Below are 57,671 nucleotides of genomic sequence, written 5' to 3' on the forward strand. Positions count from 1 at the left end.
TGCAAGCGGAGATACGCTGCTGGAATTTGGCACACGGCGGGCGCAGGAAGCAGATGCGGCGATTTGGGGAGCACGGGCAGCTTATGTAGCGGGCTTTGACGCAACTTCTAATATGCTGGCAGGTGAGCACTTTGGTATTCCGACCAAGGGAACACATGCTCATTCCTGGGTGCAGACCTTTATGAGCGAGCAGGAAGCTTTTGACGTGTATGCGAAGGTTTTACCGGATCAGGTCACACTGCTGGTGGATACCTTTGATACGCTGGAGAGTGGCGTTCCCCATGCGATTCGGACAGCGAAGATGCTGGAGAGTCAGGGTAAACGGATGAATTCGATCCGGCTGGATAGTGGTGACTTGGCTTATTTATCCATTCAGGCTCGGGAAATGCTGGATACCGAAGGGCTGGATTACGTACAAATTGTAGCCTCCAATGATTTGGATGAGAATACAATTTTCAACTTAAAGGCCCAAGGCGCGCGTATCGATGTATGGGGTGTGGGGACACAGCTCATTACAGCTTCGGATCAACCTTCATTGGGCGGGGTGTACAAGCTGGTCGAACGGGAAGTAGAAGGCGAAATGCTGCCGACGATTAAAATTTCGGGCAATCCGGAAAAGGTATCCACACCGGGCAAGAAGGATGTATATCGTATTATAGATAAGAAGAAAGGGAGAGCTGTTGCCGATTATATATCTTTTCCGGACGAAGACCGTCCGCGCAATGGAAAGCGGCTGAAACTCTTTAACCCGTTGCATCCGTACATGAAGAAGTATGTGGAAAATTACGAGGCAGTTCCGATGCTGGAGCCTATTTTCGTAAATGGGCAGAAAGTGTATGAACTTCCCGGTCTGGATGAAATTCGCGCATACCATACTTCCCAGCTGCAACTGTTCTGGCCGGAATATTTGCGGAAAATGAACCCTGAAATTTACCGTGTAAATCTCAGTGAAAAGGTATGGGGGCTGAAACAAAAGCTGATCGACAGCTATATGCAGCCAGAAGTGGAAGAAAAGGAATAGTTTTAAGAGGCACCCTGCAAATGATGGGGTGCCTCTTTGTGTTTCAGAGCGTAAGAGGAAAATCTGTGTGTTATTTGTAAATTTCCCTCATGACATGCCGCAGCTCAGGTATAATAATGCGCTCCATCGCCAAACGGACGGCTCCACGTGAGCCTGGCATTGAAAATACGGCTGTGCGGCCCACGGTGCCAGCTACAGCACGACTCAATATCGCTGCAGAACCAATATCCTCTGCAAAGCTTAAATAACGGAAGATTTCCCCGAATCCGGGCAGTTCCTTATCCAGCAAGGAGGATACGGCCTCATACGTTGTATCTCGCGGGGAAATACCGGTGCCGCCTGTCAGAAGAACAGCCTCAATGTCATCGCGTTCTGCGGCTTCGGATACCAGTTCCCGGATACCAACATAGTCGTCTTTGACGATAACATATCGGACCACCTGATAGCCGTTCGTTTCCAACAGATCCACCAGTAAGCGCCCACCGGTATCTGTTTCCAGCGTACGGGTATCGGAGACGGTTACAACCATGCAGCTAACCTGCTGCGGGGCCTCCCGCCGATGCTCATCTACAGAAGATATATTCATTGCAATGCTCACTCCTCGATCTATGGTTAGACATACTATTTTTACAATAGAGGAATGATTGCGGGTGTGCAAGTCAGGAGCAGGCATCAGGGAGTTGTGTGATTTATCCCCTTGCACGGGTGGGTTGGAATATAGTACACTCCCTTACATAAGTCGGGATTTTTGTCTGGTCATTGATGAAAGCGTGCACAACGGTTGATTAATCTCAATTGTCGGCGGGTAATAATACAGCAGGGTCAACAACAGGGAGGTAATGTATTATGAAACATTCATACCAACAATGCGTGGATGCTTGCCTGGAGTGTATGAACGCTTGCAACGTTTGTTATGTGGCGAGCTTGAAGGAATATGATTTGGCTATGCTGCGCGAGTGTATTCGAGTGAGCCGGGAATGTGCAGAAATATGCGGGTTTGCCGCTCAAATGTTGGAACGTGGAAAGGAATTTGCCGAGCAAATTTGTGAGTTATGTGCCAAAGCCTGTGAAGTATGTGCTACTGAATGCAGTAAGCACTCCCCTGAGCATTGCGAGCAATGTGCAGAAGCCTGCCGCCGTTGTGTTCAGACTTGCCGCCAAATGGTGGCTGTGTAATTACATATTATCAAGTCAACATATGAACAGAAAATAAAAGATTGCTTTCCACTGGATAGGTTTGTATAATGATGGGAATTAACGTCTTGGAACGGGAGAGTAGCAGCGGAGCCATATCATTACAGCGAGCCGGGAAAGGTGGAAGCCGGTATGAGGTCCGATGTGAAGCGCACCCGGGAGGCGGTTGTTCCAACACGGAGTTCCGTTAGTAGATCAGCCCGGCAGACACCGTTATTGGTCATTAGAGTGAAATCGGCGATTATGCATAAGTTCGATGTGTAATCCGATTTACGAAGAGTGGTACCGCGGGGATATTGAAGTTCTCGTCTCTTGAATAATTCAAGAGGCGGGAGCTTTTTTTGTTTGATTTTAATGAAAAAAGGAGAGAAACCTATGCTATTGCCAATCGCTGTTCAAGCTATTTCCGCCCATACAGGCTTGGAGGAAAAGGAGATTTCCTCTTTATTGGAGGTACCGCCACAGCCAGAATGGGGAGATGTGGCGTTTCCCTGTTTTATGATGGCTAAAAAGTTTCGGAAGGCTCCACAGCAAATTGCGCTGGAACTGGCGGAAGCCATAAGCCGTGAAGAAGGACTGACTGCTTCGGCATCAGGGGCCTATGTAAATATAACTTTGGGGCGTTCTGTTCATATTCCACTGATGCTGGCTGAATTGAAGAAACCTGAATTTTTCAAGCCAGATCTCGGACACGGACAGCGGGTAGTGATTGATATGTCTTCGCCCAATATTGCCAAACCGTTTGGTATTGGTCATCTTCGCTCTACTGTCATCGGCGCCGCATTATACCGCATTCTCGGGGAAACAGGGTATGTTCCAATGAGTGTAAATCATCTGGGGGATTGGGGAACACAATTTGGTAAGCAAATTGCGGCTTATAAAAGATGGGGAAATGAGGAGCAGCTACAGCAAGATCCGATTGGAGAGTCACTTAAGCTGTACGTGCGTTTTCATGAGGAAGCCGAGCATGACCCGTCTTTGGAGGACGAAGGTCGAGAATGGTTCCGTCGTCTGGAACATGGAGATAATGAGGCTCAGCGGCTATGGGAGTTTTTTGTTGAAGTCAGCCTGCGTGAATTTAATCGCATGTACGAACGTCTGAACATTACATTCGACCATGGGCTGGGAGAGAGCTTTTACAATGATAAAATGCAGACGGTTGTTGCCCAATTAAGGACGAAAGGTTTGCTGGAAGAAAGCGACGGTGCGCTTGTGGTGCGTCTGGAGGATGAAGAACTGCCGCCTTGTCTGATTTTGAAAAAGGATGGGACGACCATCTATCCAACCCGTGATTTGGCTACGGCGTTCTACCGTCATGAGGTGATGAAAGCTGATCGTTTGCTGTACGTAGTAGGTGGAGAGCAGCAGTTGCATTTCCGGCAGGTATTTGCGGTGCTAAAGCGTGCAGGGGAGTCATGGGCAGAGCGGTGTGAGCATGTGCCGTTTGGTCTGATGCGTTTTGCAGGTGAAAAAATGTCCACAAGACGCGGCAAGGTCGTGAAGCTGGAGGAAGTGCTGGATGAAGCGGTAGCCCGCGCATTAACTATCATCACTCAGAAGAATCCCGATTTACAGGATCAACAGGAAATAGCCGAAGACGTCGGCATCGGGGCAATCATTTTTGGCGACTTAAAAAATAACCGCCTGAACGAAGTGGATTTCTCACTGGAAGATGCATTAACCTTTGAAGGTGAGACAGGTCCTTATGTACAATACACACATGCACGTATACGCAGTCTTTTGGAAAAAGCTTATGCTGGCGCTGGTACGGTGGATGGTTCTGGTATCGACGTTCTTATGAGGGAACATCCAGTATCTGATTACACCGATGCATCAGTTGAAATGCTGGGGGATGCAGGCTGGGCACTGCTTAAGCAGTTGGTTCGTTATCAGGGACAACTGGAACGTGCGGCTAGGCAACTGGAACCTTCGGTTATCGCGAGGTTTGCGCTGGATACGGCGCAGGCGTTCAACCGATTTTATGCCAAGGAACGGATCGTCGATGGTGGGCCGTGGCGCATTCAGTTGGCTGAACAAACTGCTGATATTTTGGCACATACGCTGCATCTTCTTGGCCTGAAAGCACCTTATCAGATGTAGCCCAATATACCTTTTTACAATCAATTTTTGAGTATCTGAAACATTTGTTGATAGTATTGCGTCGATAAGTATAGAAGAAACATAGTAAATATGGAGGTGCATCTCATGAAAAAAAACAAAAGCGTGACAGCAGCTTTGCTCGTGATCTGTTCGTTGGCAGTGGCTACGTCAGCTTCTGCTTTTCGTGATATAAAAGGAAACGAGCAGGAGAAGATTGTAAGTTCGCTTCAGAACAAAGGCATTATTCAGGGCATTACCAAGGATAAGTTTGCGCCTGATCAATCACTTACGTATGCACAAGGGGTGCATATGGTCGTTAATGCGATGGATCTTCAGGTTATGCCGGATTTCACGACGGGTTCCTTCGCCAATATTTCGTCTTCGGCATGGTATGCCAAGTCCTATCGAATCGCAGCTCAACACCAAATTCCTTTGTCACCGGATATTGATCCAAGCACCCAGATGACAAGAGAACAATTCGCGAATATACTGTACAAAGCGGTTAGTGCAACCGGAGAATATCCAACAGTCCGCATGTACATTAATGTTGCGGATGGCAAGAAGCTGGACCAGGATTCAAGCGAAGCTGTTCAGTTCCTGTTGTTGACCAAAATTGCTAAATTGGATGAAAAGAGCAACTTTAATCCGGAACGTAAAGTAACCCGAATGGAGGCAGCGGAGATGGTCTATCATGCATCCGAATTTGTGCAAAATCATAATCCGGTTGAATCCACTCCAGAAAATCCGGCTGAGCCTTCAGATCCGGGCCAGCAAAATGGGATTAGTATGAGCATAGAGAAGGCAAATGATCAGCAGAACAAGATAACATTAACCCGTTTGCAGGCACCTAATCCCGGTTACGGCATTGAGGTCGATCATATCGACTACGTAGATGACACCAATGCAGTGATTTACTACAAGCTGACAAGTCCAAAGCCGGGGGAAATGAACATCCAGGTCATTACAGATACCCAGACAAGCACACTGGTGGACAGCAAGTATAAAGTGACGATTAAGGCGGTAGAAGGAACGGTTTTTCCTCCTTCAGGATCAGGCACCTCGGTAGCTCAATAATAGTCGTATCCTTACACTTGAAGCACGTGTTTAGAAAAAGTAAAACAGCAAGTCTCCATTGTGTTTATTCGGAGACTTGCTGTTTTTTTTATGCATGCTTTGTGTGCTTAATTTATGCGCTTCCTCCAGCCAAGCCGGGGCCATTTTGACCTGTGCCCGGTTTCTGCAAGGAAATGGTACCTGCTCGGGTACCGGCTTTTCCAGAAGTGGCAGCTCCTGCTGGTACAGCAGTTTGCTCTGCAAGTAAAGCTTCGTGTTCCGACGATGCACTAGAGGATGCATTTGTAGCTGTTCCCGTCGTTCCTGACTGGAGCTGATACATCTGGAAGTAGCGACCACCCTGAGCCATAAGCTCGTCATGGTTGCCTCGCTCGACAATTTCACCTCGATGCAGTACCAGAATTTGGTCCGCACTGCGGATGGTCGACAGACGGTGAGCAATGATGAAGGTAGTACGCCCCTTCTTGAGTACCTCCAGCGCAGATTGGATAAGCGCCTCGGTTTCGGTATCAATATTGGCGGTAGCTTCATCGAGAATCAGAATCGCCGGATCGAAGGCCAGCGCGCGGGCGAAGGAAATGAGCTGACGCTGCCCGGCTGATAAAGTACTCCCTTTTTCGATCACGGGCTCATCAAAGCCTTGCGGCAAGTGGGCCAGCAGTTTGTCAGCCCCGACATCACACAGTGCTTTGTTCACCTGTTCTCTGGTAATCCGGCTGTCTCCCAGACTGACGTTGGAGGCTACTGTACCTGTAAACAAATACGGATCTTGAAGAACGATACCCATATGATGGCGCAGCCACTGCTTTGGTATGTCCTTGACAGAGGTTCCGTCAATCGTGATCGTTCCTTTTTGAGGATCATAAAACCGGAACAGCAGGTTAATAATTGAGCTTTTTCCAGATCCGGTATGTCCGACGAGAGCAACCGTTTGGCCGGGATGTGCAGTAAAGGAAATATGCTTAAGGACATCATCCTTTTTGTAGGCAAAGGTCACATCGTCGAACTCCACCAGACCTTTGTAACGCGGCATCGTGCCGTCCGTTACCTGTTCTCCGGTTTCATCCATCAGTTCAAATACCCGTCCTGAGGATACGATGGAAGTATCCAGTACGGCGAGTTGATTGACCATACCAGTCATCGGTTGGAACAGTCGTCCCAGTACATCGACGAAGGCGTATAGTACGCCTAGTGACACAGCACTCCCTGTCGTGCCAAGCGCCTCTGCTCCGAAATACCACAACACGACGGCAAATGCAAGATTTCTCAGCACATTGACCAGATTGTGTGAGGTGAAGGCGTTCAAATTCAGCATTTTATTCTGATGTTTCATATAATCGTCGTTCAGTTCTTCAAACTCATGCTGCGTTTGTTTCTGGTGCCGGAACACGCGAATAATGGACATACCTTGAATAGATTCGTTGATAATCGCATTAATCTCACTGAGTCGGGACCGAATGATTGTATTAAAGCGGGTGGCGACCTTGCGGTACAGCACAATCCACAAGATCAGCAGCGGTACAATGAACAGAGAGATCAGACCCAGTCTGAAGTCCAGCAAAAAGAGTGCGACATATACCCCGGCCATCGTCACAATACCGGAAGTGAAGTTCGATAATACGGCTACGAATAAATCTTTTACTGCTTCTGTGTCATTCGTAACACGGGATACGACCTTACCTGCGGGCAGATTGTCAAAAAAGTAAACTGGCAACCGTTGAATGTGCGCGTAGAGGTCAAGCCGAAGCTTTTGAATGACCTTGTTGGCCGAGGATTGCAGCCAGTACGTTTTGCCAAATTCGGCAAAGATCGAAATGACCAAAAAGAAGCAATACCAGCCAATCAGTTGAAAGATACCGGGCATTTCCGGCTTGTAAAAGCTATACAGCTCATCGGCAGTCAAAGCCTTGGCATTATAGCGAAAGGTGTCGGAGCCGCGCGTCACGGTCAGTGTGCCGTTCGCAAAGGAGCGGTTACCGTCAGCCACCTGCACCGAGCCATCAATAAATACGAAGGATTTGCCGACTTGTAAAATCCTGGCTTCACGTCCTTTGGCCTCTCCGGCCTCAAAGCGGTCTTCACGCTTAAAATGGGTTCCGGCATAGCTTACGGTGCCGTCCACGCTAGTTGTCTCGTAAAATGGTTTTTCAATAGCGAGCATATGGTCGTCGATCATCGTTTTGGCGATGAAGGGTCCGGCCAGCTCGGCGGCTACCCCGATAGCCAGTGCGATGAGTGCCGCGATAAAGCCCGCTTTGCTCGTCAGGGCATACTGGAATAGCCTTTTGCCGATATTGGATTTCATTAGGAAACCTCCCCTGAGGTCAGAACAGATTCCACTTGCTGTCGTTCATACTGTTGACAGTACCATCCGTCCGCCTGAAGCAGCTCGTTGTGGGTTCCTTCCTCAATAATGCGTCCTTGCTCCAGCACGACGATCCGGTCTGCATGTTCTACAGCCGAGAGACGGTGAGTGGAGATCAGAGTTGTCTTACCCGAGCGTTTACGTCGGATATTGTCAATAATGCGTGCTTCTGTTCGAGCATCAACCGCGGACAGTGCATCGTCTAGCACCAGAATATCCGGATCGCCAATAAAGGCGCGTGCCAGCGAAACACGCTGCTTCTGGCCGCCGGACAGGGATATGCCTTTTTCTCCGACGAGTGTGTCCAGTCCATCAGACAGGGTGCCTAAATCCTGATCAAAGGCTGCGGTACGAATCGCTTCCATGATATCGTCATCATCTGCACGCGGTTTACCGAACTGGATGTTCTCACGCACTGATTTGGAGAACAGAATTTGCTCCTGTGGCACGTAGCCGATCCAACTGTGCAGTTGTTCAACTGCAATGTCCTCCAGCCGAGTGCCAGAGATTAAAATGTCACCGGTGCCCGTCGGGTATTCATGCAGTAGCTGTTTGAGCAGGGTGGATTTCCCGCTACCTGTTCGGCCGACGACACCCAGCGTTTCTCCACGTTTCAGCTCCAAATTCACATGTAACAGATTGTCAACAGATGAGGTTGGATAGCGGAAGGTAACATCTTTCATCGTAATGGACTCGGGGTGGTTAACCGATACAGGCTGAGCTGCATCTTGTACGTCCGGCTCGACATTAAGGGTTTCGTTCACCCGGTCCAGGGAAGCGCTGCCACGCTGCATAATGTTGATTAGCTCGCCAATGGCAAACATCGGCCAAATCATCATCCCCAGATACATGTTAAAGGATACCAGCTCACCCAGCGTGATATCGTTATGAAATACCAGATAAATACCATAGCCGAGCCCGATAACATAGCTAAGTCCTACGCACAAGCGGATCGTCGGTTCAAAGAGAGCGTCCATTCGAGCTACCGCCAGATTTTTGCGAAATACGTCATCGGTAATATCGGCGAAGCGTTTTTCATCCATTCGTTCTTGTACATAGGCGCGAATAACCCGGATACCTGCCACGGATTCCAGCACCTGGTCGTTCATATCTCCAAATGCATCCTGTGCCAGCGTGTAGCGTTCGTGAACGGCTTTGCCGTAAATACTCATTGCCAGTGCGATGAATGGCAGGGGCAGAACCGCCGCCAGCGTCAGTTTCCAGCTAATCAAGGTGCCCATGGCGACCAGTACGACGCTCAGATAAACTGTAGAGTCAGTTAACGTCAGCATGCCAAAGCCCGCGGTACTAGCCACGGAGCGAAGGTCGTTCGTAGCACGAGCCATCAGGTCGCCAGTACGATTACGTTCAAAAAATGGGGGCGTCATGCGCAGCAGATGATTCATAAAGCGTGTGCGCAACAGGCGTTCCACCAGATTTGCACCGCCAAACAGCTTGTGCATCCATATGTACGTAATGTAGTAGATGAGAGTAAGAATACCTAAAATGTAAAGAATATAACGCCAGAGCGAGGACCATGAAATTGAACCGCGTACGATCTCATCAATGGCGCTGCCTAGCAGTCGAGGTGGAACCAGCTCCACAACGCCAACGGCTATCAGCATAAACAGCCCAATCGAGTACCGGCTTCGTTCTCTTTTAAAAAACCAGCTTAAATTTTTGAGTACCGAAAACAAGACGAATCCCATCCTTTCATGTAAAGCTCATGCGAGAGTTGTGTGCCATTTTGAATAAACAATAACGGCTTGCTACCACTAGCTTCAATCCGGTAGCAGGCGCAAAAAAGGCATACCGTCCGCAGACGATATGCCTTAAATCTCAATATCATATGGCGCGCAGATGTTTTCAGCACACTCACCGCTGAAAAACTGCTTAAACGCAGGCAGCCACTCGTATTAAACCATACAATGTGAATGGTCCATTTTCGAAGGATGCGTCAGGGGAGATGCTCCGATATGAAGTTGTTGTGTTTGTAGATGTGGGTTAAAGGCGAGATGAATGTTTGGCACCGGTAGCACTCCTTTCTTCTTCGAATTGGATTCATTCTAAACATTTGAGTAATCGTTCAAATTGGTAATTAATTTCAAAATGGATCTCGTATGCTTGAATCTTAACACCGTCTTTTGCGAATTGTCAAACCTTTTTCAAAAAAATGTATATCAATCGCTGGAGATTTTCACTTGAGTAAGGGGCGGTTGGTGGTCATTCTAAATCATGCTATGATATATTTAACAGGACGTAATTGTACAAGGAGATGAGCATAACGCATGAGCATACAGGTAACTGAACCAGCGGCAAAGTGGTACATCAAGGAGCTTGGTCTGAACCGTGGAGATACCATTCGTTTTTTTGCCCGCTATAGTTCAGGAGGAGGGTTACATCCAGGCTTCTCTCTGGGAATTGCCGTGGAGCCTCCGCAGCATCCCGTGTTACAACATGAAGCGGCTGGTATTACGTTTTATATGGAGGACCAGGATTACTGGTACTTGAAGGGGCATCACCTGGAAGTGAAGTATGTGGAGGAACATGACGACATTATTTACACGTATGCCGAGGAAGAGCAGTCTTAATGCTCTAACGTTAGAAATAGCGTGTAGGTTAACAGTTTAGGGGCATGAAAAAACGGCGGAGTATCTCAAGACAGGGGATTAACCTGTGTGTGATACTCCGCCGTTTTGTTGTCCTTGGGGCGCGCGTGCTGCATGTTAAGGGTTGTTAAGCATCGGACCTTCCACCGCAAAATCAAAATCATCTATGTCGTACACATGTACAGGAACGGAAGCTTCAATAATGCGGTGAATCCAGTCCAGTTGATCAGTCAAAATGGGTAATTCTTCACGCTGGGCTGTTAGCACCAATTCGGTCTCGATTGGATCGAAATATTCTCCGTAATGCGCAGTATCGACGGCATTAATGATGATCAGTGAGGTGTTGGCGTCGAACAGGATGGGTAAGCTTTTGGCCCAGGGCATCTGAAGCGCACGCCGGATTTTTTTCTGATTCAATGGCTCCTCGAAATAGCTGATCAGCTCGCTTACCTTGCGCTTCACATGCTGATCGTCCGCAGGATTATCCATGAGCGGTTCCGTGCTATCCTGAAATTCGTATAGCTCCAGCAGCGACGTGTAAGGTACTATATATTCCACAGGGGCGGGAGTTGTAAGCAGTTGGCCATATATGGCAACCATTACAGCTTCCGTTACAAATTGTCGGGACATCGGTCAAGCCTCCTGCATTTACCAAATTATGCGATAAGAGTATAACACAAAGCGGGACTGAATTCAGCCCGTCATGCAGATTGCTCAGGTCCATTCGTCTTTTGCGTTGACTGCCTTTTTCAAACTTATGTCTGCCGCTGGTCAAATACGTTTTTTATGGACAGCATCTGCCAGCGCTAGACGAAGGGTAAGCAGGCAATTCTAGGTGCGGCCTATTAACAGCGACAGCAGCCCGGCGGCGATTAACGGCCCTACAGGAACGCCTTTGAAGAAGGCGACACCAATCACGGTTCCGATCAGCAAGCCCGTCACAATGATGGGCTGTCCGGACATCAGGGTTACTCCACGGCCGCCAAGGTAGGCTACCAGGATGCCAATGGCAATAGCGAGCAGTGACTTCCAATTCAGGAAGGACTCCATGACCTGGCTAATACTGATTTTACCGCTGGCCAGCGGCGTCATCACACCAATGGTCAGAATAATGATCCCGATCGTCAATCCATACTTTTCGAGCCAGGGAAAAGCAGTATAAAAATGGGTTGCCCGCAGTAGCAATAATACGACCATGGCAATGGTGACTGTGGAGTTGCCGCTGACAATTCCAAGAGCAGCCAGTACCAGCAGGATGAGTGAACTGTAATCCATATATGATTTCTCCTTGGTTCATTTAGCTTTGAATATGTTCAGCGATTTGGCGACCGTGCCAGCGGCCTGTTTCAATAAACACCTCATTGGCATTACTGCCGGAAGCGATGACACCCGCCACATATATACCCGGTATATTGGTCTCCATCGTGGAAGGATCATATTCCGGTTTGTCCAGATCCTCAGCCATGTGAACACCGACAGACTCCAGTAGCTTCCGTTCGGGGTGGAACCCGGTTAGTGCAAGTACAAAATCATTTTCGAGCCGGAAAGCTTCTGCCTCCGAGGGGGTGACCACTACATGATCTGGACGAATTTCAGTGATGCGCGCGCCCAGATGGAGTGTGATTTTTCCTTTTTGTACCATACTGTCAAACAGTGGACGAACCCACGGCTTAATGTATTCAGACAGCTCGGTTCTGCGATACACCATGTCAATGGTGGCTCCGACGCGTACGAGTTCCATCGCTGCATCCACCGCAGAGTTACTGCCGCCAATGATTGCGACCCGTGTACCGGTATAGGGATGAGCTTCACTGAAATAATGAGTAACTTTATCTAATTGTTCCCCGGGAATGCCCAAATAGTTCGGATGATCAAAATATCCTGTAGCCACGACGACATGGCGTGACGAATACGTTTTGGCTATTCCCTGCTTGCTCACCGTATGTACAGTAAATGTACCATCATCCTGTCGTGTGATTGTTTTTGCTTTCTCGTAATGACGGACGTTCAGGTTATAATGTGCCGCCACCTTGCGGTAATACGCCAGTGCTTCATGACGATAAGGCTTGTCATTAGGCGTACTGAACGGAACATCCCCAATTTCCAGCAGCTCAGCCGTACTGAAAAACTGCATGTTCGTCGGGTACAGAAAAATGGATTGAACAATGTTACTTTTTTCGATAATGACGGTTTGCAAGCCTCTGCGGCTGCATTCGATTGCAGCGGACAGCCCGCAAGGCCCGCCTCCAATAATGACTACGTCGTGCATCTCGATGAACCTCCCGTTGTTATTGGTCTGTAGCGCCAGTTTTGCAGTAGTATGTAGGATGTTTCAAAGCGCTAATTCATAAAAATTTGAAAAGGCAAAACAGTTGAATATATGCAATCTCTGTACAAAAGTCAAGTAATATCATCCTACCGCAATGCGTACACAATATCCAGCCGTTTTCAGAAAGAAGTCAAAGAATGCTACGATTGACAACCATTTTTAACAATCATATAATTAGATATACATCTATTTTATGTGTGGATTTTATTTTTTACGGTAAATATACGGCAATGTATGTAGTGATGAAAAGAGGCGTTAACGATGCAACTGGATAAAATAGTTAACTATCATAAAGCGCTTGCTGATCCAACGCGTATGCGTATATTGCTGCTCTTGTCACGTGGAGAGATGCATGGTCAGGCTTTGGCGGAAAAACTGAATTTATCCCAACCGACTGTCACGCATCATGCTTCCAAGCTCCGTGAGGCCGGATTAATCAAGGAACGGCGTGATAAGAATACGGTATTTTTCACACTGAATCCTGAACTGATCAGGCAGTATGCCGAGGCGACAGTGCGGTTTATTTTTGAAAAAGGAGAGGGGGAGGAAGAGCTGTCAGAGGTTAATGAAACGCTGGAAGCGACAGTTTTGCGCAATTTTTTTTCCAAGGACGGCAAGCTGCGTCAAATTCCCTCGCAGTACAAGAAAAAGCTGATCGTGCTTCAAATGCTGGCAGAAAAGCTGGAGCCGGGTCGCGTGTATCCTGAACGTGAGCTAAACGAGTGGATTAAGCAGTATCATGAAGATTTTGCGACGATTCGGCGTGAGTTGATTATGCATCATTTTATGTACAGAGAACGTGAAATGTATGAATTGAATCCTCGTGAGATGTGGACGCGTTGGGATCAAGTGCGCTAAAAGCAACTTGAAAAAAGATTTAAAAAAAGGTTTGCGGCAGACTTGACAGACGAATTGTGGACTTGTATGATTAAGAAAATTTTAGGAGGAGGCGATGTTATATGCGTACGAACATGAATGGATTGGTTCAGCAGCAGTATGATGTTGTCTCCCGCACGGATGATGCACAGTTGAAGACTATATGAAATAAGTATAGTTTTTACATGGCATTCGGTTGAGCAGTAGAACCGATGAAATCCGCAGGGAGCGATTCCCTGCGGATTTTTTTATGATTAGGGTCTTGGGATAGCCTCGGCCTGAATCATACACCCTCCGCAGGGATTTCCCTGCGGATTTTTTGCGTTATTTGCTCGCGGGAGAGAACATTTGGAAGCACAGAATAGCACGAAAATAAATAACACCAGCTTTAAACATCAGCAATAAACGATGATTCACAGGAGGAAAACAATGAGTATACATGAATACGGCTGGTCTGATTACTGGAACGGCTTTTGGGACCAATGGAAACAAAGCTTTGAAGAACGAGCAGAAAATACACAGGTACGCCCTGCCCGACTAATTGCCGATTATGGTCAAAAAGTAAAGCTTATGACTATGGAAGGAGAACGCTGGGGAGCTGCTTCCGGCAAGCTGAGACATGCTAATGTTGATCCGGCGGAAATGCCGGCTGTGGGGGATTGGGTAGCTGTCACCCTGCCGGATGGAGTCTCGGATGCAGTCATTCATGCCGTGCTGCCACGTAAAAGTCGGATTTCTCGGCAGGCTGCGGGCCTTGAGACGAAGGAGCAGCTGATTGCGGCAAATGTAGATACCCTCTTTCTCGTCAATGCACTGAATCACGATTTTAATGTGCGCAGGCTGGAGCGGTATTTAATTATGGCGTGGAACAGCGGAGTTGACCCGGTCGTTGTACTGAGCAAAAGCGATCTTTGTCCCGATGTGGAAGAGCGGGTGGCAGAAGCGGAGGGAGTCGCTCCTGGTGTACCAGTCATCGTTATTTCCGCTTTGCAGAACGAAGGGAGAGAGCAACTGGAGGCGTTTCTTCAACCCGGACGCACAGTTGCCTTGACAGGCTCATCAGGCAGTGGCAAATCAACGATTGTGAACTGGCTGTCCGGGGCCGAAGTCCAGCTTACACAGGATGTGAGGGAAGAGGACAGTCGGGGGCGCCATACGACAACCCACCGACAGTTGTTCCCCATATTGAAGCAAGCCGTTCTGCTGGATACGCCGGGAATGCGTGAACTGAATCTGTGGGATGATTCCACTGGGGTCGCTAATACCTTCACGGATATTACGGAAATGGCACAAAGATGCCGTTTTGCAGACTGCAAGCATCAGAGAGAAGCGGGATGTGCGGTAGAGGAAGCAGTGCAGCGTGGGGAGCTGTCTGAATCCAGAGTGAACAATTATCGCAAAATGCAGCGGGAGCTGGAGTATCAGGCGCGTAAAGAAGCAGATCGGCGGAAAAAGGATCAACGATCAAGCACAAATCAGGGCCGAGGCGGTAATCGAAGTGGCTGGAGACGTGATGTGGAGTGGTGAGATGAAGAAAGGTTATTTGTAAAAATCACAAGAGAATCTGCGGTGTGGTCGGCATATCCTGTAGAGGGGTGAGTATATGCCGAATTATAGTATCGTGGTGAGTTTGTCGGATCGTCGTCTGTACTTAAAAGATGGCGATCAGACTGTACTTAGTTATCCGGTCGGAATTGGTAAAATCGCTACACAGACACCGCACGGACAATTTACCATCATCAATAAACAGCCCAATCCCGGCGGCCCCTTCGGAGCGTTCTGGATGGGGCTGTCCAAGCCGCATTACGGCATCCACGGCACCAATGAGCCCTGGTCCATTGGCAACCTGGTGTCGCATGGTTGCATACGTATGCAGAACAAGGATGTGCTGGAGCTTCAGGAGAAGGTGAGTATTGGCACGCCGGTCACCATACAGCCTTAGTGACCGACAAGTTACAACATACTGCAAGTCATGTGCTGTGCAATTATGGTTTGGGCTGAATAGGGACATGGACTTCAATTTTTAAAGGTTATGCAATCCTGCTTACTTTATCCAACAGGGGGGTTACATGTTTGAACACCAAACAGAATGGTTAAAAATGGATTGTCTAATTACCCCTTGGAAAGCAGGGGCAGCATGATGTAAAGGAGCCAGTGTCATATGTCCATTGACCGTTTTATCCTGAAAAAGCTGGACAACTGCCGGGAAGAGCATACACGCGCTAATTTACTGGAACTGTTTAGAATACGAATTGAGAAGGCGCAGAAGTTGGAACGAGGCGGCAAAAAAGGTTATCGCAGAAGAATACTATAAGCAGGTTGCTAGTTACATGTATCATGTTTTAAAGCCGCTGATACGGAGAGGGTGCTTAGTCACTCTCTCTTATTTGTTATGATTTCGGAACAAAAAAAATCCCTCTTAATAGAGGGACAGTGCCAATGAATCATTTTCACTAACGCTATGCAGGATGGCTTCACAACCAACAATTTCTATACTGATCAAAGAGTTAAGACATTTTTGAAGGGCACGCTTGCCTCTGGAGATTTTGTTCTCCAAAGTGTTGCTTAGAAGTTTTAACGTTTTTTGTACAGGTTGTTTGTTTTCTTGATTGAAGTATACGGGAATACGTTTGTTTTGAAATGTAATTAATGTTCTCACAAAAATCACCTCGCTTGAGTTATTTCATGGCTTTATTGTAGAGCCCGTTTCTTAAAATTACCTTAAAAACACCTTATAAAAACATAAAGGTCTGAAAAATTTACAAAGTGTTCACAATACTCTGGTAAACAATCGAATTTGGTTTAACCCATCGACAAAATGACGTATATGCGAATTCTACAAAACTCTGAAAATATAGTTTATTGATTCATATGACTCTTTTAAGATATAAAAATACAACTAAAGTCATGATTTTATAGTGCGAGTGGGTATTTTGTAACAAATTGACAGTCTAATAGGCGAATGCTACAGTTACGATAGCCATATTTTCATAGAAAATAGGCTCTTTGTGTGAGTTTTACTGTATACATTAAGGATCGGGAGGGATGACAGATGATCCTGACCGTGCTTTCGGGACGACAGGAAACAGAGTGGTTTGACATCGAGGTGGCTAATGAATACTCGGTGGATCATTTGAAGATGATGCTGGGTGTGCGTATTTTTGGTGAGCCTCCGGCGGAAGGAATGCAATATATTATGGAAGCAAAATTCCCGGAGGGGCTTTGGTTCAGGGTGGAGGACGACCAACTGCTGATAGGTGCAGGTCTGCGGGAAGGCTGTACGGTGCGTATTCAGCGTGCTTTTTCGACAACCCGGGACGAAGCTCCTGTATATGGACGGCGTTCGCTGTTTCAAAGTGAAAAAAATGGGTAAATACACACATGAAATTATATGAAACCTTGGTAAAATGAAATAGTAAGCGAAAAGGGGGACTTTTGTCTTGAATGTATTATACCAGCGCTCCCCGCGATTAAGACCGGCGCTCCGAGAGGAGAAGCTGGAGATTTTACGGCCTCCGGCTGAGCCGAGCAAGCCGTCTTTTTCTATTATATCTATACTTATTCCGTTAATGATGACGTTGGTAACGATTGGTTTTTACGTATATATGAGCAAAACAGGCAAGATGGGCAACAGTAACTACCTGATGTTCCAGATGGTTACTGTGGTCATGATGCTTACATCCTATACCATTCCTTTTTTCGTTTATTTGAACAATAAGAAGGAATACAAGCGCAAGCTGGAGGAACGTGACCGGATGTATCGGGAACAGCTCCAGAAGCATCGGGAAGAGCTTGAATTGAAACGCGAAGAGCAAATCCGTACGCTATATGAAATTCACGGTGACCCGCAAATCTGCGCTCAAATCGTCAAAAACCGTAACAGCTCTCTCTGGGAGCGTTCGCCGGAGGATGAAGATTTTTTGCAAGTGCGTATTGGAACCGGACAAGTTCCGTTTCATATCAAGCTGCAAATCCCGCGCCCGGACGGCTATGACCGAGACCCGTTGCTGGGAGCTGCGGATGAATTGGGTGAAGAGTTTCGTCTGGTGGATGCTGCGTCTATTGCATTGCCGCTGTTCCAATCCAAGGTGGTTGGATTGGTTGGAGAGCGAGAGCATACGCTGGCAGCATTAAGAGTGATTCTGGCACAGGTGGCTGTTCGTCACTCGCCGGATGAAGTGAAAATGGCTTCCTTTTATGATAAACGGGAAGAAAATGAATGGAACTGGATGCGTTGGCTCCCGCATGTGTGGGACGATGACAGAACTGGGCGGATGATGTCAGACCGCAGCAGCAGCGCCCATCAATTGGCCGACTTTCTGTTTGCCAGATTGAATCGCCGTAAAAACAACCGCAACGAACGTAATGGAAAAGGGATGGAAATCCCGTGTTATGTGGTTGTTTTATCAGATAGCCAGCTCATTGAAGAAGAACCGTTGCTCCCGTTGCTGTTGGAGGACGGACGGGCAATTGATGCGTGTACCATCGTGCTGGCTTCCCGAAAGGAAGCTTTGCCGATGCAGTGTCAGCTTATCGTGGAGGCTTCCAAGGAGCAGGGTGTATATGCCCGCAAATCGGAGTCACCAGAGGTTGAACAGCAAAGCTTTAAACCGGATCGTCTGTCTAGAGAGGAAGCAGATGCATTGGCGCGGTATATGGCTCCTGTTCGTTTGAAGCGTTCCTCGGCTTCGGATATTCCCTCTGTGCTGCCACTGTTCGATATGATGAGCGTAGCGGGTGTGGAAGAACTGGACGTTACAGAACGGTGGCGGCGTAACCGTCATCCTGACACCTTGCCTGTACCTATGGGTGTGCGGGCAGGTGGCAAGAAGATCATGATTAATTTGCATGATAAAATCGAGCGACACGGGCATGGTCCGCACGGCTTGATCGCCGGTACGACAGGTTCAGGGAAGAGTGAGGTTATTCAATCCATCGTAGCTTCCCTTGCTGCTGAGTTTCACCCGCATGATCTTGCGTTTATGCTGATTGACTACAAGGGTGGCGGCATGTCTAATACGTTCGTCAATTTGCCGCATGTGGTGGGTACAATTACGAATTTGGACAACAACCTGATCGAACGCGCCAAAATATCACTAAAAGCAGAACTGGTTCGCCGGCAGAAAATATTAAACGATGCTGGCAATTTACAGCATATTGATGAATATTACAGATTGCTTCGGCAGCGGCACGCACAACCGCTGCCTCATCTGGTTATTATTATTGATGAATTTGCACAATTAAAGCGGGATCAACCCGAATTTATGGATGAGCTCATCAGTATTGCCGCCATTGGACGAACATTGGGTGTCCATCTGATTTTGGCGACCCAAAAGCCTGCCGGCGTGGTGGACGATAAAATCTGGAGTAACTCCAGGTTCCGTATCTGCTTGCGGGTGCAGAGCGAAGGCGACAGCCGTGATATGTTGAAAATACCGAATGCCGCGTGGATCACGAAGCCAGGGCGAGGGTATTTTCAGGTCGGCAGTGATGAGGTGTTTGAAGAGATGCAATTTGCCTGGAGTGGTGCGCCGTATGTAGGCAACAGTGATATTTCATCCTCACTGCCTGTGCACGAGGTGAGACTGAACGGCAAGCGTGAAGCGCTGCTGACTGGTGGCGAACGGGCAAGCTCAGGCTTAAAAGGGGAAGAAGCTCCCAAACAGCTTCAGATATTCATTGATTATATTGCAGAAGAAGCTGCCAAGGCAGGAATTGAACGGCTTCAGGGACCGTGGCTTCCACCGCTGCCTGAATTGCTGGATTTAACTGATTTGCCTCTATGCGTCGAAACGGGCAGTCCAACATCGCCTCAAGAGCTGAAGGCGGTCATGGGTCTGGTTGATGATTTGCCGAACCAACGACAGGAGCCGATTTATGCATCGATGGATCATGGCCATTGGGCAGTGTACGGTATGCCGGGCATGGGTAAAACGACCTTTTTGCAAACAATGCTAATGTCGATGGCTCAGCGTTTTCATGCGAACCGTTGGAATGGTTACATCATTGATATGGGGCGAACGATGCGCGACTTTGGGGAACTTCCCCAGATTGGTGCTGTTATGATGGCAGAGGAGGACGACCGGATCAAGCGGTTGTTCCATTATCTGTTCAAGCTGGTGGCTGTACGCAAGGAAATGATTTCCGAAGCGGGTGTCAAAACGATAAGCTCTTTTCGACGTTCTGCTGTCGAGGATGTGCCGCAAATTATCGTAGTCATTGATGGCTACCTTAATTTCCGCAATGCTTATGCAGATGAAAATGAGCTACTGGAATTTCTTCTGCGTGAAGGTGGCAGTCTGGGCATTACATTTATCATTACAGCGAATCGGATTACCGATATGTTTGAGAAGTTCCGCAGTAATATTCCTAATGCCGTTTCTTTTGAAATGTCTGACCCAAGTGATTATTATTATGCGGTAGGACGACCAGCCAAAACACCGGGGCCTTTAATTCCGGGCCGGGCTTTGGTTAAAGGGCATATCCCGCCGCTGGAGCTCCAGACGGCGTTACCTTCACCCGGAGAAGATGAAACGGAACGTTCAGCACAGTTGCGTCGTAATATTGCGGGCATCGTACAGGAAGGAAAGGGAACAAATGCGCCAGCCATTCTTCCGTTGCCCGAGCGAATCCCGTTGGCGGAACTGCTTCAGCAGTGGGACCGGACGAGTGCGCCTTCGGGCGCGCTTCCTTACGAGGTGCCTGTAGGGCTACAGAGCGACGATCTGGAGCCTTTCTTACTGAATCTCAAGGAAGGTCCCAATTTTATCGTGGGCAGTCCTATGGAGGGAGGGAAAACCTCTTTCCTCATGAGCTGGATCATATCGCTGGCTTATTACACATCGCCGAGTCAATTGGAAGTCTATACGGTCGATACCCGCTATGGAGGCGGGGGACTATCTCGATTACGGCATCTTCCTCATGTCAAGGCTGCTGCTGAAAGCGAGGAAGAGCTTGGACCTTTGGTACAGCAAATGTATGATATCGTTCAACAGCGGAGCAAGGACGGAAATGATTCCGAATTGCTGTTGGTCATTGATGATGCGGATATGCTAAGCAAGCAATTGAACGATTTTACGATAAAGGATCAGCTTTCTGCCATTGTGCGGTTGGGACGTGATCGCAATGTGCATGTCGTGCTTTCGGGCGTGCCATCTGATTTTCCAACCTTTGGTGTGGACTGGTTTAATGATGTTAAAGCAAGTCAAAGTGGTATGCTTTTTGGAACACTGGATTCGAATGATTTATCGTTCTTTCGTATTCCCTATTCAGAAGCAAACGCCGCCGCTGGTGGCCTAAAAGTCCTGCCCCCTGGGCAGGGATACTACGTACGACGCAAATTTACCAGGTTAAAAGCGGCAATTCCCTTCTCAGAGCAAGTGAGCTGTGAGGATTGGATAACGAAAATTCGTGACCGTTGGCATGTTGTAGTTTGAAGGGAGGTGGCTCATAATGTTAACGTTTCAAGCTTCCAAGCAGAAGTTAATAACCCTCAAGTCGAAGGAGCTTTTTTTCCTGGCAGGCATATTGGGTTCTGACAGACTGCTTGGGGTGGAAGATCCGTTTAAGGGCTATCTGGCAGACGAGTTGGCGGAAGAGTGGGAGCGGGTAAAAGCCTCTCTTCTGGAAAAAGGTTATCTAAAGCGGGTAGATGAGGGCACTGAGTTGGCCATGCCCCCTACCGTTTTTTCAAGGGTTGCTATCGCGGGATTATCTAACCGGGCTTGCCACATACGTTATGAACGGGGCGGCAAGCAGTTCGAAGGTTACCTCCATTGCACGAACGAGCGTGTCGTGGAGCTAGTGAAATCCGTTGATGAACCTGATGAGTACCGTCTGTATGATCTGGGTAATGTGGAGAAGGCTTGCGAGACATTGATTGATAAAATGGGCTGGGTAGATCGGCTTGTGCCTGAATCACCTGCGCTAATGTTCTCCAAGCAGGCATTTAATGAAATTTACAAGCAATCTGCAGGAGAGAGTGTCTCTCAGATTAACAGCAAACTGACTGAGGCAAGCGGTGATGTAGAAGGTTCTACGAGACTTGCCCAATCATTGAGTTCCCGTATAGCCGAAGGGGAATTGCAATTGCTGGTCTGGAACGGCAGGGAGTGGGAATCACAGCGGGTTGCCTTTGTCCTGTGTCCAATGATGAACTGGATATTTCGTATGAGCTCTAATGGCAACGGAGATTGGCTTATTGCAGCCATGGCATCAAGAGATCAGTTTGTGGATTTATTATTGAATTGGTTGAGACAGTCGGCAGTGAAAGAAGAAGCGACAGAAGAAGGGTGATGGATATGCGCATTCGAGTTGAGCCGGATGTGCTTCGGGGGCTTAGCGGGCAGCTACAGCATGCGGCGGAGCAAATTCAACAGTTAACAGCAGGGTTGGAGCAGGCGTTACAATCGTTTGATTGGGATGTATCTGCGCGTGAGTCGGTCTTGAATCATTGGATGCAGGCCAAACGGATGTCGGAGCAGATTCATGCTTACCTCCATACATCAGGGATACAACTGAATCGAAAGGCAGAAGAGTTTCAGTCTGTTGACCACAACTATCATACGATTCTGTCATTTGCCAGCCAACCATTAGGACGACCAGTCACGATGCTGGATTGGTCGAATCAACAGTCACCGTCTATTTTGCCTAGTCAACCCTCGGAAGGAAGCAGCGGTCCGATTTCGGACCCGCAGTCTGTCGTGAATGCTATTGCTGGTGTACAGTCGTCGTCGGATGCAGGTATGCTGAATCAGGATATTTTAAAGCAGGCGTCTTCCAGCAATCCACAGGAATGGTATTTTGCTGATCCAGCTATAGTTAAGGATCAGCCTGTCGCTTAGTAGATTCCCGGGACTCTCATGCCAGCCATGAGGATTCTATAAATTCAGTTTATAGAATCCTGATTTTTTGGGACTTATTAGGTACTGATTCTATTGATATTATACTGTTAGATGCTGTTTTATAGTCAAAAAGTGTGGTTATTACAATTAGGACCTTCGCCTTTTGTAGGAAATTAAATAAACATAGTACAATTTGAACCAGTTAAACAATACATTTTATTCTCATCAAGGAGGACTCATAATATGGCGGGACGCATTTTAATTACCCCGGAGCAGGTTGATCAGGTGGCTAACCAATTTAAACAAAGCGGCGAACAAAGCCAGCAGATCGTTTCCAGCTTGACACAATCCATCTCAGGTATGGAAGGTCAATGGGAAGGTATGACTAAACAACGCTTTTTTCAAGAGTTTCAGGAAGCCAGCAAGCAAATGCAAGCTTTCGTAACGACTTTGAACAGCATCAGCCAGGAACTGACGGCTATTGCTAACAAATTCCGTACCGTTGACCAAACGAAGTAAGATGCGTGATAAGCATCACCCTATAATATACCACTCTATGAGGAAACAATATGGATGAACCCTCTTTATGGTTTGTACATTTGGTATAGTGGTTATCAGGAAAAACCGGGCGATCTTCGGACACCCGGTTTTCTTGCCATCCACAGATTGTATATAATAGAGTGAGGAAACTAGCATACTGAACGATGTAAGGAGAGGGATGTTCCATGTCTTTTCAACCGAATCCGGGAGACGAATTGATCATAAACGGCACAGCCTATGTGATTGGGCGACATCCTGTTGCACCCGGTTTGGCTTATGCTCAAGCAGGGCGGCAGGGGATCGTATACCAGCTCAATGCCAAAAGCGGAGCGCCGCATGAGGCTAAAGCCCTTAAAGTGTTTTTTCCAAAGTTCCGTATCCCGGCTATGGTTTATCAATCTGAGCATATGGAAGCCTACGGGGATATTTCCGGTTTGCAGGTATGCAAGCGTGATGTGCTCACTCCAGAAAGAAACGGAAGTCTGATCGCCGAGCAGCCTGATTTGTTATATGCAGTGCTGATGCCATGGATTCATGGGACGACATGGTTCGATTGTCTCACAGCTCAGCAGCAGCTTGAGACTTCCGATAGTCTGGCTTTGGCCCGGGCGCTGGCAGGGATCGGTTCAGCTATGGAGCAAAAAGGACTAGCGCACTGTGATTTATCTGCGCCGAATGTCATGCTTCCGTTTTTTTCTGAAGTGGAACTGCCTGAAGGCACATCAGCTGTAGAATTGGTCGATGTGGAACAAATGTACAGTACCAAAATGGATCGTCCGGATGCTCTATTGGCGGGTTCGCCGGGGTATGCTGCGCACCGAACCGTTCACAGCGGATTATGGAGCGCGTATGCGGATCGTTTTGCAGGGGCCATTATTATTGGCGAAATGCTGGGATGGTCAGACCGTGTGGTGGTCGATAAAGCGTGGGGCGAAAGTTATTTTGACCAGCATGAAATGCAGACGCCTTGCGAACGTTATTATATTTTACGCAAGTCGCTGGAAGCCCGTTGGGGAAGCAAAGTGGTGGAGCTGTTTAGCCGTGCCTGGGACAGTCAGGATCTGAGCAGTTGCCCTACCTTTGGTGAATGGCTGGTTGTACTCAATGCACTTACCGAGCAAGAGATTCCTGTTGAAGTAGAGACGGTGGAACCCGAGGCGACAGAGGCAGCAGCATTAGCTACTGGCGAGTCCGGGGAAGCCGCATCCTCCTTGGTTGCACCGCTCCAAGCGGAACAAGCTGCGATACTGAACCAGGCGGTCGAGGAGCAAGGAGAGCGCGGGGTGACGGACAAGCTGTTCCGGCAGGCGCGTGAACTGGAGAAGCAAAACAAGCCTGCTGCGGCCCTAGAGGTATATCGGTCGTTGTATCATTTTGTAGAAGACGGCAGCCCTCTGCATGTGGAGGTATCGGCTGCCATTATGGGGCTGGAGGAACAGTTGAACCCCAAGCCGCCTGAGCAGCCTGAAAAATCAGCAGCCTGGTACCGCTCCAAAACGTTCATTGTGACAACGGCGGCGGCTGTCGTTCTGCTGGCTGTTGGCATTCCAGCCGTGAATATTCTGGCGGATCAGTCCAATCAGCGGCAAATCGAGGCAACCAAACAGGAAGAAGCCGCAAAGGCGGCGAAAGCGAAGCTGACTGCCGAGCAGGAGGCCTCTCAAAAGGCACTGACGGAGAAGCAGCGGCAGGAAGCTGAGCAGCAGGCCAAACAACAGGCTCTTGTTGCCCAAAAGCAGCAGGAAGAGCAGAAAAAACAACAGGCTCTTGTAGCTCAGCAAGTCAAATATGAAGCCTATCTTGCTCAAAAGGAGCAAAACAAGCAGGCGGCCGCCAAGCTGGCAAAGCAGAAAGCGTATGATCAGCAGGCGAAATACGAAAAATATTTAGCCTGGAAAAAGAACGAGGCTGCCCGCGCAGCGCAGGAAGAGGCAGCACGTAAGGCGGCGGCAGAGGCGAAGCAAAAGCAAAAAGCATCAATTCATGCAAGTAACAAACAGAATGTTCTCCAGCTTATTTCCCTGTATAACAAGGCTTATGCTTCTCAGGAGGGCGGAAGCACGGCGAAGGCGAAGGGGTTTGCCAATCGTTTTAGAGCGTTGTACGAAAGTAATTCTTCCTATTATCGTTCGGTAGGCGAAGTCGGGTACCGGGCTTCCTCTATCTATAACTTTTTAAGCGATACGAATTTTAGACTGCCTAAAATTTAATTTTTTTCATATTTTAATATCTTGGCACAAGATGATAAAAGGTAACTGAGGGGAGCGTGTGCAAACGATGAATTATACCATACAGGCTTCTCAGCGTACCCCCGCCCTGATCATTTACCTGATTGACATTAGCGCGTCAATGAACATGCTTATGGACGGGCGGCGGCGAATTGATGTTGTCTATGAAGCCATATCACTGGCGATCCGGCAGATGGTTTTCCGTTCAACTAAAGGGAATCGGCTGACTGCACGCTACCGGATTGCGATTTTGGCCTATAGTGACGACGTATATGATCTGCTCAACGGTGTGAAGGGGATTGATGAAATCGCAGCGATTGGTTCGTTGCCCGACTTGACACCCAAACGATTTTCAGATTCGGCAAAAGCTTTTTTGCAAGCCGAACGTATTTTACAGGCGGAGCTGCCGGAGATGCAGGATTGCCCTGCGCCTTTGGTTTGTCATATGACAGATGGTGTTTCCACAGGTGATGATCCGGAACCGATTGCGAAGCGTATTATGAGCATGAGCGTACCGGACGGCAATGTACTGGTGGAAAACATATTTTTATCGGACAGATTACTGGAAACGCCTATTCAGGATCCCCGTCGCTGGAAAGGTCTTACGCATAATACGCCGTTACAGGATGAACATGCTGTGAAATTGCGTAATATGTCTTCTGTACTTCCTGAAAGCTATCGGGAAATGCTGTTTGAGGCAGATTATCAGCTAGGTGAGGGAGCAGTTATGATGCTGCCTGGAACCTGTCCAGAACTGGTATCCATTGGTTTCCAAATGTCGGCCGCAACGCCTGTACGGTAAGGAGGTAAACGCATGAATCCACTGCTGTCTCTGCTCTCCACGAGCAAAAGGAAGGGAATAAATGCACGGCTGGCGCAGCATTTTGCCTACATAAGCTCTCAGACGGGCGATCAGCCACTATCGACTCATCATAGCCGCTTTATGTGCCGTTATGGTTACGGAAGATCTGCCGAATCTGCCAGTATGGGTGAAAGCGGACAGGATTTCGCCGCAGTGCGTATTCATAAATCCGTCTGTTGTTTTGTTCTGTGTGATGGTGTCGGGCTTAGTTACCAGGGAGATTTTGCAGCCCGCTATTTGGGTTCCTCTTTGCTGGATTGGATGGAACAGGGGCAGGATCTGTCTGCCGATAAGCTGGGGTTGTACCTCGAACGTTTGGCAGGCACGGCTGCGGAGGAACTGGATCGGCAGCCTCTGCATCATGAATCGGGGTTGATGCGTTCGGTGCTAGAGGATAAACGTCGTCAGGGAAGCCAGTCGATGTATATTTGCGGTAAAATCGAGCTACCGAAGCGTGGTACCCGCGGGCGTCTCAGACTTGCCTGGCAAGGAGATTCACGATTGCGGCTATGGAACGGTTCGGAGGAGATCAGCCAATTATTTGATCATACCTTCTCTACAGCGGAACGCTGGTCCACAAGTCGTGGCCCGATTGGAGGTAAACCTCATTGGTACGAAAGAAGCATAGTAGATATGCCGATGAGATTGCAGGTATACAGTGACGGATTATCTGATTTGGACCCTATTCGTGAGCCTGTCCCTGATGAGCAGATACAGGTTTTGCTGGATGCCTCCCATACGGGAGGGCTTGATGATGATGCTGCATTTATTGAATTGCAGTGGTAAGCGGAACAAGAAAAGGACGTAAGCATCCATACTGATGGCTGTATAACGTCCCTTTTTTGCTGAATACATAGAAAGAAACTAACGGTCAACAAGAAAGCGGAAGAAAAGAGGCGATAATGGTGTGTGATGTGTCCTTTTCACGAATATCGTAACAGAATAGCAAAAAATGCGTAAAAATGGTGATTATAAAGTAACCCTTTTTGGGTAATCTTGTGATAATACAGGATACTGAAAGGGAGCGATACATATGAGCTACACATTGGCAGGAGGCGCGCGCTTTGAATGCAAAACGGCTCTGATCACGGGGGCTGGTTCTGGTATTGGCAAGGCAACGGCTATTCAAATGGCCAGAGAGGGAGCGAATGTCGCTCTTTTTGATGTCAGTAATGAACGGATTGTAGAGACGGAGAGAGAGATTAATGCTATACGTGAAGGTGCCGCTCGGGCCTTTGACGTGGATATTGCCGATCCGGTGCGTGTGGAAAAAGCGGTTTTGGAAGCGGTTGAACTGTTTGGCGGACTACATATCATTTTTGCCAATGCGGGGATTAACGGGGTTGTCGGACCGATTGAGGATTTGAGCATTGAGGATTGGCGGCAGACGCTGTCTACGAATCTGGATGGTACTTTCCTGACAGTAAAGTATACCGTACCACATTTAAAAAAAAACGGTGGCGGCAGCATTATCATTACCAGCTCTATTAATGGAAATCAGCGCTTTACCAGCTTTGGAATGTCAGCCTACAGTACGTCCAAGGCAGGTCAAACCGGATTTGCTAAAATGGCTGCGCTAGAGCTGGCCAAGTTCCGTATCCGTGTCAATGTCATCTATCCCGGAGCGATTTCGACGAATATTGACGAAACTACGGAGAAATCCGAAAGGTTAAAGCAAATTACCATCCCCGTTCAATTTCCCGAAGGAGGGCAGCCATTGGCTGATGGGCCTGGTCAACCCGAGCAGGTAGCTGATTTGGTAACATTCCTGGCCTCCGATCATTCGCGTCATATCACTGGTGCGCAAATTGTGATCGACGGGGCAGAGTCTTTATTGTTTTAGCTCTAAAGAATTCTCTGTGAGGGAAAAATGTTTTGTGGTATCCTGAGTGTAATGCCTTGGTTAAGGTGCGAATGTGAAGCTCACATAAAAACCCCGGGTCCTTCGCACCTCGAAATTTGTCGAAAAGTATTCAAATTAGCTTTCTTCGGTAGAAGTCAATGGTTGATTCAAGCTTTTTTGGCATCGTTTTTGCGAAAATGTATGGAATTGATATCATTAGAGTATCAATTGCTGTATTTTCGCCGTCGCACTCTATATGAGTGCGTGGATTGAAATGCTATCGCTTGCTGGAGGATTTTAAAGCGGGTAAGAGTCGCACTCTATATGAGTGCGTGGATTGAAATTGCTGTCATTTCTTCATCCTCCGTTTTATTTATTTTGTCGCACTCTATATGAGTGCGTGGATTGAAATTGGTGAGGTGAGACAATGACGGACATACAGTTTAGTCGCACTCTATATGGAGTGCGTGGATTGAAATAATTTCTCGGGTTTATGCTACTTGTAAATTTTTACGTCGCACTCTATATGGAGTGCGTGGATTGAAATCGAATAGCAAAGCTCTTTCGGACTTATATACTGCTTCGTCGCACTCTATATGGAGTGCGTGGATTGAAATTGTGTATGATGGTAGTTGTCCAGACTCACCTATCGTCGCACTCTGTATGGAGTGCGTGGATTGAAATCAGCCTGATCGATAGAACGGGCATATACGGTGTTGTCGCACTCTATATGAGTGCGTGGAATAAAATTAGGATTTATATCCGTACATGCAACCTATATATAATCTCCAGAGGAAAACCTCCGGGGATTTTTTGTTATATTGATTCGCATATCAAATTCTTCTGATATTTCGTTTTTTGGAAGCAAACTGTTAATGATTATTAAAATAAGAAAGCCTTTGATTCTTATTTTAATAGTAATGGTAAATGGCCTTATCTCAGTAGGGAAGTTCATACACTCTATACATCAAAGAGGTAGGGATTTACAGATGGTGGAAGAAAGTTGCGAGAAGTATAGTAGCAATAGTGCGTTACATTTACTGGATTATCTGTTTAATACACGATCTAAGGAGTTCAAAACTTAATTTCAAGAAGTCGTAGCTAACCAGATTGTTTCCTATAGAAGTAATTCTGAACTTTAATGGTGAACTTGATAGGAAGTTAATAAAAGGAGTTGGAGAAAAACGGACAGGAACTTAAAATTATTTTGTGAAGAGTCACAGAGGGTCAGGAGGAAAGGCGGAAGTTATGTTTTAAAAAGAAATGAAAAAACCCGCCATGGGCAGGCTCTAAAATATAGTTCTATAGTTTTCAATCCACGCTTTTCAGCGACATGTCGAGTGTACCATAAATCGTTAGTGTGAAGCAATGGATCGGCTACACTCTTCTAGACAGAAAAATTGTGGTCTAATATAGTAGACTACAGACCAACCTAGAAGGAGCAAATGGACGATGACTAAAAAAGAAAGACGTACCTTTAGCGCTGAATTTAAAGCACAAATGGTTCAACTCTATCAGAGTGGTAAACCGCGAAAGGATATCATTCAAGAGTATGATTTGAATCCTTCATCGTTAGATAAATGGGTGAAACAGAGTTCCACATCTGGATCCTTCAAAGAGAAAGACAACCGAACTCCAGAGGAATTAGAACTGATCGAGCTTCGAAAACAGAACAAGCAACTGCTCATGGAGAATGACATTTTAAAGCAAGCCGCGCTGATCATGGGACGAAAGTAAATGTCATTCGCCAGAATAAACATAAATACTCGGTATCAGCAATGTGCGACGTCCTAAAGCTCCCTAGAAGCACCTATTATTATGAAGAAAACAAAGTGGAAGTGACATCGGAGGATGAGCTTCCCTCCCTGATTATGGACATTTTTCAAAGCAGCCGACAAAACTATGGTACGCGTAAGATAAAAAAAGAGTTGCACCAACAAGGCTTTACGGTATCCAGGCGGAGAATAGGACGAATCATGAAAGAATATGGGCTGGTTTCCTCGTATACGATCGCTCAGTACAAGCCTCATCCCACGAAATGCAATGAAGCCAAGCAAGCGAATGTATTGGACCGGAAATTTGAGCAAGAGCAGGCGTTATCTGTCGTCGTAAGCGATCTGACGTACGTTAGAGTAGGTTCATATTGGAATTACGTATGCTTCTTTGTGGATCTGTTTAACCGCGAAATTATCGGTTACAGTGCGGGGGCACACAAGGATGCCAAGCTGGTTTACCGTGCTTTGGCTTCGATTAAGGGCAACCTGAATGACATTCAGCTCTTCCACACGGACCGAGGCAATGAATTCAAGAATAAGCTCATCGACGATGCGCTGGAGGCTTTTCAGATTGAGCGTTCCTTAAGCATGAAAGGCTGCCCCTATGACAACGCCGTTGCGGAAGCCACGTTTAAAATTTTCAAAACGGAGTTTGTGAAGAAACGTCATTTTGAAAGTCTAGCTGAGCTAACCACAGAATTACATGACTATGTGCACTGGTTCAACCATATTCGGATTCACGGTTCTCTGGAGTACTTGAGTCCGGCTGAGTTCAAGCAGAGGCACCATAAAAAAGTTGTCTAGTTTAGTGTTGACAATCCAGATAGATCGGCTACACTTAGCTGGACAATAAAAATGAGGGCTTGTAGAATAAACCTATCATCCTAAGGAGCGGATCATTTACAATGCCAAAACAACGACGTACGTTCACAGCAGAGTTTAAAAAGCAAATCGTGCAACTCTACGAAAACGGAAAATCCCGAGTGGATATTGTGGAGGAATATGACCTCACCGCATCGGCTTTGGATCGCTGGATTAAACAAGGCCAAACGACAGGCTCTTTCTCCGAGAAGGACAATCGTTCGCCAGAAAAAAATGAACTTATCGCTTTACGTAAAGAAAACCAACGTCTCAAAATGGAAAACGATATTTTAAAGCAAGCCGCGCTGATCATGGGACGAAAGTAGCTATCATCCAGAACAACCGTGATAAATACTCGGTATCAGCAATGTGTGACGTCCTGCAAATCGCAAGAAGTACATTCTATTATGAAACGAAAGAAGAAGTGAAATAGTGACGAGATCACCGAAGCTGTTGTGGACATTTTCCACAAGAATCGAAACCCCTATGATACACGAAAAATCAAAGTCAAACTCCAGGAACGCGGGCTCATCATGTCTAGGCGGCGGATCGGTCGAAACATGAACGAACAGGGACTTGTTTCAATTTACACGGTAGATAAGCCCAATAAAGCCGATTGTAACGAAGATGCTATCAGTAATACATTGAACCGCGAGTTCTGCCAAAACACTTTGTGGTCAGTAATCTAACTTATGTGAAAGTCCCAGAACCAGTGGCACTATATTTGCGTGCTGGTGGATTTGTTTAATCAAGAAATCATCGGTCTTAGTGCAGGTCCTCGGAAGAACGCTGCTCTGGTTGCTCGCGCTTTTGCGACGGTGAAGGGCGATTTACGCGACATCCAGTGGTTTCACACGGACCATGGGAGTGAGTTTAAAAATCAAAGCATGGATGAACTGCTAAATTTTCTGAGCCTTTGATTTACTGTTGACAATCCAGGCTATGTTTTAAGAACGTAGTTTTCTAACTGAATTATTTGAAGAAAATGAAGTAGGGAGTGTAGAAGTTTAAAAATCTACACTCCATTTTTTTAGGATCAACTATGACCACTCTTTTTGTAGATATTGTAAATCTTCGTTGTATCTTCTAATAGTTTCTTCTATGGTGTCACGAACAATGGAGGGGGAGTTATTATTCAGAAGTTCTTTTCTAATTCTTTAATATCTTTCTGTAATATTGAAATTAGTTTCATTTTTTCAGATTTGTCCATATAGTCATAGATTCGTCTCATCATCTTGTCCTATAATTTTTAAATTTATAAATTAGCCATGAGCTACAGGGGGGTCTGGCGTTCGAATAGCTGGTCCTAATCTTCAATCCGATTGTAAGATTTTATTTATGTGAAATTATTTCAATCTTAAAAATCAATGATCAAATGACGATAAATAATATAAATGTTTACATAATAAGAATATTTTCACCATAACTTAGAGATATTATTTATCAATCTCTATATAATCTTTATCTGGTAATAGGTCAAAAAGGAGTTATCGCTATCATATACATTTTATTTATGCTTTTTTGGCTTCCGATGTGGCTAGTGATTACTTGGAAAAGACTATTTTTAAATAAATTTAGAGGAGTGAAAAAATGGACTATATCGCCCACATACGGGAAAGTGACCAAAAGATTCAGACGATAGCCGAACACTTGCTAGAGACTCAAAAATTAGCAGAATCTTATGGTGCCAAAATAGGTATTCGACATATTACCGGACTCGCTGGTATGCTGCATGACTTGGGCAAATACACAGAAAAGTTTCAAGATTACATACGTTTGGCGGTGCAAAATCCTGACAATCCACCGAAGCGGGGAAGTGTAGATCATTCCACGGCTGGTGGAAAGCTGTTATACAATCTCTTTCATATCCCCCCTCAAGGGACATTTGATCAGCAGGATTTTATGAACAAGGCACTATTATCCGAAGTTGTAGGAAATGCGATTATTTCACATCATGCCTATTTGCAGGATTTTTTAGATCCTGATCTGGAATCAAAATTTTTGGATCGGGTGCGTGACCGGGAATTAGAGGGATTTGATCATGCAGTCTCCCTTTTTTACGAGCAGGTGATGAAAAAATCTGAATTCTATCATTATGTCAATCAAGCAGGGGCCGAGTTGGCTGAGTATATGCAGCGGGATCATAGTCCAGACGTTGAACTCCAAATGATGTTCTTATCCAAGTTTGTGTTCAGTGCTTTGATTGATGCGGATCGCACGAATACCCGCTGTTTTGAAGAAAATAAGAGTATGGACGATAAAAGTACAGATGAATCTATGAATCGCCAACAGCTATTCCAAACGTATTATAACAGACTAATGGAGCGTATTAACGCTCTGCAATCAGGAGAGGATGCCAACACATCCATTAATCTGCTTAGAAAACAAATGTCCGAGCAATGTGAGCAATTTGCAGACAAGCCTTCCGGCATACATACTCTTTCAATCCCTACAGGGGGTGGAAAAACGCTGGCTAGTCTGCGTTATGCCCTAAAACATGCGGTCACATTTGAAAAGAAGCATATCATATACGTGGTTCCATTCACGACCATTATCGAACAAAACGCACGGGAGGTTCGTGAAATAATACAAGATGACGGCAACCTTCTGGAGCACCACTCCAATGTGGTCATGAATGAAATAGAGGATATAGACGGTGAGCGGCATGAGCTTGAAGATGTTGTGGTGAACACGCAGCAAAAATTAAAGCTGGCCAAGGATCATTGGGATTCAGCAATCATTTTCACGACCATGGTGCAATTTTTAAATGTGTTTTACGCAGATGGCAGCAGAAATATCCGTAGACTTCATAATTTGAGTGAGTCGGTTATTATTTTTGATGAAGTCCAAAAAGTCCCCACACACTGTATTTCATTGTTTAATCAAGCGCTGAATTTTTTGAAAACGTATGCCTCTTCCAGTATTGTTCTTTGCACGGCTACGCAACCGGAATTGGATTTTGTTCACAACAAGCTGGACATTGAACCGGATGCCGAAATGGTACATGAACTTGATCATGTCATTGAATCGTTTCAGCGGGTTGAAATTGTGGATAAAGCAACGGACGTGAACATGAATACGGAGAAACTTGCCGATTTCGTTGAGCAAAGACTTGCTGATGAATCAAGCCTACTTGTTATTCTCAATACAAAAGCGGTGGTCAAAAATTTATACCGCCGATTAAAAGAAGGCAATAGTACAGCTCCAATTTACCACTTAAGTACATCCATGTGCCCCGCCCACCGCAATGATATATTGGAGCAAGTGAAAAAACATTTGAAGCATAAAGAGCCTGTCGTTTGCATCAGTACACAATTGATTGAAGCGGGAGTAGATATCAGTTTTAAGTGTGTGATTCGGTCGTTGGCTGGTTTGGATTCTATTGCTCAGGCAGCGGGCAGATGTAATCGCCACGGAGAAGATAACAAGAAGCAAGTGTATGTCATAGATCATGAAGAAGAAAATCTCAAGCGTTTAAAAGAAATTAAGATCGGCAAAGAAATTACTAGAAAAATGTTCATTGACTTAAAACGTGACGAAACTTGCTTCGGAGGTAATGTATTGTCAGCACAGGCTATGGAGGTATATTTCCAAAAATATTACACCGAACTGGCAATAGATTTGAACTATTTTGTACCTAAGCTAAGAAAAAATATGACTGAACTATTATCTGCCGATCGCAGTGAAAATACGTATTATCGCTCTTATTACGATGAGAAGGGTAGGGTTCTTCCCCTATTCTTAGCGAATAGCTATAAGACAGCGGCGAACCATTTTCAAGTCATTGAGGATCATACGACAGCTGTAATTGTTCCATATGGGAATGGAGAAAAAGAAGGAAGAGAAATTATCGCTGATCTCAATGGACAGCAAAGCATAGATGATCTTACCCGTTTGCTGCGCAGGGCGCAACCATTCACCATTAATATATCTCACTTTGAGAAAGAACAACTGGATCGAAATAAGGCGCTAGTTTCTTTTCTGGATGGAAAAATATTGGCTTTAACCGATGGGGCCTATCATGATTGTTATGGTATTAACCTTGAAAATGATAGTCCTCTTAGTGATTTTGTCCTTTAACATGGCCTTTATTGGGACTCAGGACTTATCTTTTACGTTGACTGACTATGACGAAAGTAATATTCTGGTATTGTATGTAGAAAAAATAGGAATAGAAAGGAGGATTATGCTAGTTGAGAAACGCAATCGAATTCAAAGTGTATGGAGACTATGCACTGTTCACAGACCCGCTAACCAAACTTGGTGGTGAGAAATTAACGTATAGTGTACCAACCTATCAGGCGCTAAAAGGGATCGTAGAAAGTATTTATTGGAAACCCACCCTTACGATGATTGTTGACAAGGTTCGTGTACTAAAGCCTATTCGGATGGAGTCCAAGGGGATTCGGCCCATTGAATACGGCGGCGGTAATACGCTTGCTAATTATACTTACCTGAAAGACCCGTGCTATGAGGTTCAGGCTCATTTTATTTTCAATCCGCATCGTCCCGAGATGGAATATGATCGTAACGAAAACAAGCATCACAATATACTCAAACGCTCCTTACTGGCGGGTGGACGCAGAGATATTTTCCTGGGCACACGGGAATGCCAAGCTTATGTAGAGCCATGTGTTTTTGGTGAATCCCCCGGTTTCTATGATAATTATGGAGACATTCATTTGGGAAATATGGTGCATGGAATGAACTACCCGGATGAGACAGGTCGAAATCAGTTGGAGGTGCGCTTGTGGAATCCTGTGATGAAGGACGGGGTCATTGAGTTTATTCCACCGGAGAAATGCCCACAAGTTCGTATCATAGGCGAAATGCAGTCCAAACAATTTGCTGAAAATAACGTTCAATCCGCAGACGAGCTGCTTGCAGAGTGGGAGGGGTGGGGCATGAAATGAGCTGGCTGCTAAATCTATATGAAACGTATGAATCCAACCTTGACCGTGTTGGTGTGATTGAGAAGAAATACAATGATCGTGAATACACGCTCCTGCCCATCTCCCACACGACCCAAAATGCGCAGATTGAAGTAGAGATTACAGAGCAAGGTGATTTTCATTCAGCTAAAGTGCTGGATAAAGACGATTTTAGCACATTGATTCCTTGCACGGAGAAATCAGCCAGCCGGGCTGGCTCTGTCGTAGCACCTTATCCGCTGCATGATAAATTAAGCTATGTTGCCGGAGATTTTGTAGCTTATGGAGGAAAAATTAAAAAAGAAGAACCATTTGCTGCTTATATTCATCAGTTGGAAGGTTGGGCTACTTCAAAATATGCGACTCCCAAGCTGAAAAGCATCTATCGTTACTTGAGCAAGCGCCAACTGATTCAAGACTTGGTAAACGCGTCTATTTTATATCTCGATGAGGATCAGAAATTACTAAGTAAATGGGACAAGAAGTATGAGCATTTAGCTGCGGAAAAACCACGTATATTTACGGCAGTTCCCGGTGAACTGGAGAGCGTATTTATCCGTTTTAATGTCTATTCACCAAATCAAGCGTTAACTAAAGTATGGCAGGATAAAGAGCTATTTAATTCATTTGTTGGTTATTACAGTAAGTTGCTAGGCGAAGAAGATATTTGCTATGTAACTGGGAACCAGCTCCCCAGCACAGATAAACACGCTAATAAAATCAGAAACTCCGGGGACAAAGCGAAGCTGATTTCTGCCAATGATACGAGTGGGTTCACATTCAGGGGACGGTTTGCCCATAGTCATGAAGCAGCAAGCATCAGTTATGAGGTATCCCAAAAAGCTCATAACGCCTTAAAGTGGCTGATTCATCGTCAAGGTAAAATCATGGATAACCGTGTTTTTCTAGTCTGGGGTAATGATTCCGCTGATGTGCCTAACCCTACTGACAATGAAAACATTTTTGCAATGGGCTTTGGTCTTGAATCATCCAGGCCAAAAGCAATCAAAAGCCATACCAACGAAGAGATTGCCTTTGATCTGGCCAAAGCACTAACTGGCTATAGCCATAAACTAGCTGTCAAATCGGCTTCCAAGGCCAAAGTTAATATTCTTGTGCTGGATTCAGCAACAACGGGACGGATGGCTGTACTGTATTATCGGAATTTGGATAAAGCATTGTATTTTGACAAGCTGATTGACTGGCATTCCACATGCGCCTGGCTGCACCGTTACCAGAAGAATGAGCAAGGTGAGCTTTTACAATTTTGGGGTGCTCCGGCGACCAAAGATATTGCTTTCGCGGCCTACGGCCCTAAGGCGAATGACAAACTCGTTAAAGGTCTGATGGAACGAATGCTTCCATGTATCGTAGATGGTCGGCCCATTCCGCAGGATATTGTGAGGAGTGCTATTCACCGTGCCTCTAACCCGGTATCTATGGAAAAATGGGAATGGGAGAAGACACTGAGTATAACATGTGCATTGATTAACAAACAGGAGGGATACAGTGTGGCATTAGATAAAGAAAATACGGATCGTAGCTATTTATTTGGCAGGTTGTTAGCGATAGCAGATGTGATGGAGCGAAGTGCATTGGACAAGGAGGATAAGCGATCCACTAATGCCATACGGTATATGAGCGCATTCTCACAACATCCTGAAAGAACCTGGAGGACCATTCAGAATGCCCTGCAGCCACATCAGGCTAAACTTGGAAAACGCTTAAACTATTACTCCAATATGATTGATGAAGTAGCCTCAAAAATACCCATGGATGAATTCAATAACAAACCGCTAACCGGCAAGTATTTGCTCGGCTTGTATAGTCAACGCTATGAAATCTATCATAACAAGGATAAAAAGAATCATGAGGGCGATACCACAGGAAATGACGACGACCAAGACAGCGACATCCCAGATGTGAAAAAATAATACTGATCATCAGAAACGTTAAAAATATAGAGTTTACATTCAAAGGAGAATAATAACATGTCTATTTTGGATCATAAAATTGATTTTGCAGTTGTATTGTCTGTCACGAAAGCAAATCCCAATGGCGATCCGCTGAATGGTAATCGTCCACGCCAAAATTACGATGGCTATGGCGAAATTTCGGATGTGGCACTGAAACGGAAAATAAGAAATCGTCTGCAAGATATGGGAGCGTCTATTTTTGTTCAATCTAATGATCGGAAATTGGATTCTTTTAGTAGTTTAAGAGAGCGTGCAGATGCAAATCCTGAGTTGGAAAAATTTTTTAAGGGCAAGGAAGGTTCCAGCGATGAATTTGCCAGCATCGCCTGCCGCGAATGGATGGATGTTCGTAGCTTCGGTCAGGTTTTTGCATTCAAAGCGGCTAGTAAAGGCGCAGGAGTATCCGTCGGGGTAAGAGGTCCTGTATCTATACATACGGCTACCAGTGTTGATCCCATTGATATTACAAGTATGCAAATCACTAAAAGTGTAAACTCCGAACCGGGGAAAGAAAGAGGCTCGGATACGATGGGGATGAAGCATCGGGTGGATTTTGGTGTGTACGTATTTAAGGGAAGTATCAATACGCAACTAGCTGAAAAAACAGGATTTACCTATGAGGATGCAGAGAACATTCGGGAAGCCTTACAAACACTGTTTGAAAATGACGTGTCCTCCGCTCGTCCTGACGGTAGCATGGAGGTCCATAAGGTATATTGGTGGGAGCATCATTCCAAGATTGGACAATACTCATCGGCTAAGGTACACCGTTCTTTAAAGGTGAGATTGAAAGAAAATACAGACGAACTCAACAGATCTTTTGATGACCATTATGAATGCATACTCACACCACTTGAAGGCTTAGTGCCCCGTGAATATCCAGAACTATAACGAAGAGGATTATTTGCTGCTATCCGGTATTCAGCATTTTAACTTCTGTAGAAGACAATGGGCGTTAATTCACATTGAGCAGCAATGGGAAGAAAATGTGCGGACGATCGAGGGGGATCATTTACACAGAAAAGCCGATCAGCCGATGATTCGTGAGAAAAGAGGGGATAAACTCGTCGTACGCGCATTACCTATACACTCCAGAGAGCTTGGGATTACTGGAATCTGTGACGTCGTAGAGTTTGTACGGGATGCTCATGGGGTTCCGCTGGCAGGGGAGGAAGGGATGTACCTTCCTTTTCCTGTTGAATACAAGCGTGGCAAACCCAAACGAAATGATTCAGATCATTCTCAGTTAGTTGCACAAGTGATGTGTCTTGAAGAAATGCTCGTATGTGATATTGCAAAAGGTTACTTTTATTACGATGAGATCAAGCATCGGGTAGAGGTCATGATCACTGCTGCTGACCGTGAACGGGTGCGAGCAAGTATTCAGGAAATGCGGCATTATTTTGAGCGTAATCACACCCCTAAAGCTAAAGCGGGGCCACATTGCCAAAGCTGCTCGCTTCAACATATATGTGTGCCGGAAATTTTGAATAAAAGGTCTGTTTCCAGTTTCATTGAAAGCAGGATAGCTGAATGAAAAAATTACTGAATACGTTGTTTGTTACCTTGCCGGATACGTACTTGTCACTGGATGGGGACAATATTGTGATTAAACAAGAAGAGGCCATTCTGGCACGCTACCCGTTGCATAACCTGGAAGCTGTATGTACTTTTGGCTATGCAGGGGTAAGTCCGGGTCTGATGGGTGCTTGTGCATCACGCAATATAGATTTAACCTTTATGACGCGAACTGGACGCTTCTTGGCACGTGTGATCGGAGAGAGCCGTGGAAATGTGGTACTCCGAAAAGAACAGTATCGGATTTCCGATGATGACCAAAGAAGTGCTCTTGTAGCCAGAAATATGATTATAGGCAAGATATATAATAATAAATGGATTTTGGAGCGAGCGACAAGGGACTATCCCCTACGTATTGACGCTGATCGAATGAAAAAGGTGACTGCTTCTTTAGCAGGGGCCATGCAGCAAGTCCGTGAAGTGGAGGACCTGGACATTTTGCGTGGTTTGGAGGGTGCGGCGGCTGTACAGTACAATTCGGTTTTTGATGAGCTGATTTTGCAGCAAAAGAAGGATTTTTACTTCCACGGACGCAATAAACGCCCGCCGTTGGATAATGTCAATGCTTTATTATCCTTTGCCTACACACTTCTGTCCAACGATATGAAATCTGCACTTGAAGCTGTCGGATTGGATGCTTATGTAGGTTTTCTGCATAGAGACCGTCCGGGGCGAGCTTCGTTGGCATTGGATGTGATGGAAGAGCTTCGTGGAGTATATGCCGACCGTTTTGTTCTTACACTGATTAACAAAAAGTTGATTCATGGCAAAGGATTTTACAGGAAAGAAAATGGCGCTGTGATTATGGACGATGATACGAGAAAAATAGTATTGAAGGCATGGCAGGAACGCAAGCAGGAGAAGATTATTCATCCTTATTTGAATGAGAAAATGTCTTGGGGGCTTGTGCCCTATTCACAGGCTTTGCTCTTGGCTAGACATATTCGGGGAGATCTGGACGAGTACCCTCCATTTTTGTGGAAGTAGGTGTGATCTTGTTAATTCTAATTACGTATGATGTAAGCACAGTAGACAGGGAAGGCAGAAAAAGATTGGCCAAGGTTGCAAAAAAGTGTGTAGATCACGGACAAAGAGTGCAAAATTCCGTGTTTGAGTGCATTTTGGATTCGGCCCAGTTTCGCCGTTTGAAGTATGAATTAGAAGAATTGATAGACAAAAAAGAAGACAGCCTGCGTTTCTACAATTTAGGAGATAACTATAAAAAGAAGGTAGAGCATATGGGGGCAAAAGAATCTTACGATATGGAAAGCCCGCTGATTCTGTAAGGTGCGAATGTGAAGCTCACATAAAAACCCCGGATCCTTCGCACCTCGAAATTTGTCGAAAAGGATTAGAATCCACTTTCTATAATAGAAGTCAAGGGTGAATTCAAGCTTTTTTAGCATCGTTTTTTGCGAAAATTTATGGAATTGATATCATTAGGGTATCAATTTCTGTATTTTCGCTGTCGCACTCTGTATGGAGTGCGTGGATTGAAATAGCACAGACGTTTATAGACGACAAAAAGATATTAGTCGCACTCTGTATGGAGTGCGTGGATTGAAATAGCAATAGACAGTTTTAACAATGCCTTAATCGATGTCGCACTCTGTATGGAGTGCGTGGATTGAAATAGCAATAGACAGTTTTAACAATGCCTTAATCGATGTCGCACTCTGTATGGAGTGCGTGGATTGAAATCATCAGGAACAGCGCTCATCCGTTGCGTATCAGGAGTCGCACTCTGTATGGAGTGCGTGGATTGAAATTGTTTTACCCCGCTGTTTACTATCTTCGCCGCCTGTCGCACTCTGTATGGAGTGCGTGGATTGAAATAATTGTGCGGTCCTTACAAAGTTTTCGAAGATTGCCGTCGCACTCTGTATGGAGTGCGTGGATTGAAATCAAGGATTGCGGACGAATAGCTGACATGTCTCCAAGTCGCACTCTGTATGGAGTGCGTGGATTGAAATTATTTGGCGAACGAACTACTTTCGATCATCGAAAGTCGCACTCTGTATGGAGTGCGTGGATTGAAATATTAAAGGTCAGGAATAACGAGGGGCATCCCCTGTCGCACTCTGTATGGAGTGCGTGGATTGAAATCATCTCATCAGCAGTAGTAGTAATAGTATTTGGTGTCGCACTCTGTATGGAGTGCGTGGATTGAAATACATCAGAAATTGAATGTGCTTGGCAAATAGTTGAGTCGCACTCTGTATGGAGTGCGTGGATTGAAATATTCACTACGGTTGGTGTTCCCTGCTTGGCTGAGTCGCACTCTGTATGGAGTGCGTGGATTGAAATCGGCCAACAGGGTCGATTGTACGCCACCATAAAGTCGCACTCTGTATGGAGTGCGTGGATTGAAATAATCACTGAACAGATGTATCAGGATGCACTCATAAGTCGCACTCTGTATGGAGTGCGTGGATTGAAATCGCTATACGTCTGCCTCTCAGGGCAGCATTAAGTTGTCGCACTCTGTATGGAGTGCGTGGATTGAAATATCTGGAGAGAAGACTATAAAACGAAAGAAAACAAAGTCGCACTCTGTATGGAGTGCGTGGATTGAAATTCAAGCGGGCCTGTTTAGTCATGCCTAAAATTGCGGTCGCACTCTGTATGGAGTGCGTGGATTGAAATCGGTACATATGGTTAACGCTTGGGGCCAGTCCTGGGTCGCACTCTGTATGGAGTGCGTGGATTGAAATCAAAATATGGTATTATCATTGCTTTAAGAATTTAGTGTCGCACTCTTTACGGAGTGCGACCTTTCCATCACACACTGCGTCCATTTTAAACAAACTAGAAAACAACGCAAATCCTTTTATCTACTCAAAATATATTTTACAAATACCTTTATGATTCTTAAAAACATAAAGGTATTTACTGATCGATGTAGAATATATATCGCTGTACTCCAATTCCAGAGAGGGGCAGATGAGGATGAAAAGGCGGGTTGCAGCAAATGGAATCAAGAGAGGTTTTTTAATAACGTTAGCATTATTACTAATGATTGCAGGGTCTTCATTGGGAATGAGTGACGCTTCCGCTGCACTATCTGAGCAGAAGGATAAGCAGGATGCGCCCGCTTTTTCCGAGGTATCCGTTCATGATCCTTCCATCGTCAAAGACGGCGATACTTATTATGTGTTTGGTTCACATATTTCGGCGGCGAAGAGCAAGGATCTTCAAAACTGGACTTCTTTTGCAAACGGTTACACAACTCCGGGAAACACGCTTTTTGGGGATTTATCGAAGAATCTCGCAGGTTCCTTTGCTTGGGCAGGGGAAAATGATTCGGACAGCAAGGGAGGATTCTCGGTCTGGGCACCTGATGTATTTTGGAATGAGCATTATGTCAATGACAATGGGACAAAAGGGGCCTATATGATTTATTATAGTGCGTCTTCTACCTACATTCGTTCCGCGATCGGTGTTGCTGTTGCACCCCAAATCGAAGGTCCTTATCAATATGTGGATACGATTATATATACTGGTTTTACGAAGGACAGTGCCTACGACAAGGACAGCAAAGTGGATAAAAAATGGACCAACACGCCGATCCAACAGTTGGTTGATCAAGGCAAGCTGCAAGGTCCAAGAGCGGGATGGTTCAACGCAGATGGTTCTTACGCAAATAAAATGTTTCCGAATGCGATTGATCCAGCTATCTTTTATGATACAGAAGGGCGTTTATGGATGACATATGGATCATGGTCTGGGGGGATTTTTTTACTTGAGCTGGATAAAGAAACAGGAAAACCTATATATCCAGGTCGAGACGGAACGACGAAAGATGGTCGGCTGATTGATCGTTATTTTGGCACCAAAATTGCGGGCGGATATGGGGAATCAGGAGAGGGCCCTTACATTGAATACAACAAAGAGACGGGCTACTACTATTTATTTGTAACTTATGGCGGACTTGGCTCGGATGGTGGCTATAACATGAGGTTATTCCGGTCCCACAATCCGTCAGGACCTTATAAGGATGCCAAGGGGCAGAACGCCGTTTTACCTGCTAACACCAAGAATGCCGCTTTTGGCAACAAACTGATAGGTAACTTTTTGTTCAACAGTAAAATGGGTGATCCAGGCGAAGGAATTGGCTATGGTTACGTATCGCCTGGCCACAACTCTGCTTATACCGATCCTGATAACGGGCAAATGTTTGTTGTCTTTCATACCCGCTTTCCTCAGCAGGGAGAGAAGCATGAATTGCGCATACACCAGATGTTCATGAACCAGGAAGGCTGGCCCGTAGTAGCTCCTTACCGTTATGGTGGTGAGACTCTTACAGAGCTGGATGAGGGTCAAGTCGTTGGAGAATATCAGTATATCAATCATGGCAGTGATACGTCGGCGGCGATCAAGCAAGCGCAGTTTATTCAGCTAAAAGCAGATCACACCGTCACAGGTGAGCTACAAGGAACGTGGCGCAAGGTAGGAGAAACGAGTGTTCAGCTGACGCTGGAAGGCACCGTATTTGACGGAGTTTTCATTAGACAATGGGATGACTATACCAAGCAATATGTAATGACATTTACGGTTGTTTCCAAAACAGGGGAAATGGCCTGGGGGAGTCAGTTCGCTCCTTCGACGGATGCAACAGTGGTTGAAAGTGTATATGGCGATTTGGACCTCGGTGATACAAGTCGGGTAGTAGCCAATATATCCCTTCCAAAGCAAGGAAGTCGGCAAACTTCGATTACTTGGAAAAGTTCAGACCCGAACGTCATTTCTGATACAGGCGAGGTTAAACGTCCTGAAATCGGAGAAAAGGCTGCATCAGCAACCCTGACCGCTACCATTACCAAAGGGGAGAGCAGTAAGAGCAAAGCCTTTAACATCACAGTATCTCCTTATGAGATGGCAACGCTGACCGCACAATATAAATTTGAAAATAATCTTGAGGACAGTGAAGCTGCTTTTGCGAATGGTGAGGTCATCGGGGACCGGATTGATCGTGAAGGAGGAACTGTCACCTACACGGAGGGTACAAGTGGTCAAGCGGTCTTGCTGGATGGAAAATCTGGAATTAAGCTGCCCCAAGGGATTATATCCAGTTCTGCATATTCCGTGTCCCTGTGGGTTCATCCGAGTGAGCTGACGCTGTATACCCCCACTTTTTTCGGAGCTATGGATAGTAATCACTGGATTAGCTTGCTGCCCAAAGGTCCCGAGGGAGACAACGCGATGCTTTGGTCCGGTAGCTCGCCTTGGTATACCGGCAGCACCGGTATGAAAATCAAAACCAATGAGTGGACACACCTCGCCTTCACTGTAGACAATGGAGTGTTATCCGTGTACGTGAATGGCAAACCTCAGTTTGCAGGAACAGGATTTCCAGATGTATTTACATCCAAAGCAGGAACGTTCAGCTTGGGTGTTAACTGGTGGGACCCTGCCTTTAAAGGCGCTATTGATGAACTAAGTATATTCGCAGGGGCGCTTCCTCCATCTCAGGTGGCAGGGCTGGCCAAGGTGAAATGAACCTAGGCTGATAGATATGAGAAGTTGAGAAGAAGCATCTCCAGTGAGAGATTACTGTGTATGCTTCTTTTTTTGTGGTAGCATAACCAGAGCATGAGCTACAAAACATGAAATCATTTCTCTATAAGTGAGTTATCCAATTCATGTTATATGCACTTGTTGCCAAGCAAAAAGAATTATTTGAAGCGAGTTTTTTCAAGTGCGAATGTGAAGCTCACATGAATTCTCCAGGTCCTTCGCACCTCAGATTTTGTCGAAATCCTGTCGAATATGAATGATTTGTGAATGCATCATAAAGGGAATATGCTCTTTTTGATGCCGTACGCTCAAAATTACGCTAAAATGAACTGAAACGGGTTTGTTTTGACCCATTTTCGCTGTCGCACTCTATATGAGTGCGTGGATTGAAATTTTGCTTGTTTCCTTATTTACGACACAAATGCAGTCGCACTCTATATGAGTGCGTGGATTGAAATTAGCTTAGTTTTCTGACTTTATTTTTTGATATAAAAGTCGCACTCTATATGAGTGCGTGGATTGAAATCTTAGAAGTAACACTTTTTATTCAGTGGACAAGTTGGTCGCACTCTATATGAGTGCGTGGATTGAAATCGGTTCTCGGAGACCGACAATAAAGATTCGTTTGTCGTCGCACTCTATATGAGTGCGTGGATTGAAATTGGAAAAGTGGCCGCTAAGTGAAACATTTTTGGCGTCGCACTCTATATGAGTGCGTGGATTGAAATTTGATTATGAGTATTGCGGTAAATGCGGCAAGAAAGTCGCACTCTATATGAGTGCGTGGATTGAAATTCTTACGTGTGGGATGAAAAAGCATCCCAAGATCGTGTCGCACTCTATATGAGTGCGTGGATTGAAATCTGAAAAGTATGGAGTTGATTTAGAAACTTTTCTTCGGTCGCACTCTATATGAGTGCGTGGATTGAAATACACCAAGGGTCGTAAACTCTCCATCCTTTGAATCGTCGCACTCTATATGAGTGCGTGGATTGAAATAATTAGTTTATCTGTTTGGTCGTAGATTTTTTGGATAGTCGCACTCTATATGAGTGCGTGGATTGAAATCGCTTGGTATGCTCTTAAAAGCAAGTTCCCCAGTCGCACTCTATATGAGTGCGTGGATTGAAATTTCGTACATCATGCCGCCATTTCCTTGTTTAGCCATGTCGCACTCTATATGAGTGCGTGGATTGAAATCCATGTAGTAGCCTCCTGTTGTGTAATGTACAAAGTCGCACTCTATATGAGTGCGTGGATTGAAATCTCGACACGGCGCTTAATAACGTCCATTGATTCCATGTCGCACTCCATATGAGTGCGTGGATTGAAATTCTAAGGAGATTGGACGAAAATGGGCTGATTGTTTGGGTCGCACTCCATATGAGTGCGTGGATGATATGAAAAAAGACGGTTTGTCCGTAAGCTTTGTTGCGTAATGGAAAGTATAAATTACAACTGAGTTAATTTTTTTAACGGATTCCTCATTCGACAAATTCCCCCTTACTTTTATCCAACAATTACTTAATATTTCAGTGTTTGAAGTATAAATTAAGGTGGGAGTATTTTATGAGGACTTTCATGAGAATGTTAGTTTCTTTTGTGGCATCCGTATTAATCTGCTCAACTGCTCGTATCGACCTGACCCTGCCACTTGTATGCCATGAGTAAGTTTCTAAAGCGTTATGCAGCGATTTTGTTGGGTTATGCAATAGGTATAGGGTTATTTTACGCTTTAGGATATAAGCTGAGTGCTATGGGTATCTATGCAATTTTGACTGGAACTGTGTTTGGAGAAATAATCAATTTCGCATTATCAAAGCGAGAGAAATAAACCTATTTACCCCTTGATTGATCAAAATCAGGGGATTTTTTATTAAATTAAAAAGGATCAACAGAATTCCTACCTGGAACCTCTACAGCATTTTAATGGTGGTTAATGTATATAGAGAAATGAAATAGCCATGTCAACACTGTGCAACCTTTTATTTAGACAATTCAATTTCCCCTTTGCTACTTGTTTCACAGTATTCTCTTATGTGTGGATTATGCATAAATTTCATTTAAAACATTAGTTGCATAATATATTGATAGATGGTTAATTTTGGAGAAGAATAAAGTATGTTTTTTTAAATTATGGAATTTTTATATGAAGGGTGGTTATGACTTGAAGCATACACCTACGATTTCGGCGGAGTTTGAGGATTATTTAAAACAAAATGACATGACATTGGGGCAATTTGCGGAATATTCGGGGGTTCATCAAAGAACGCTTAGTAATTGGATTACTCAGCATCGCCCTGTTTCCGTACAGCAGCTTGACCGAATCACTTTGGCTATGGGGTTACCAGAAGGCTACTTCTACGATTTATACATAGAAAATTACATTATAGAACGTTCCCCCAATATGCGCCGAATTGAGCCGTTGTTATATCGTTGTGCGGAGCTGGACAAGTTGGATGCGATCCGAAGAATGGTTGGAGCAATCATGGACAAGTTATTGTATTCTCCCAGACTATTTGACATTGCAGAAGCATTATTTGCACAGGGACAAAATGCTGCCGCACTGCTGCTCTATGAGAGTGTGGCAGAAGGGGAGAAGTACCAGCACTCCGAGCGCTTGGCAGTCTGTCAGTATCGTATATTCACGATTCAGGTTGGAGACGATCAAAGCCGTAATCTCAAAGTAGCTACGCTGTTTGAACCCTTTGTCGAACGTCTGGATGAAATAGATCAGCTTGATGCGTTAAAAGATTTGGCGAATGTGTACCGATCTTTGCGTGATTGGGACAAGGTCGATGAAATGGCGAGAAAAATGAGAAATAAAGCGGAAATCCAATATACTATTAAACATCAAGAGAAGAGTCGAGAACGAAGTGAGTCTGCTAAGAAGCTAAGCCGTCCCATGTTTGTGTATATCACCTACGCCGATTTACTGTGTTCAGGTGTCTGTGAGACTCAAGGCGATTATCAACAAGCTCTTCAATATACATACGCCTATGCTGATTTAGATTGGGTCATAGAGACGGACGAGGATACCCAACATTGGGTTAACTTATTCAAAGATTGGGCAGAAGGTAATATTTACACATACAAACTTTTATCTGGAGATATAAGCGTGCTAAAAGATTATGCTAAATATATTGCTGCATCGCCAGATACCACTGAAAAAGAAATGGTTACAAAACTGTTGAACGTTATGATGGCGGCTAACCAATATAACATAGATGTAGATGATATACTTCGAAGGTTTAAAACGAAGATTGACTTTTTTGCTCAACAGAACCCACCTGCTGATATGTATACTCATCAAGTAGTACCAGAACAATCCACGCGTTTTAAATATGAATTAGCTAAATATTACTTAAATAGGGGTAGATACTCAATTGGCTTTAAGTGCTTGTTAGACGTTTTATCTAAATCATTAACCATTAATAAAGAAGCTTTTTTTATTAGGTGCATAAGATTATTTGAACAGTTTAAAGAATTTTCAGACGTCAAAGCTTATGTAAAGTACGAGAACTTAGTTAGTCAAGGGAAAAAAGAAAAATTATTTTATTATTAGGGGCGATTTTTTTCAAGGTTAAATCGTATGTAAATCTTATAGGTTTGGTTAGACAATGTAAAAAAATGGGTCTATTGATCGTCGGCAGCTAGCTTTTTGTTTATTGTGGCTGTACCTGATCATGCTTATAACCAGCACCATAGTATTCAGCTTCACGATACCATTGGAGGTGCTTAACAGGGAGAGTAAGAAATAACGACTGCTAACCTTACGGTTCGAGGGTATTGTTGTGTCCAAGTTTATCTCTGAGCAACTTGGACACAACTGAAAATGAACATAGATCGACATAAAGTGCCTCTGGAGTATTCCGGAAGCACTTTTTTTGTTGAGCGAATCATTAAATAATCCAAAAGTTGACGTTTTGCATTAGGATATGACACAGAAGGGGGAATCATGCTGATGATGAATCAAGGTGTGACTTTACTTCGTGTCGAGCGGGCGAGAAAAAGACTGTACCAAGTCCAGAAAAAATACGGATTTTTAACGCATCCCAAAGTGATTGAACAATCCAAGAAACTGGATGATCTTTTGAATCAATACCAAACGTGCAAATCAAAATCTTAACGGACTGATAATGAGAGCAAAACTTAACCTGGAGGTAATAAAGTTGAATAAACGCAATGCTGTAACCCCTTTTGGGTGGAAAATCAAACAAAAGCTGGTTGAAAAACAAATTGACCAGAAAACATTTTGTGAGACATATCATATCCCCCCTAGCCGATTGTCCAATCTCATCCACGGAACACGTAGGGCCAAGAAACATAGAACACAAGTATTCCAATTGCTTGGAATAGAAGAGTAATCCCTCCCCTCTTTCCCTTTTTCCCATGAATGCAGGACATCTTCTGGAGATTTATGCTACAGTGACGAAAGACCCCATTTTTATGATCCAATATGGTTGCACATATGTTTATACAGGAGTTGAGTTGACCTATGGGAATGTTCTCCAGAATGGCCGAGCAAAAAATTATCGAAGCCATGGCAAAAGGTGAGTTTGATAATTTGGCAGGAGCAGGCAAACCGCTGGCTATTGAGGATTTATCACATGTGCCAGAGGAGTTACGTATGTCGTACAAGCTGCTGAAAAATGCAGGCATTTTACCAGAGGAGCTTCAACTGCAAAAGGAGTGCGTCCAGCTACGCGATTTGCTCCACGCTTGTCGTGAGTCGGGAGAGCAACAGCGGATCAGTCGCAAGCTGACTGAAAAATCGCTTCGTCTTCGCATGCTGTTGGAGGAAAGAGGGCTGAATACTTCGTCTGTATTTTATGAATATGAGTCGGCTGTGCGTAAGCGGTTGGAGGGATAGAAGCGTAGCTTCGTCATTCAAAATATAATAATTGCAGGTAGTGAAAAATTCACAATAATAAAGTAAATTGGTTACTCAGATAGAAACAACACTTAGATTCTACGCATCCGCGTATCATTGGAGAGATTTCATTGACAGATAAACAACTGCCTATCATGCAGGTTATACCTGAGCTTAAAAATGCACTGCGATCCCATCCGGCTGCCGTATTGATTGCACAGCCGGGGGCAGGCAAAACGACGGTTACGCCACTTGAATTGCTGCACGAGCCGTGGCTGGCGGGGCAAAAAATGTTGATGTTGGAGCCAAGGCGCTTGGCTGCACGTGCAGCAGCGGCGCAAATGGCGAAAGCGCTGGGAGAACAAACCGGGCAGACGGTGGGCTACCGGGTTCGCATGGATACAAAAGTAGGGCCGAATACGCAGATTGAAGTGGTTACGGAGGGCGTGCTGACCCGGATGCTGCAAAATGATCAGGCGTTGGAGGGGATCGGCCTGATCATTTTTGATGAGTTCCATGAGCGTAGCCTGCATGCAGATTTGGGCTTGGCGCTTGCCCTGCAAAGTCAGGCGCTGTTGCGGCCTGATTTAAAAATATTGATCATGTCTGCCACACTGGAGGCCGAGCCTGTATGCCGTCTATTGGGGGATGCTCCATTGCTGGAATGTCCGGGTACGGTATTTCCGGTAGAGACGCTTCATATATCCAAGCCTTCATCGACTACGTTAGAATCCTTTACGGCAGAGACGGTAGACAAGGCCCTTCATGCTCATGAAGGCGATCTGCTGGTATTTCTCCCAGGGGCCAGAGAAATTCATAGAACGGAACGTGAGCTGGCTTCAAGGAATCTTCCTGCACATGTCAAGGTGATTCCGCTGTACGGCAGTATGAAGCTGGAGCAGCAGGATGAAGCGATACGCCCGTCGGCTTCGGGCAGCCGAAAAGTCGTATTGGCAACCTCGATTGCCGAGTCCAGCTTGACGATAGCCGGAATTACGGTCGTAATAGACAGCGGGCTGTCGCGGGAATCCGTTTTCTCCGCGCGAACCGGCATGAGCCGTTTGACCACCGTCAAGGTGTCCAAAGCCTCCGCCGATCAGCGGCGCGGCCGGGCGGGCCGCCTTCAGCCGGGCGTGTGCTACCGGCTGTGGAGCGCGCAGGAGCACGCCGCTCTCCCCGATGCCAGCCGCCCGGAAATCGCGGCGGCGGATCTGGCCCCGCTCGCGCTGGAGCTGGCCGCCTGGGGCGTCCGTGAGCCAGCCGAGCTGGGCTGGCTGGATGCCCCGCCTGAGGCGGCGTACCGCCAGGCCACGGGCCTGCTGCGCCAGCTCGGCTGCCTGGATGCCGCAGCCGATGGCACGGCAGGCGGCATCACCGCGCACGGGCGCGAGGTGTCCGCTCTGGGCGCGCATCCGCGCCTCGGGCACATGCTGCTGCGCGCGGCCGCCCTCGGCCTGGCGCCGACCGCCAGCCGCCTCGCTGCGTTGCTGCAAGAGCGGGACCCGTTCCGCACCCATGGCGGAACGGATTTGCGCCCGCGGCTGGACGTACTGCGCGAGGCGGCTCACGCCCGCAGCACGCACAGCCTGCTGCGGGCGGCAGACGATACGGTGATTCGCCGTATCGTGCAGGAGAGTCGGCAGCTATTAGCCACGCTGCCGAAAGCAGCCGCAGGGCAGGACGAGCCTGACGGCTCCGCGGCCTGCGGGCTGCTGCTGGCCTTTGCGTATCCGGATCGGATCGCGCAGGGCCGGGGGGATGGCCGCTTTTTGCTGAGCGGCGGCCGGGGTGCGCGACTCCGACAGGTGGAGTGGATGTCGCGTTCGTCCTATCTCGTCGCCGCCGAAGTGGACGACGAGGGGGCAGACGGTGCCATTCAGCTCGCGGCTCCAATTGAACTGCAAGAGCTGATCGAGCATTGCAGCGAATTGCTGCTGGAGCAAGCAAATGTATATTGGGACAGCTCAGCGTCAGCAGTGAGAGCGCGTAAGGTATTACAGCTCGGCGCACTCGTTTTAAAGGAAACGTCCTATGAGCGTCCTCCGACAGAGGAAATCGCTGCCGCCTTGATGCAGGGTGTGCGTGAACGCGGTCTAAAGCTGCTGTCATGGAATCGGCAAACCCTCCAGTTGCAGGCGCGTTTGATTTTTATGCATTTCTCATCGCCCGAGGATTGGCCAGACAGCACCGAGCCAGCATTACTGGATTCACTGGACTCGTGGCTGTTGCCCTTTGCCCTTGGAGCCAAAAATGTATCCGATCTGCAACGGCTGGACGGTGCTGCCTTGCTGCTGGGCAGACTGAATTGGGAACAGCGGCAGCAGCTTGAGCAGGAAGCGCCGACGCATATCCGTGTGCCCAGCGGTTCCCGCATTCCTGTCGATTATTCGAATCCTGAGGCGCCCGCGCTGGTAGTGCGGCTGCAAGAGTTGTTCGGTATGCGAGATACGCCGCGTATTGGACGCGGACGCGTGCCGATCGTGCTGCATTTGCTGTCACCTGCGCAGCGACCTGTGCAAGTAACCTCCGACTTGTCCAGCTTCTGGAGCGAGGCTTATTTTGAAGTCAAAAAGGACCTGAAGGGCAGATATCCCAAGCATTATTGGCCGGATGACCCACTGGAAGCCGTGGCGACCAACAGAACGAAGCCCAAGCGTTGAACAGCAGCTTTTTTATGCGAATTTTTGGTTTGAAATGAAGTTCTGTTTTCATTCATCTACTTTTACAGCAGCAGTCTCCCCGAAAGGGAAGGCTGCTGCTTTTCCATATGTATGCTCGTTGATAAACCAGAGATAAGCGAAGCTTTGCTTGGATTGTCGTTTATCCTTCTATATATTTTTACAGAATTGTCGTTATAATAGACTTATATATTTCTAGACATAACAGGAGAGTGACATGAGTCAAAAAGAGAGAATTTCCGAAGTCGCTTTGCTGAGAGGGCTGGCTTTTGCCGCCGTTGTTCTTCAGCATTCCGTCGCACATTTTGCGGTTGCGCAAGGGGCGCGCATCCAGGACGGAGTTTTGATGACACTTTTACTGCTGTGTTCTAAATTTGCAGTTCCCGTGTTTGTGTTTATCACCGGCATGGTGTTATTTTACAATTATGATGGACCCTTAAAGTATGGAACTTTTTTACGTAAAAGGTTCATGGACATCATCGTGCCTTATATCATATGGTCTCTTTTGTACGAATTGGGAAATCAGCTTGTTCAAAGCGGATGGCATCTTCACCCGCTAGATTTTTTCCAGAAGCTTTTGAATGGGAAAAGCAGCTATCATCTGTGGTATATCGTGATGATTATCCAGTGTTATGTGCTATTTCCAGTGTTTCGTTATGCTGTCCGCCGTTTGTCAGCGTTATTGCCGTCAACATGGCGACCCGCTGCATTGGCTGGAGTCGGCGTGCTGTACATCATGCTCATGTTCGCGGTGGGGCCGATGTACCGATGGATGGATGGGCTCCAGCTTCCGGTGGTTACTTCCTGGTTCACAATTTACGCTGATCGGAATGTGATTTACTTTTTCTTTTATTTTGTGCTAGGCGCGGCAGCCGGGATGAATGTCCGGCGCTGGAATGCTTGGGTAACCAAGGCGCAAATCGTATACTGGCCGTTGTTTATTGTAATTACAGGCTACTTGCTGTATGAGATGATCGGTCTGTTTCAGACGCCGAGAGGCACGGTTCTTTCCTTTAACTACTTGTCTCTGCTGCGTCCGGTCATGGCTGTATATTGTGTCACGTCTATTTTTGTTGCTTACCGTGTGGCAACGTGGATTGCTCATAAGGGCGGACGTGCCGCGAGGTTGCTGACTGCCATCGGGACGTTGTCCTATGGAGCGTATCTGATGCACGCCTTTATGCTGCGTGTCACGTACTCTTTTGACGAGACGTTGTTTGCAGACTGGAGCCTGATTCTTCGCACGCTGGCTTCGTTCGTCCTTTGTATGGTCTTTTCCGTTGCAGGCACGTGGCTGTTGGCGCGTCTGCCTCTGGGAAAATGGATTGTGGGGCTTCGGATTCGTCCACGCCCGGCTGGAGGTCCGCCAGCCTTGCAAAAGCAAGCCTGATTTGGTAATCCCAATCACATATTTTCACAAAAAGTATCCCGAAGCCCATGTAACAAGGCCGAGGGATACTTTTATTTTCTCCATTTGTTTAATGGCATGCATGCTGTTAGACTTGGACGTGCCTTTTCATTTAAGGTGAATCTATAACATGATAGGGGTGTTGCTACATGAGTGGTCCAGATCCAGGAAGCGTTTTTCCGATGAAAAATATTAGAAGTCTGTGTTTTTTGAAAAATGTAGTGGTTAATCCACAGATCGAAATTGGGGATTATACCTATTATGACGACCAACATAATCCTCTGGATTTTGAAAAAAACGTCCTTTACCATTTTGATTTTATAGGGGATAAATTAAAAATCGGTAAGTTTTGCGCAATTGCAACCCAGGCCAAATTTATTATGAATGGTGCAAATCACAATACAAATGCATTTACCACTTTTCCTTTTGGGGCGTTTGGTGGAGAGTGGGCAGCTGGTTTACCCAATTTAAGTGGAGGTTTCAAAGGGGATACCGTGGTTGGGAACGATGTTTGGATAGGCTACAATGCTACCATTATGCCTGGAGTTCATATAGGAGATGGAGCGATCATTGCGTCCAATGCCGTAGTGACTAAAGATGTCTTGCCTTATTCTATTGTAGGGGGAAATCCGGCCCAATTAATTCGTTATCGGTTTGACGAGGAAACGATTGAACTACTCAAAACACTAGAGTGGTGGAATTGGGATATCCAAAAAATAACAGAATGTATTCCTGTTTTGACAAGTAACGATACGGATGCCTTAAAGAAATTAACTAAGTCTTCGTAATCTGTAACTCTATTTTTTTAGTCTTAATTATATTATTTCAATATATGAAAAATTCATAATAGAAAAAGACAGAATCACAGACCGCCACTTCGCCGACTATCTCACAACGCTTCATTATATATCTCCCGCCAACTTCAAACAGGTCACAAGGGAGAGATTGAAAATCCCCCTAACATTAGTGTATGGGCGCTGAGTGGTTTATAATGGAAGGTAAGATATAAGAGAATGGTGTGAAGAGGAGGCCGTGAAATGGCGTTTATGATATCCCAGCGGGCTTTTATCAAAATTTATCTAATCACAATGGTGGAGAAGCATCGCGGTTACGGATATCAGATGCTTGAATCGATGAAGGATGAGTTTAGTGGTTTTGGATATGTTCCGCCTCAGAGTGAAGTCTATCGGGCGCTGCATGAACTAGTGCAGGAAGGCGTCTTTTACCGTACCAAACGGTTAAAAGGCACAGATCCTCGCGTGGATTTTCAGGAAATTGTACTCTATCATTTTACAGATGATGGGGAGGAGAAAGCGCGACTGTACAAGAAGCAGGTCAAAACCGATTTGGACCGTTGCCTGGGTATGCTGCACAAAGCGGAACAGGACAACTATTCCTGACCACGAAAGGATGAGAATGATGGGTAGAAAGCTGAAATGGGGAATTTTAGGCACTGCGGAGATTGCCAAAATTGCTGTAATTCCGGCGATTCAGCAATCCGAGCGCGGAGAAGTACTTGGAATTGCTAGTCGCAATGCGGATAAATCCGCTGAGGCCGCCCAGGAGTTCGATATTCCGAAAAGCTATGGAAGTTACGAGGAATTGTTGGCTGATCCCGAAATCGGGGCGGTGTACATCCCGTTGCCGAACCATCTGCATGAAGAGTGGACGATCAGGGCCGCGGAAGCGGGGAAGCACGTTTTGTGCGAAAAACCATCCTCTCTTAGCTCAGCCGGGACAAGCCGCATGATTGAGGCATGTAAAAATGCAGGAGTCATTTTTGCAGAAGCTTTTATGTATCGCTATCATCCGAAGCATCGAAGAATTAAGGAAATCATCAATAGCGGGGAAATTGGCGACATTCGCGGCATTCATTGCACATTCACGTTCAACAATGCCGATCAGGCAGATAATGTGCGCTTCAATAAAAGCATGGGCGGTGGATCGTTGTACGATGCAGGCGTATATCCGATTTCGGCGGCCCGTATGTACTTGGACCGGGAGCCGGAGGCGGTGACAGTACATGCTTTATTTTCACCAGAGCATGACAATGTCGATATGATGGCATCCGGTCTGCTGGAATTTCCGGGCGGGGTGAACCTTACCTTCGATTGTGGCATGTGGGCAGCGGACCGTTCTAATATGGAGGTTCTGGGTAGCAAAGGGACGATTGCGATGCCTAAAATGTTCGGCTGGGAAAGGTCATCTGTCGTACCGCAAATTTTCGTCCATGTCGGCTCGGTTACACGCGAGGAAAGACTTAAAGGCTACAATTCCTTTGAGCTGCAAGCGGATGCTTTTGCCAAAGCGGTGCTTGACGGTGTTCCGTTGCCATATGAACCTGAAGACGCGGTAAGCAATATGAAGGTGATCGACGCTTGTATCGAGTCGGCCCGCAGCCGGAAACGGGTAGAGATCGGATAAACCGGATAAACGAGTCCTCAGAAAGCATAAAAAGCAGCCTGTCACAGGGACAAGCTGCTTTTTTAGATAAACGAATACCTAGGCATACAGAGAAGCATGAAGTCTTCAACGATTATGGCTCATGATTATATCTCCCCTTCGTAGTCTGAATGGATCTATACATACTGTGCGTATGCTCTTTTATACCCGCTCACAGGACTGGGCAATCAGCAGAGACTTTTATTCCCGACGTAGAATGTGATATAAAAAGAATAGTGTGTTAAGGAGGGAATAACCGATGGATGAACATATGAAGCGTCGTCTGGATAAGCAAAAGCAGTTGTTTAAGCAACTGGGAATTCAACTGGACGCGCTCTCTATCCATGAAAAACAGTTTAAAAATAAAATGCGCGGCTATGATCCTGATGAGGTGGACGCCTTTCTGGATGAAGTGATAAAGGATTATGAACGCTTCTATGCGAACATAGCCGATCTGATGGACAAGTGGCAGGAGCAGCAGGCAACCATACGTGATTTGAAAAACGCACCCAAGCCTGCCGCCGATTATAACGCACTTGACCGACGCCAGTTGGAGGACATCGTTAAGCAACTGGAGTATAGCGTCCGCCAGCTAAAGGTGCGAGTACGCCCTGAAAATGACTATTTTCCGGAGTAAGGTGCAGTAAGCGCTGTGTCGGTGCCTCTCATTGTGGTATGATGAAACTATGCATATGTACACAAATATTAATGAGGCACACATATAAAGGTGGTTAACATGAGTACCCATTTTTCCGTTAGTATCCATTGTCTGCTTCTTCTGGCTGAAGGAGCGCCGGAGCGGATGACTTCGACACTTGTCGCTTCCAGTATCAATACGAATCCGGTGGTTGTTAGAAGAATCATGAGCCGGCTCAAGCAAGCTGGTCTGGTTGATTCCTCACCAGGAGCACGGGGCTTTCGTCTGAGCATGTCCAGTTCAAATATTAATCTTAAAATGATATATGAAGCGACCAAAGACGACGGTCCGCTGTTCGCTATCCATAGTGACAGCAATCACAATTGCGAGGTAGGTAAGAACATCGACGCTTTGCTAGACGGATTATATACCGTAGCAGAGCAGAAAATACAGGCGTTTTTCGAAACGGTTACGCTGCGGGATCTGGAGCAGGGGCTTCAGCAGCGGGTTGAGCAGCAGAGCCCATCCGTGTAAAGACGCTGGTAAGGAGAAATGCTATGAAAATCATCGTACTTTCAGATACTCATATGCCGCACCGAGGAAAAGCGCTTCCTGGTCGGCTTGTACAGGAGCTCAAAGGCAGCGATCTCATTCTCCATGCTGGAGACTGGACGGATTGGTTCGTATATGAAAGGCTATCCGAATTTGCACCTGTGCAAGGGATTGCCGGAAACAATGATGGAGTAGACATCGTAGAGCGTCTGGGCTATCAAAAAATCGTTGAAGTCGAGGGCAAACGGATCGGCATGGTCCACGGTCACGGCTGGCGCGGCTCGACAGAGAATATCGCACTGAATACGTTTAAGGGAGAAACGCTGGATTGCCTGATTTACGGACATTCGCATATTCCAGTTGTCAAAAAGTTGGACGGCTTGCTCGTTCTCAATCCCGGATCTCCGACAGACAAGCGCGGCGAGGACGAATATTCATTTATCGTGCTGACGATTGAAGACGGGCAGATGGATGCACAGCTTGTTCTTTATCCAGATAAGCATGAATAAACCAACAACCGTTGATTAAAGGGGAAGCTATGGCTATTTTTGAATTGGAA

The 57,671-nt window shown here is 46.1% G+C and carries 47 protein-coding genes, 1 pseudogene, 2 CRISPR repeat arrays and 1 other annotated feature (2 of these 51 only partly in view); of the genes and pseudogenes, 41 read left to right on the top strand and 7 right to left on the bottom strand.

Going from position 1 to position 57,671, the window contains the following annotated elements; all coding sequences use genetic code 11:
- Positions 1-1,021 carry the 3' portion of a nicotinate phosphoribosyltransferase gene (locus NST83_RS10515; RefSeq protein WP_342417918.1) on the top strand. 443 nt of this gene lie to the left of the window's left edge, so only the last 1,021 of its 1,464 coding nucleotides appear in the window; its start codon lies beyond the left edge, outside the window; its stop codon occupies positions 1,019-1,021.
- A 70-nt stretch (positions 1,022-1,091) separates the two neighbouring features.
- On the opposite strand, the gene NST83_RS10520 is transcribed toward NST83_RS10515, so the two are convergent.
- The gene (locus NST83_RS10520) at positions 1,092-1,607 is read right to left on the bottom strand and encodes a MogA/MoaB family molybdenum cofactor biosynthesis protein (protein ID WP_342417528.1); all 516 of its coding nucleotides are present in this window, start codon (positions 1,605-1,607) and stop codon (positions 1,092-1,094) included.
- 260 nt (positions 1,608-1,867) lie between these two features.
- On the opposite strand from NST83_RS10520, the gene NST83_RS10525 reads away from it, so the two are divergent.
- The 3 genes from NST83_RS10525 (at position 1,868) to NST83_RS10535 (ending at position 5,389) form a co-directional block, all read left to right on the top strand.
- On the top strand, positions 1,868-2,197 hold the full coding sequence (locus NST83_RS10525; protein WP_342417529.1) for a four-helix bundle copper-binding protein: 330 nt from the start codon (positions 1,868-1,870) through the stop codon (positions 2,195-2,197).
- A 78-nt stretch (positions 2,198-2,275) separates the two neighbouring features.
- Positions 2,276-2,531 (top strand) — a binding site (T-box leader).
- A 59-nt stretch (positions 2,532-2,590) separates the two neighbouring features.
- Positions 2,591-4,315 (top strand): arginine--tRNA ligase, encoded by a 1,725-nt coding sequence (gene argS, locus NST83_RS10530; protein WP_342417530.1) that lies wholly within the window; start codon positions 2,591-2,593, stop codon positions 4,313-4,315.
- A gap of 105 nt (positions 4,316-4,420) precedes the next feature.
- Positions 4,421-5,389 carry an S-layer homology domain-containing protein gene (locus tag NST83_RS10535; protein ID WP_342417531.1) on the top strand — a complete coding sequence of 323 codons (969 nt, stop codon included), beginning with the start codon at positions 4,421-4,423 and terminating at the stop codon, positions 5,387-5,389.
- 112 nt (positions 5,390-5,501) lie between these two features.
- Here NST83_RS10535 and NST83_RS10540 read toward each other — a convergent pair whose 3' ends face one another.
- Both NST83_RS10540 and NST83_RS10545 read right to left on the bottom strand, forming a co-directional pair.
- On the bottom strand, positions 5,502-7,694 hold the full coding sequence (locus NST83_RS10540) for an ABC transporter ATP-binding protein (protein ID WP_342417532.1): 2,193 nt from the start codon (positions 7,692-7,694) through the stop codon (positions 5,502-5,504).
- Positions 7,694-9,451, bottom strand: a complete 1,758-nt coding sequence (locus NST83_RS10545; RefSeq protein ID WP_342417533.1) for an ABC transporter transmembrane domain-containing protein — start codon at positions 9,449-9,451, stop codon at positions 7,694-7,696. The genes NST83_RS10540 and NST83_RS10545 overlap by 1 nt, the downstream gene beginning before the upstream one ends.
- A gap of 591 nt (positions 9,452-10,042) precedes the next feature.
- On the opposite strand from NST83_RS10545, the gene NST83_RS10550 reads away from it, so the two are divergent.
- Entirely contained in the window at positions 10,043-10,345 is a 303-nt protein-coding gene (locus NST83_RS10550; protein WP_137062790.1) for a HesB/YadR/YfhF family protein, read from the top strand.
- A gap of 135 nt (positions 10,346-10,480) precedes the next feature.
- Here the strand turns inward: NST83_RS10550 and NST83_RS10555 are convergent, their stop codons facing one another.
- The 3 genes from NST83_RS10555 to NST83_RS10565 form a co-directional block, all read right to left on the bottom strand.
- The gene (locus NST83_RS10555; RefSeq protein ID WP_137062791.1) at positions 10,481-10,993 is read right to left on the bottom strand and encodes an ADP-heptose synthase; all 513 of its coding nucleotides are present in this window, start codon (positions 10,991-10,993) and stop codon (positions 10,481-10,483) included.
- Between the two features lie 201 nt (positions 10,994-11,194).
- Positions 11,195-11,638, bottom strand: a complete 444-nt coding sequence (locus NST83_RS10560) for a DUF441 domain-containing protein (protein ID WP_342417534.1) — start codon at positions 11,636-11,638, stop codon at positions 11,195-11,197.
- Between the two features lie 22 nt (positions 11,639-11,660).
- Positions 11,661-12,632, bottom strand: a complete 972-nt coding sequence (locus NST83_RS10565) for a YpdA family putative bacillithiol disulfide reductase (RefSeq protein ID WP_342417535.1) — start codon at positions 12,630-12,632, stop codon at positions 11,661-11,663.
- Between the two features lie 321 nt (positions 12,633-12,953).
- On the opposite strand from NST83_RS10565, the gene NST83_RS10570 reads away from it, so the two are divergent.
- From NST83_RS10570 to NST83_RS10585, 4 genes are all read left to right on the top strand, one after another.
- Entirely contained in the window at positions 12,954-13,550 is a 597-nt protein-coding gene (locus NST83_RS10570) for a metalloregulator ArsR/SmtB family transcription factor (RefSeq protein ID WP_137062794.1), read from the top strand.
- Positions 13,551-13,997: 447 nt separating this feature from the next.
- Positions 13,998-15,095, top strand: coding sequence for a ribosome small subunit-dependent GTPase A (gene rsgA, locus NST83_RS10575; RefSeq protein WP_342417536.1), 1,098 nt, complete (start codon positions 13,998-14,000; stop codon positions 15,093-15,095).
- A 76-nt stretch (positions 15,096-15,171) separates the two neighbouring features.
- A complete protein-coding gene (locus NST83_RS10580) occupies positions 15,172-15,510 on the top strand; it encodes a L,D-transpeptidase (RefSeq protein ID WP_342417537.1) in 339 nt (112 codons plus the stop codon).
- 219 nt (positions 15,511-15,729) lie between these two features.
- Entirely contained in the window at positions 15,730-15,882 is a 153-nt protein-coding gene (locus tag NST83_RS10585) for a hypothetical protein (protein WP_170970831.1), read from the top strand.
- Positions 15,883-15,987: 105 nt separating this feature from the next.
- On the opposite strand, the gene NST83_RS10590 is transcribed toward NST83_RS10585, so the two are convergent.
- Complete coding sequence (locus tag NST83_RS10590) at positions 15,988-16,227, bottom strand: hypothetical protein (RefSeq protein WP_081473730.1); 240 nt, start codon at positions 16,225-16,227, stop codon at positions 15,988-15,990.
- 393 nt (positions 16,228-16,620) lie between these two features.
- Here NST83_RS10590 and NST83_RS10595 point away from each other — a divergent pair, with 393 nt between their 5' ends.
- The 32 genes and pseudogenes from NST83_RS10595 to NST83_RS10750 all read left to right on the top strand — a co-directional run.
- The gene (locus NST83_RS10595) at positions 16,621-16,941 is read left to right on the top strand and encodes a hypothetical protein (RefSeq protein WP_342417538.1); all 321 of its coding nucleotides are present in this window, start codon (positions 16,621-16,623) and stop codon (positions 16,939-16,941) included.
- 67 nt (positions 16,942-17,008) lie between these two features.
- Positions 17,009-21,004: a type VII secretion protein EssC gene (essC, locus tag NST83_RS10600; protein ID WP_342417539.1), complete on the top strand. Its 3,996-nt coding sequence runs from the start codon at positions 17,009-17,011 to the stop codon at positions 21,002-21,004.
- Positions 21,005-21,020: 16 nt separating this feature from the next.
- A complete protein-coding gene (locus NST83_RS10605; RefSeq protein ID WP_342417540.1) occupies positions 21,021-21,863 on the top strand; it encodes a hypothetical protein in 843 nt (280 codons plus the stop codon).
- Positions 21,864-21,868: 5 nt separating this feature from the next.
- A complete protein-coding gene (locus NST83_RS10610) occupies positions 21,869-22,411 on the top strand; it encodes a WXG100 family type VII secretion target (RefSeq protein WP_342417541.1) in 543 nt (180 codons plus the stop codon).
- 243 nt (positions 22,412-22,654) lie between these two features.
- Complete coding sequence (locus tag NST83_RS10615; protein ID WP_013309990.1) at positions 22,655-22,930, top strand: WXG100 family type VII secretion target; 276 nt, start codon at positions 22,655-22,657, stop codon at positions 22,928-22,930.
- A gap of 206 nt (positions 22,931-23,136) precedes the next feature.
- Entirely contained in the window at positions 23,137-25,161 is a 2,025-nt protein-coding gene (locus tag NST83_RS10620) for a hypothetical protein (RefSeq protein WP_342417542.1), read from the top strand.
- Positions 25,162-25,228: 67 nt separating this feature from the next.
- The gene (locus NST83_RS10625) at positions 25,229-25,981 is read left to right on the top strand and encodes a vWA domain-containing protein (protein ID WP_137062802.1); all 753 of its coding nucleotides are present in this window, start codon (positions 25,229-25,231) and stop codon (positions 25,979-25,981) included.
- A gap of 12 nt (positions 25,982-25,993) precedes the next feature.
- On the top strand, positions 25,994-26,827 hold the full coding sequence (locus tag NST83_RS10630) for a hypothetical protein (RefSeq protein WP_342417543.1): 834 nt from the start codon (positions 25,994-25,996) through the stop codon (positions 26,825-26,827).
- A 247-nt stretch (positions 26,828-27,074) separates the two neighbouring features.
- Positions 27,075-27,884, top strand: coding sequence for an SDR family NAD(P)-dependent oxidoreductase (locus tag NST83_RS10635; RefSeq protein ID WP_342417544.1), 810 nt, complete (start codon positions 27,075-27,077; stop codon positions 27,882-27,884).
- Between the two features lie 1,452 nt (positions 27,885-29,336).
- Positions 29,337-30,463 (top strand): IS3 family transposase gene (locus NST83_RS10640; RefSeq protein ID WP_342417454.1). Its coding sequence is split into 2 segments (ribosomal slippage): positions 29,337-29,586 and positions 29,586-30,463, totalling 1,128 coding nucleotides; the frame shifts between segments, so codons are not numbered across the junction.
- Positions 30,464-30,564: 101 nt separating this feature from the next.
- Positions 30,565-31,422: pseudogene (locus NST83_RS10645) on the top strand (IS3 family transposase); the annotation flags it as partial.
- A 688-nt stretch (positions 31,423-32,110) separates the two neighbouring features.
- A complete protein-coding gene (gene cas3 / locus NST83_RS10650) occupies positions 32,111-34,600 on the top strand; it encodes a CRISPR-associated helicase Cas3' (RefSeq protein ID WP_342417545.1) in 2,490 nt (829 codons plus the stop codon).
- A 113-nt stretch (positions 34,601-34,713) separates the two neighbouring features.
- A complete protein-coding gene (gene cas5c, locus NST83_RS10655; RefSeq protein ID WP_342417546.1) occupies positions 34,714-35,433 on the top strand; it encodes a type I-C CRISPR-associated protein Cas5c in 720 nt (239 codons plus the stop codon).
- The gene (gene cas8c, locus NST83_RS10660; RefSeq protein WP_342417547.1) at positions 35,430-37,385 is read left to right on the top strand and encodes a type I-C CRISPR-associated protein Cas8c/Csd1; all 1,956 of its coding nucleotides are present in this window, start codon (positions 35,430-35,432) and stop codon (positions 37,383-37,385) included. The genes cas5c and cas8c overlap by 4 nt, the downstream gene beginning before the upstream one ends.
- 57 nt (positions 37,386-37,442) lie before the next feature.
- Complete coding sequence (gene cas7c, locus NST83_RS10665; protein ID WP_342417548.1) at positions 37,443-38,318, top strand: type I-C CRISPR-associated protein Cas7/Csd2; 876 nt, start codon at positions 37,443-37,445, stop codon at positions 38,316-38,318.
- The gene (gene cas4 / locus NST83_RS10670; RefSeq protein WP_342417919.1) at positions 38,305-38,964 is read left to right on the top strand and encodes a CRISPR-associated protein Cas4; all 660 of its coding nucleotides are present in this window, start codon (positions 38,305-38,307) and stop codon (positions 38,962-38,964) included. The genes cas7c and cas4 overlap by 14 nt, the downstream gene beginning before the upstream one ends.
- Positions 38,961-39,992, top strand: coding sequence for a type I-C CRISPR-associated endonuclease Cas1c (gene cas1c, locus NST83_RS10675; protein ID WP_342417549.1), 1,032 nt, complete (start codon positions 38,961-38,963; stop codon positions 39,990-39,992). Before cas4 ends, cas1c begins: the two co-directional genes overlap by 4 nt.
- Before the next feature lie 8 nt (positions 39,993-40,000).
- On the top strand, positions 40,001-40,291 hold the full coding sequence (gene cas2 / locus NST83_RS10680) for a CRISPR-associated endonuclease Cas2 (protein WP_137062834.1): 291 nt from the start codon (positions 40,001-40,003) through the stop codon (positions 40,289-40,291).
- Positions 40,292-40,472: 181 nt separating this feature from the next.
- Positions 40,473-41,788: a CRISPR direct-repeat array (repeat unit 33 nt; unit sequence GTCGCACTCTGTATGGAGTGCGTGGATTGAAAT).
- A gap of 166 nt (positions 41,789-41,954) precedes the next feature.
- Positions 41,955-44,504, top strand: a complete 2,550-nt coding sequence (locus NST83_RS10685; protein ID WP_342417550.1) for a LamG-like jellyroll fold domain-containing protein — start codon at positions 41,955-41,957, stop codon at positions 44,502-44,504.
- A 379-nt stretch (positions 44,505-44,883) separates the two neighbouring features.
- Positions 44,884-45,925: a CRISPR direct-repeat array (repeat unit 32 nt; unit sequence GTCGCACTCTATATGAGTGCGTGGATTGAAAT).
- Between the two features lie 764 nt (positions 45,926-46,689).
- A complete protein-coding gene (locus tag NST83_RS10690; RefSeq protein WP_342417920.1) occupies positions 46,690-48,087 on the top strand; it encodes a helix-turn-helix transcriptional regulator in 1,398 nt (465 codons plus the stop codon).
- A gap of 402 nt (positions 48,088-48,489) precedes the next feature.
- Complete coding sequence (locus NST83_RS10695; RefSeq protein ID WP_189338259.1) at positions 48,490-48,651, top strand: aspartyl-phosphate phosphatase Spo0E family protein; 162 nt, start codon at positions 48,490-48,492, stop codon at positions 48,649-48,651.
- Positions 48,652-48,694: 43 nt separating this feature from the next.
- The gene (locus NST83_RS10700) at positions 48,695-48,889 is read left to right on the top strand and encodes an XRE family transcriptional regulator (protein WP_342417551.1); all 195 of its coding nucleotides are present in this window, start codon (positions 48,695-48,697) and stop codon (positions 48,887-48,889) included.
- A 131-nt stretch (positions 48,890-49,020) separates the two neighbouring features.
- Entirely contained in the window at positions 49,021-49,395 is a 375-nt protein-coding gene (locus NST83_RS10705; protein ID WP_342417552.1) for a DnaJ family domain-containing protein, read from the top strand.
- A 131-nt stretch (positions 49,396-49,526) separates the two neighbouring features.
- The gene (hrpB, locus tag NST83_RS10710) at positions 49,527-52,055 is read left to right on the top strand and encodes an ATP-dependent helicase HrpB (RefSeq protein ID WP_342417553.1); all 2,529 of its coding nucleotides are present in this window, start codon (positions 49,527-49,529) and stop codon (positions 52,053-52,055) included.
- 235 nt (positions 52,056-52,290) lie between these two features.
- Complete coding sequence (locus NST83_RS10715; RefSeq protein ID WP_342417554.1) at positions 52,291-53,463, top strand: acyltransferase; 1,173 nt, start codon at positions 52,291-52,293, stop codon at positions 53,461-53,463.
- A 167-nt stretch (positions 53,464-53,630) separates the two neighbouring features.
- Positions 53,631-54,269, top strand: coding sequence for a CatB-related O-acetyltransferase (locus NST83_RS10720; protein ID WP_137062843.1), 639 nt, complete (start codon positions 53,631-53,633; stop codon positions 54,267-54,269).
- Positions 54,270-54,518: 249 nt separating this feature from the next.
- Positions 54,519-54,881: a helix-turn-helix transcriptional regulator gene (locus NST83_RS10725; protein WP_014281229.1), complete on the top strand. Its 363-nt coding sequence runs from the start codon at positions 54,519-54,521 to the stop codon at positions 54,879-54,881.
- Between the two features lie 19 nt (positions 54,882-54,900).
- On the top strand, positions 54,901-55,905 hold the full coding sequence (locus NST83_RS10730; protein ID WP_342417921.1) for a Gfo/Idh/MocA family oxidoreductase: 1,005 nt from the start codon (positions 54,901-54,903) through the stop codon (positions 55,903-55,905).
- A gap of 277 nt (positions 55,906-56,182) precedes the next feature.
- Positions 56,183-56,560, top strand: a complete 378-nt coding sequence (locus tag NST83_RS10735; RefSeq protein ID WP_014281231.1) for a DivIVA domain-containing protein — start codon at positions 56,183-56,185, stop codon at positions 56,558-56,560.
- A 99-nt stretch (positions 56,561-56,659) separates the two neighbouring features.
- Positions 56,660-57,094, top strand: a complete 435-nt coding sequence (locus NST83_RS10740; RefSeq protein ID WP_342417555.1) for an Rrf2 family transcriptional regulator — start codon at positions 56,660-56,662, stop codon at positions 57,092-57,094.
- Positions 57,095-57,117: 23 nt separating this feature from the next.
- On the top strand, positions 57,118-57,621 hold the full coding sequence (locus NST83_RS10745; RefSeq protein WP_342417556.1) for a metallophosphoesterase family protein: 504 nt from the start codon (positions 57,118-57,120) through the stop codon (positions 57,619-57,621).
- Between the two features lie 29 nt (positions 57,622-57,650).
- Positions 57,651-57,671, top strand: the 5' portion of a protein-coding gene (locus NST83_RS10750; protein ID WP_342417557.1) for a (2Fe-2S) ferredoxin domain-containing protein. 288 nt of this gene lie beyond the right edge of the window; only the first 21 of its 309 coding nucleotides appear in the window; the start codon lies at positions 57,651-57,653; the stop codon falls past the right edge of the window.

The sequence above is a fragment of the Paenibacillus sp. FSL R10-2782 genome, assembly GCF_038592985.1.
In the GTDB taxonomy this organism is placed as follows: Bacteria; Bacillota; Bacilli; order Paenibacillales; family Paenibacillaceae; genus Paenibacillus; species Paenibacillus terrae_C.

Coding starts and splice junctions, on each gene's coding strand:
- NST83_RS10585 (WP_170970831.1), top strand. CDS start 15,730: ATGTCCATTGACCGTTTTATCCTGAAAAAGCTGGACAACTGCCGGGAA.
- NST83_RS10745 (WP_342417556.1), top strand. CDS start 57,118: ATGAAAATCATCGTACTTTCAGATACTCATATGCCGCACCGAGGAAAA.
- NST83_RS10520 (WP_342417528.1), bottom strand. CDS start 1,607: ATGAATATATCTTCTGTAGATGAGCATCGGCGGGAGGCCCCGCAGCAG.
- NST83_RS10560 (WP_342417534.1), bottom strand. CDS start 11,638: ATGGATTACAGTTCACTCATCCTGCTGGTACTGGCTGCTCTTGGAATT.
- NST83_RS10565 (WP_342417535.1), bottom strand. CDS start 12,632: ATGCACGACGTAGTCATTATTGGAGGCGGGCCTTGCGGGCTGTCCGCT.
- NST83_RS10685 (WP_342417550.1), top strand. CDS start 41,955: ATGAAAAGGCGGGTTGCAGCAAATGGAATCAAGAGAGGTTTTTTAATA.
- NST83_RS10605 (WP_342417540.1), top strand. CDS start 21,021: ATGTTAACGTTTCAAGCTTCCAAGCAGAAGTTAATAACCCTCAAGTCG.
- NST83_RS10705 (WP_342417552.1), top strand. CDS start 49,021: ATGGGAATGTTCTCCAGAATGGCCGAGCAAAAAATTATCGAAGCCATG.
- cas3 (WP_342417545.1), top strand. CDS start 32,111: ATGGACTATATCGCCCACATACGGGAAAGTGACCAAAAGATTCAGACG.
- NST83_RS10595 (WP_342417538.1), top strand. CDS start 16,621: ATGATCCTGACCGTGCTTTCGGGACGACAGGAAACAGAGTGGTTTGAC.
- NST83_RS10740 (WP_342417555.1), top strand. CDS start 56,660: ATGAGTACCCATTTTTCCGTTAGTATCCATTGTCTGCTTCTTCTGGCT.
- NST83_RS10580 (WP_342417537.1), top strand. CDS start 15,172: ATGCCGAATTATAGTATCGTGGTGAGTTTGTCGGATCGTCGTCTGTAC.
- NST83_RS10625 (WP_137062802.1), top strand. CDS start 25,229: ATGAATTATACCATACAGGCTTCTCAGCGTACCCCCGCCCTGATCATT.
- rsgA (WP_342417536.1), top strand. CDS start 13,998: ATGAGTATACATGAATACGGCTGGTCTGATTACTGGAACGGCTTTTGG.
- NST83_RS10695 (WP_189338259.1), top strand. CDS start 48,490: ATGAATCAAGGTGTGACTTTACTTCGTGTCGAGCGGGCGAGAAAAAGA.
- NST83_RS10630 (WP_342417543.1), top strand. CDS start 25,994: ATGAATCCACTGCTGTCTCTGCTCTCCACGAGCAAAAGGAAGGGAATA.
- NST83_RS10570 (WP_137062794.1), top strand. CDS start 12,954: ATGCAACTGGATAAAATAGTTAACTATCATAAAGCGCTTGCTGATCCA.
- NST83_RS10550 (WP_137062790.1), top strand. CDS start 10,043: ATGAGCATACAGGTAACTGAACCAGCGGCAAAGTGGTACATCAAGGAG.
- NST83_RS10555 (WP_137062791.1), bottom strand. CDS start 10,993: ATGTCCCGACAATTTGTAACGGAAGCTGTAATGGTTGCCATATATGGC.
- NST83_RS10540 (WP_342417532.1), bottom strand. CDS start 7,694: ATGAAATCCAATATCGGCAAAAGGCTATTCCAGTATGCCCTGACGAGC.
- argS (WP_342417530.1), top strand. CDS start 2,591: ATGCTATTGCCAATCGCTGTTCAAGCTATTTCCGCCCATACAGGCTTG.
- NST83_RS10610 (WP_342417541.1), top strand. CDS start 21,869: ATGCGCATTCGAGTTGAGCCGGATGTGCTTCGGGGGCTTAGCGGGCAG.
- NST83_RS10725 (WP_014281229.1), top strand. CDS start 54,519: ATGGCGTTTATGATATCCCAGCGGGCTTTTATCAAAATTTATCTAATC.
- NST83_RS10615 (WP_013309990.1), top strand. CDS start 22,655: ATGGCGGGACGCATTTTAATTACCCCGGAGCAGGTTGATCAGGTGGCT.
- cas8c (WP_342417547.1), top strand. CDS start 35,430: ATGAGCTGGCTGCTAAATCTATATGAAACGTATGAATCCAACCTTGAC.
- NST83_RS10635 (WP_342417544.1), top strand. CDS start 27,075: ATGAGCTACACATTGGCAGGAGGCGCGCGCTTTGAATGCAAAACGGCT.
- NST83_RS10535 (WP_342417531.1), top strand. CDS start 4,421: ATGAAAAAAAACAAAAGCGTGACAGCAGCTTTGCTCGTGATCTGTTCG.
- NST83_RS10620 (WP_342417542.1), top strand. CDS start 23,137: ATGTCTTTTCAACCGAATCCGGGAGACGAATTGATCATAAACGGCACA.
- NST83_RS10735 (WP_014281231.1), top strand. CDS start 56,183: ATGGATGAACATATGAAGCGTCGTCTGGATAAGCAAAAGCAGTTGTTT.
- NST83_RS10730 (WP_342417921.1), top strand. CDS start 54,901: ATGGGTAGAAAGCTGAAATGGGGAATTTTAGGCACTGCGGAGATTGCC.
- NST83_RS10720 (WP_137062843.1), top strand. CDS start 53,631: ATGAGTGGTCCAGATCCAGGAAGCGTTTTTCCGATGAAAAATATTAGA.
- cas7c (WP_342417548.1), top strand. CDS start 37,443: ATGTCTATTTTGGATCATAAAATTGATTTTGCAGTTGTATTGTCTGTC.
- cas1c (WP_342417549.1), top strand. CDS start 38,961: ATGAAAAAATTACTGAATACGTTGTTTGTTACCTTGCCGGATACGTAC.
- NST83_RS10525 (WP_342417529.1), top strand. CDS start 1,868: ATGAAACATTCATACCAACAATGCGTGGATGCTTGCCTGGAGTGTATG.
- NST83_RS10715 (WP_342417554.1), top strand. CDS start 52,291: ATGAGTCAAAAAGAGAGAATTTCCGAAGTCGCTTTGCTGAGAGGGCTG.